At 67.1% G+C, this 56956-nt stretch carries 48 protein-coding genes (1 of these 48 cut by a window edge); 30 read left to right on the forward strand and 18 right to left on the reverse strand.

The genetic code is table 11. The annotated features are described in order from the left end of the window. Positions 1-236: 236 nt before the first annotated feature. On the reverse strand, positions 237-3002 hold the full coding sequence (gene glnE / locus AC07X4_RS02420; protein ID WP_494739114.1) for a bifunctional [glutamate--ammonia ligase]-adenylyl-L-tyrosine phosphorylase/[glutamate--ammonia-ligase] adenylyltransferase: 2766 nt from the start codon (positions 3000-3002) through the stop codon (positions 237-239). A gap of 143 nt (positions 3003-3145) precedes the next feature. On the opposite strand from glnE, the gene AC07X4_RS02425 reads away from it, so the two are divergent. From AC07X4_RS02425 to AC07X4_RS02440, 4 genes are all read left to right on the forward strand, one after another. Continuing rightward, positions 3146-7303, forward strand: coding sequence for a YhdP family protein (locus AC07X4_RS02425; RefSeq protein ID WP_494739115.1), 4158 nt, complete (start codon positions 3146-3148; stop codon positions 7301-7303). Then, positions 7300-8115 (forward strand): carbon-nitrogen hydrolase family protein, encoded by an 816-nt coding sequence (locus AC07X4_RS02430; RefSeq protein ID WP_494739116.1) that lies wholly within the window; start codon positions 7300-7302, stop codon positions 8113-8115. The genes AC07X4_RS02425 and AC07X4_RS02430 overlap by 4 nt, the downstream gene beginning before the upstream one ends. Continuing rightward, positions 8112-10160 (forward strand): two-component system sensor histidine kinase NtrB, encoded by a 2049-nt coding sequence (locus AC07X4_RS02435; RefSeq protein WP_244303679.1) that lies wholly within the window; start codon positions 8112-8114, stop codon positions 10158-10160. Before AC07X4_RS02430 ends, AC07X4_RS02435 begins: the two co-directional genes overlap by 4 nt. An 85-nt stretch (positions 10161-10245) precedes the next feature. Further along, positions 10246-10875: a response regulator transcription factor gene (locus AC07X4_RS02440; protein ID WP_056067854.1), complete on the forward strand. Its 630-nt coding sequence runs from the start codon at positions 10246-10248 to the stop codon at positions 10873-10875. Positions 10876-10911: 36 nt separating this feature from the next. Here AC07X4_RS02440 and AC07X4_RS02445 read toward each other — a convergent pair whose 3' ends face one another. Both AC07X4_RS02445 and AC07X4_RS02450 read right to left on the reverse strand, forming a co-directional pair. Next, on the reverse strand, positions 10912-11562 hold the full coding sequence (locus tag AC07X4_RS02445) for a YiaD family glycine zipper/OmpA-like lipoprotein (protein WP_494739117.1): 651 nt from the start codon (positions 11560-11562) through the stop codon (positions 10912-10914). 197 nt (positions 11563-11759) lie between these two features. Then, positions 11760-11903: a hypothetical protein gene (locus tag AC07X4_RS02450; RefSeq protein WP_494739118.1), complete on the reverse strand. Its 144-nt coding sequence runs from the start codon at positions 11901-11903 to the stop codon at positions 11760-11762. On the opposite strand from AC07X4_RS02450, the gene mltA reads away from it, so the two are divergent. Further along, positions 11836-13059, forward strand: a complete 1224-nt coding sequence (mltA, locus tag AC07X4_RS02455; protein ID WP_494739119.1) for a murein transglycosylase A — start codon at positions 11836-11838, stop codon at positions 13057-13059. The genes AC07X4_RS02450 and mltA overlap by 68 nt on opposite strands. 73 nt (positions 13060-13132) lie before the next feature. On the opposite strand, the gene AC07X4_RS02460 is transcribed toward mltA, so the two are convergent. After that, positions 13133-13618 (reverse strand): Lrp/AsnC family transcriptional regulator, encoded by a 486-nt coding sequence (locus AC07X4_RS02460; protein ID WP_056067858.1) that lies wholly within the window; start codon positions 13616-13618, stop codon positions 13133-13135. 187 nt (positions 13619-13805) lie between these two features. On the opposite strand from AC07X4_RS02460, the gene AC07X4_RS02465 reads away from it, so the two are divergent. The 5 genes from AC07X4_RS02465 to AC07X4_RS02485 all read left to right on the forward strand — a co-directional run bounded on the left by AC07X4_RS02465 (position 13806) and on the right by AC07X4_RS02485 (position 23380). Continuing rightward, positions 13806-17375 carry an indolepyruvate ferredoxin oxidoreductase family protein gene (locus AC07X4_RS02465; protein ID WP_494739120.1) on the forward strand — a complete coding sequence of 1190 codons (3570 nt, stop codon included), beginning with the start codon at positions 13806-13808 and terminating at the stop codon, positions 17373-17375. A gap of 299 nt (positions 17376-17674) precedes the next feature. Beyond that, the gene (yajC, locus tag AC07X4_RS02470; protein ID WP_015016243.1) at positions 17675-18010 is read left to right on the forward strand and encodes a preprotein translocase subunit YajC; all 336 of its coding nucleotides are present in this window, start codon (positions 17675-17677) and stop codon (positions 18008-18010) included. Between the two features lie 106 nt (positions 18011-18116). Further along, positions 18117-20000: a protein translocase subunit SecD gene (gene secD / locus AC07X4_RS02475; RefSeq protein ID WP_494739121.1), complete on the forward strand. Its 1884-nt coding sequence runs from the start codon at positions 18117-18119 to the stop codon at positions 19998-20000. Positions 20001-20012: 12 nt separating this feature from the next. Next, the gene (gene secF, locus AC07X4_RS02480; RefSeq protein ID WP_056742880.1) at positions 20013-20963 is read left to right on the forward strand and encodes a protein translocase subunit SecF; all 951 of its coding nucleotides are present in this window, start codon (positions 20013-20015) and stop codon (positions 20961-20963) included. A gap of 17 nt (positions 20964-20980) precedes the next feature. After that, on the forward strand, positions 20981-23380 hold the full coding sequence (locus tag AC07X4_RS02485; protein WP_494739122.1) for a DUF1631 domain-containing protein: 2400 nt from the start codon (positions 20981-20983) through the stop codon (positions 23378-23380). Between the two features lie 125 nt (positions 23381-23505). Here the strand turns inward: AC07X4_RS02485 and dprA are convergent, their stop codons facing one another. Further along, a complete protein-coding gene (gene dprA, locus AC07X4_RS02490) occupies positions 23506-24672 on the reverse strand; it encodes a DNA-processing protein DprA (RefSeq protein ID WP_494739123.1) in 1167 nt (388 codons plus the stop codon). Positions 24673-24751: 79 nt separating this feature from the next. Then, the gene (locus AC07X4_RS02495) at positions 24752-25954 is read right to left on the reverse strand and encodes a LysM peptidoglycan-binding domain-containing protein (RefSeq protein ID WP_156379587.1); all 1203 of its coding nucleotides are present in this window, start codon (positions 25952-25954) and stop codon (positions 24752-24754) included. 199 nt (positions 25955-26153) lie between these two features. On the opposite strand from AC07X4_RS02495, the gene def reads away from it, so the two are divergent. From def to AC07X4_RS02555, 12 genes are all read left to right on the forward strand, one after another. Further along, positions 26154-26663: a peptide deformylase gene (gene def / locus AC07X4_RS02500; RefSeq protein WP_494739124.1), complete on the forward strand. Its 510-nt coding sequence runs from the start codon at positions 26154-26156 to the stop codon at positions 26661-26663. Then, a complete protein-coding gene (locus AC07X4_RS02505) occupies positions 26663-27169 on the forward strand; it encodes a hypothetical protein (RefSeq protein ID WP_494739125.1) in 507 nt (168 codons plus the stop codon). Before def ends, AC07X4_RS02505 begins: the two co-directional genes overlap by 1 nt. A 62-nt stretch (positions 27170-27231) precedes the next feature. After that, positions 27232-28206 (forward strand): methionyl-tRNA formyltransferase, encoded by a 975-nt coding sequence (gene fmt, locus AC07X4_RS02510; protein WP_494739126.1) that lies wholly within the window; start codon positions 27232-27234, stop codon positions 28204-28206. A gap of 47 nt (positions 28207-28253) precedes the next feature. Next, a complete protein-coding gene (locus AC07X4_RS02515) occupies positions 28254-29027 on the forward strand; it encodes an AzlC family ABC transporter permease (RefSeq protein ID WP_494739196.1) in 774 nt (257 codons plus the stop codon). Beyond that, entirely contained in the window at positions 29024-29359 is a 336-nt protein-coding gene (locus AC07X4_RS02520) for an AzlD domain-containing protein (RefSeq protein WP_056742894.1), read from the forward strand. Before AC07X4_RS02515 ends, AC07X4_RS02520 begins: the two co-directional genes overlap by 4 nt. Positions 29360-29442: 83 nt before the next feature. Next, entirely contained in the window at positions 29443-30642 is a 1200-nt protein-coding gene (locus AC07X4_RS02525; protein WP_494739127.1) for a phosphoglycerate kinase, read from the forward strand. 216 nt (positions 30643-30858) lie between these two features. Then, positions 30859-31545: a hypothetical protein gene (locus tag AC07X4_RS02530; RefSeq protein ID WP_056067885.1), complete on the forward strand. Its 687-nt coding sequence runs from the start codon at positions 30859-30861 to the stop codon at positions 31543-31545. Then, entirely contained in the window at positions 31542-32099 is a 558-nt protein-coding gene (locus AC07X4_RS02535) for a FlgO family outer membrane protein (RefSeq protein ID WP_056742900.1), read from the forward strand. Before AC07X4_RS02530 ends, AC07X4_RS02535 begins: the two co-directional genes overlap by 4 nt. A gap of 185 nt (positions 32100-32284) precedes the next feature. Beyond that, complete coding sequence (gene pyrF, locus AC07X4_RS02540) at positions 32285-33109, forward strand: orotidine-5'-phosphate decarboxylase (protein ID WP_494739128.1); 825 nt, start codon at positions 32285-32287, stop codon at positions 33107-33109. Between the two features lie 99 nt (positions 33110-33208). Further along, the gene (locus tag AC07X4_RS02545; protein ID WP_099731806.1) at positions 33209-34108 is read left to right on the forward strand and encodes a LysR family transcriptional regulator; all 900 of its coding nucleotides are present in this window, start codon (positions 33209-33211) and stop codon (positions 34106-34108) included. Positions 34109-34277: 169 nt separating this feature from the next. Further along, positions 34278-35252, forward strand: coding sequence for a Bug family tripartite tricarboxylate transporter substrate binding protein (locus AC07X4_RS02550; RefSeq protein ID WP_494739129.1), 975 nt, complete (start codon positions 34278-34280; stop codon positions 35250-35252). After that, the gene (locus tag AC07X4_RS02555; RefSeq protein WP_146870607.1) at positions 35249-36241 is read left to right on the forward strand and encodes a M14 family metallopeptidase; all 993 of its coding nucleotides are present in this window, start codon (positions 35249-35251) and stop codon (positions 36239-36241) included. The genes AC07X4_RS02550 and AC07X4_RS02555 overlap by 4 nt, the downstream gene beginning before the upstream one ends. 48 nt (positions 36242-36289) lie before the next feature. Here the strand turns inward: AC07X4_RS02555 and AC07X4_RS02560 are convergent, their stop codons facing one another. Together AC07X4_RS02560 and AC07X4_RS02565 are read right to left on the reverse strand one after the other, a co-directional pair. Continuing rightward, entirely contained in the window at positions 36290-37261 is a 972-nt protein-coding gene (locus AC07X4_RS02560; RefSeq protein WP_056067898.1) for an EamA family transporter, read from the reverse strand. Then, on the reverse strand, positions 37258-37698 hold the full coding sequence (locus AC07X4_RS02565) for an acyl-CoA thioesterase (protein WP_056742911.1): 441 nt from the start codon (positions 37696-37698) through the stop codon (positions 37258-37260). Before AC07X4_RS02565 ends, AC07X4_RS02560 begins: the two co-directional genes overlap by 4 nt. A gap of 278 nt (positions 37699-37976) precedes the next feature. On the opposite strand from AC07X4_RS02565, the gene AC07X4_RS02570 reads away from it, so the two are divergent. Beyond that, positions 37977-39947, forward strand: a complete 1971-nt coding sequence (locus AC07X4_RS02570) for a methyl-accepting chemotaxis protein (RefSeq protein WP_494739130.1) — start codon at positions 37977-37979, stop codon at positions 39945-39947. Between the two features lie 102 nt (positions 39948-40049). Here AC07X4_RS02570 and AC07X4_RS02575 read toward each other — a convergent pair whose 3' ends face one another. Both AC07X4_RS02575 and exaC read right to left on the reverse strand, forming a co-directional pair. Continuing rightward, the gene (locus AC07X4_RS02575; RefSeq protein WP_494739131.1) at positions 40050-40427 is read right to left on the reverse strand and encodes a DUF779 domain-containing protein; all 378 of its coding nucleotides are present in this window, start codon (positions 40425-40427) and stop codon (positions 40050-40052) included. Between the two features lie 181 nt (positions 40428-40608). Further along, positions 40609-42132 carry an acetaldehyde dehydrogenase ExaC gene (gene exaC, locus AC07X4_RS02580; RefSeq protein ID WP_494739132.1) on the reverse strand — a complete coding sequence of 508 codons (1524 nt, stop codon included), beginning with the start codon at positions 42130-42132 and terminating at the stop codon, positions 40609-40611. Positions 42133-42445: 313 nt separating this feature from the next. Between exaC and AC07X4_RS02585 the strand changes: the two genes are divergently transcribed. Further along, entirely contained in the window at positions 42446-44404 is a 1959-nt protein-coding gene (locus tag AC07X4_RS02585) for a sigma-54-dependent Fis family transcriptional regulator (RefSeq protein ID WP_494739133.1), read from the forward strand. Positions 44405-44535: 131 nt separating this feature from the next. Here AC07X4_RS02585 and AC07X4_RS02590 read toward each other — a convergent pair whose 3' ends face one another. Further along, entirely contained in the window at positions 44536-45927 is a 1392-nt protein-coding gene (locus tag AC07X4_RS02590) for an ATP-binding protein (RefSeq protein WP_494739134.1), read from the reverse strand. Further along, complete coding sequence (gene ompR / locus AC07X4_RS02595; protein ID WP_494739135.1) at positions 45924-46688, reverse strand: osmolarity response regulator transcription factor OmpR; 765 nt, start codon at positions 46686-46688, stop codon at positions 45924-45926. Before ompR ends, AC07X4_RS02590 begins: the two co-directional genes overlap by 4 nt. Before the next feature lie 257 nt (positions 46689-46945). On the opposite strand from ompR, the gene AC07X4_RS02600 reads away from it, so the two are divergent. Continuing rightward, positions 46946-47518 carry a hypothetical protein gene (locus AC07X4_RS02600; protein WP_494739136.1) on the forward strand — a complete coding sequence of 191 codons (573 nt, stop codon included), beginning with the start codon at positions 46946-46948 and terminating at the stop codon, positions 47516-47518. A 37-nt stretch (positions 47519-47555) separates the two neighbouring features. Further along, entirely contained in the window at positions 47556-48536 is a 981-nt protein-coding gene (locus AC07X4_RS02605) for an alpha/beta hydrolase (protein ID WP_494739137.1), read from the forward strand. Positions 48537-48542: 6 nt separating this feature from the next. Here the strand turns inward: AC07X4_RS02605 and AC07X4_RS02610 are convergent, their stop codons facing one another. Next, a complete protein-coding gene (locus AC07X4_RS02610) occupies positions 48543-49244 on the reverse strand; it encodes an aspartate/glutamate racemase family protein (protein ID WP_494739138.1) in 702 nt (233 codons plus the stop codon). Positions 49245-49320: 76 nt separating this feature from the next. Beyond that, complete coding sequence (locus AC07X4_RS02615; RefSeq protein WP_494739139.1) at positions 49321-50247, reverse strand: LysR family transcriptional regulator; 927 nt, start codon at positions 50245-50247, stop codon at positions 49321-49323. Between the two features lie 142 nt (positions 50248-50389). Here AC07X4_RS02615 and AC07X4_RS02620 point away from each other — a divergent pair, with 142 nt between their 5' ends. Beyond that, complete coding sequence (locus tag AC07X4_RS02620) at positions 50390-51187, forward strand: SDR family oxidoreductase (protein WP_444825830.1); 798 nt, start codon at positions 50390-50392, stop codon at positions 51185-51187. 18 nt (positions 51188-51205) lie between these two features. Here AC07X4_RS02620 and AC07X4_RS02625 read toward each other — a convergent pair whose 3' ends face one another. After that, positions 51206-52189: a LysR family transcriptional regulator gene (locus AC07X4_RS02625; RefSeq protein ID WP_494739140.1), complete on the reverse strand. Its 984-nt coding sequence runs from the start codon at positions 52187-52189 to the stop codon at positions 51206-51208. A gap of 157 nt (positions 52190-52346) precedes the next feature. Between AC07X4_RS02625 and AC07X4_RS02630 the strand changes: the two genes are divergently transcribed. Then, the gene (locus AC07X4_RS02630; RefSeq protein ID WP_494739141.1) at positions 52347-53258 is read left to right on the forward strand and encodes an oxidoreductase; all 912 of its coding nucleotides are present in this window, start codon (positions 52347-52349) and stop codon (positions 53256-53258) included. A 99-nt stretch (positions 53259-53357) separates the two neighbouring features. Here AC07X4_RS02630 and AC07X4_RS02635 read toward each other — a convergent pair whose 3' ends face one another. Next, on the reverse strand, positions 53358-53894 hold the full coding sequence (locus AC07X4_RS02635; RefSeq protein ID WP_494739142.1) for a hypothetical protein: 537 nt from the start codon (positions 53892-53894) through the stop codon (positions 53358-53360). A gap of 50 nt (positions 53895-53944) precedes the next feature. Continuing rightward, complete coding sequence (locus AC07X4_RS02640; protein ID WP_494739143.1) at positions 53945-54673, reverse strand: NIPSNAP family protein; 729 nt, start codon at positions 54671-54673, stop codon at positions 53945-53947. Between the two features lie 137 nt (positions 54674-54810). On the opposite strand from AC07X4_RS02640, the gene AC07X4_RS02645 reads away from it, so the two are divergent. Beyond that, the gene (locus tag AC07X4_RS02645) at positions 54811-55797 is read left to right on the forward strand and encodes a helix-turn-helix transcriptional regulator (RefSeq protein ID WP_494739144.1); all 987 of its coding nucleotides are present in this window, start codon (positions 54811-54813) and stop codon (positions 55795-55797) included. Between the two features lie 126 nt (positions 55798-55923). Here AC07X4_RS02645 and AC07X4_RS02650 read toward each other — a convergent pair whose 3' ends face one another. Continuing rightward, entirely contained in the window at positions 55924-56589 is a 666-nt protein-coding gene (locus AC07X4_RS02650; RefSeq protein WP_395456901.1) for a TetR/AcrR family transcriptional regulator, read from the reverse strand. A 112-nt stretch (positions 56590-56701) separates the two neighbouring features. On the opposite strand from AC07X4_RS02650, the gene AC07X4_RS02655 reads away from it, so the two are divergent. Beyond that, a protein-coding gene (locus tag AC07X4_RS02655; RefSeq protein ID WP_099731825.1) for a VOC family protein crosses the window boundary here: on the forward strand, positions 56702-56956 show its 5' portion. It continues 174 nt past the right edge of the window; the window shows 255 of its 429 coding nt (coding positions 1-255); the start codon lies at positions 56702-56704; its stop codon lies beyond the right edge, outside the window.

Here is a 56956-nt window from a genome sequence, read left to right on the forward strand (position 1 = left end):
GGCTGAATCTGGCATGGAGCCGGATTACAGCACTATTTAATCAAACGATTGATTAAATTTTTGTTTCAAAAAATATCGCGGGTGTTTCGGCCGTGTTTCTGCCAGGGATGACCTGTTGGTTGCAGCGAGGGACGGGCAGATGGGATGGAGGTTTTGCACCGTCCCAATATATGGCGGGGAGGGGGAAGGCGACTCCTCCAGAAGTCGGCCTTCCCTTGCGCAGTGCGCCCGGCCGATCAGGCCGATGGGGCGGCGGAGCCGAAGACCGCCGACCACAGCGCCAGCACGGCATCGCGCTCGGTCTGCAGTGCGGGTGGCGTGACCTGGGTGGGCGCCTCGTCCAGCCGCGCCACGTGCTGTACCCGGCGCAGTTCGCGGTAGGCGTCGGCGGCTGCGTGGCCCACGCCTGGGGGCAGCAGACCCACTTGCTCGGCCCGCTGCAGCAGTGCAATGTTGCCCAGGTTGCCACGCAATTCGGGGTGGGCGGCAGACTGCGAGAGCACCAGGTACTGCACGGCAAATTCGGCGTCCACCATGCCGCCCGGGCTGTGCTTCACGTCGAAGCGACCGGCGGGCGTGGGGTGGGCTGAGCGCACCCGCTCGCGCATGGTCACGATCTCGCCCCTCAACGCCAGCGGGTCGCGGTCAGAGGTGATGACGGCCTCGCGCACAGCGTCAAAGCGCTCGCGCAAGGCCTCGCTGCCCATCACGAACCGCGCGCGTGTCATGGCCTGGTGCTCCCAGGTCCAGGCGGTGTTGCTGCCGCGTTGCTGCTGGTAGTTGGCGTAGGCCTCGAAGCTCGTCACCAGCAGGCCCGAGTTGCCATTGGGCCGCAGGGCCGTGTCGATCTCGTACAGGTCGCCCTCGCCGGTCTTGACGGTGAGCCAGTTGATGAGCTTGCGCACAAAGGCCGCGTACACCTCGGGGGCGCGCTCATCGTCGTCGTCGAACACAAAGACGATGTCCAGGTCGCTGCCGTAGCCCAGCTCCTTGCCGCCCAGCTTGCCGTAACCAATGATGGCGAACTGGGGTTCGTCGCGGTGGCGGTTCTTGAGGCGGCTCCAGCACCACTGGCTGGTGATGCGCAGCACGCTGTCGGCCAGCGCGCTGAGGTCGTCGGCCACCTGCTCCACCGTGATGCGGCGCTCCACGTCGCGCGCCAGGGTGCGGAAGGTTTCGGCATGCTGCGCACGGCGCAGCAGGTTGAGCAGGGTTTCGTCGTCGTCCTCACCGGTGGAGCGCAACGACGCCAGGCGCATGCCCAACTCGCGCTCAAAGTCGGCCACCACAAAACGTTCGGACAGCAGTGCGTCGCCCACCAGCTCGTCGATCACGCCGGGGTGCTGCAACAGGTACCGCGCGGGCCACTTGGCCGCGCCCAGAAGGTGCAGTAGCTGTTCGTGCACCGACGGCCGCTCCAGCAACAGCGCCAGATAGCTCTCGCGCCGCAGCAGCGGCTCCAGCCAGTTGGCCAGGTGCACGGTCGCCTCTTCGGTAACGCGTCCTTCCTTGAGCCACTGGGCCGTGCGCTGCACCAGGCGGAACAGGCGCGCGCGCGCTTCGTCACGCAGACCGGCCACGCGCGGGTGATTGCGCCACTCGGCCACACGCTCGCGAAAGCCCGGTGGCAGTTGCTCCAGCAGGCCTTCCAGCTCTGGAGGCGGCGGTGCCGCCGCCCGGGGGCCACCACAGCCACCGCCACTGCATTGTTTTTTGCCGTTGCCACCCAGCAGTGTGTCGAACTCCTGGGCCACCAGCTCGCGGTGTGCGTCCAGCTCGTGCAGGAAGGCGCAGCAGTCCTTGTAGCCCAGGGTGCTGGCGATCCAGGCCAGGTCATCGTCGCGTGTGGGCAGCACGTGGGTCTGCTGGTCGTCCAGGTACTGGATGCGGTGCTCCACCCGTCGCAGGAACACATAGGCCCGGGCCAGCGCGTCGGCGGTTTCCTGCGGCATCAGGCCCGCATGGGCCAGGCGCTGCAGCGCATCGAGCGTAGGGCGGCGGCGCAGCTCGGGGAACTGCCCGCCGCGCACCACCTGCAGCAGCTGCACGGTGAATTCGATCTCGCGGATGCCACCGCGCGAGAGCTTGACGTCGTTGGCACGCTCGGGGTGCCCGGCGCTGCGTTTGGACGCATGGTCCCGGATCTGGCTGTGCAGCGAGCGCAACGCATCGAACACGCTGTAGTCCAGGTAACGGCGAAACACAAACGGCAGCACCACGCCGCGCAGGGCCTGCACCTCGGGGCGGCCGATGCACTCGCGGGGGGCTACCACGCGGCTTTTGAGCCAGGCAAAACGCTCCCATTCGCGGCCCTGCACCTGCAGGTATTCCTCCAGCGCGGCCAGGGACACCGATGCGGGGCCCGAGTTGCCGTTGGGCCGCAGGGCCAGGTCCACCCGGAAGACAAAGCCATGCTCGGTGGTGTCGCCCACCAGGCTGTAGATGGCCTTGACGGCGCGCGCAAAGTATTCGTGGTTGGAGATGCGGCCCCGGCCATCGGGCATGCCGGCGGTTTCGCCATCGTGCTCATACACATAGATGAGGTCGATGTCGCTCGAGACATTGAGCTCGCGGGCGCCCAGTTTGCCCATGCCGATGATCCACAGCTGCACGGGCTGGCCCTGTGGGCCGCGCGGGGCACCATGGCGTTCGTCCAGCTCGCGGCGCGCCTGCTGGCAGGCGCGGTCCAGGGCCAGCTCGGCCAGTTCGGTCACGGCCCGGGTGATGTCGGCCAGCGGTGTCTGCGCTTCGCAGTCCAGCTGGATCAGTCGTTCCATGACCAGCTGGCGCAGCACCCGCAGCGCGGTCCCGGTGTCGCAGCCACGCGCGCACAGAGCGTCGTAGGCCTGCTCCATGGTCGCAAGCACCGGAACACCGGGTGGCAGCAGCGGCAGGTCGTTGGCGTAGCGGCGGTGCAGGCGCTGGTAGAAGCGGGAATGCTCGGCCAGAGGTCCCTCGGGCAGTGGCTGATGGCAGCGGGGGTCAGACAGAGAAGGATGCATGGCAGCCACAGCCGGATGTTGGACGGGAAGCGGGGTGCTGGTCTGCGGGCCCGACGGCATACAAAAGCTCACTGGGCACTCGGGTCACGAGTGAACCCACGCCAGGGCTGCGGGTCATAATTCCTGCCACTTTCCATCTCACCATGATCGATCCCACCTCGCACCCCTCACGCCTGCTGAAAATAGTCGCAGGTTTTGCACGGTGGTCGCTGGGCTTGTTGCTCGCCTTCTGGCTGTTGCTGACCATCGCATGGGGGGCTCTTCATGGCTGGATTGTGCCGCGAATCGGTGATTTCCGCCCACAGTTGCAGGCGCAGGCCGCACGGGTATTGGGGGTTCCCGTGCAGATCGGCGCCATCGTGGCCCGCACCGAGGGGCTGATCCCGTCCATCGAGCTGTCTGATGTCGCGCTGCTGGATGCCTCGGGCCGCACTGCGTTGCGCCTGCCCCGGGTGGTGGTGGCGCTGTCACCCCGTTCGTTGCTGCAGTGGGGGTTCGAGCAGCTTTACATCGAAGGCCCCGACCTGGATGTGCGCCGGGCGAGTGACGGACGCATCTATGTGGCGGGGCTGGAGTTTGCCCAGAACCAGGGCGACAGCAGCGCGGCGGCCGACTGGTTGTTCTCGCAGGGCGAGGTCTACATCAAGGACGGCACGGTGCGCTGGACCGATGAGCAGCGCGGCGCCCCCGAGCTGGCACTGGAAAAGGTGGACCTGGTTTTGCGCAACGGCAACTGGCGCCACAACCTCCGGGTGGATGCCACGCCGCCGCCGGAATGGGGGGACCGTTTCAGCCTGGTGGGTTTGTTTCGCGCGCCGCTGCTGCGCGCCCGCGATGGCAACTGGAAGCACTGGAACGGTCAGGTGTTTGCGCACTTCACGCGGGTCGATGTGTCGCATCTGCGGCACCACGCCGATGTGGGCATCGAGGTGGCGCAGGGCCGGGGCGCGTTGCGGGCCTGGGCAGATGTGCGCAGCGGCCAGGTGGTGGGGGGCACGGCCGACCTGGCGCTGGCCGATGTGAACACCACGCTGGCCGCCGATCTGCGCCCGCTGGTTCTTCCTTCCATCCAGGGCCGGCTGGGGGGACGGAGGCTCACCGGCGGCTTTGAGTTCTCGACGCAGGCGCTGCAGTTCCAGACCGATGACGGTCTGACCTGGCCCGGCGGCAACTTGCGGCTGGTGCACACCGATGCCAACGGCAAGGCCCCGGCGCAAGGCGAGTTGCGGGCTGACCGGCTGGACCTGGCGGCCCTGGCGCAGGTGGCCAGCCGCCTGCCGCTGGGGACGGCCGCCCACGAGGCCTTGCGCACCTACACGCCCCAAGGGCTGGTGGACGAGATCCAGGCCACCTGGAAGGGGCCTCTGGATGCGTTGCAGCAGTACCAGGTCAAGGGGCGTATCCAGGGGCTGGCACTGGCGGGTGCCACGGATGGCTCGGCCCCCGCCCACCTGGGTCTGCGTGGCGCCAATGTGGACATCGACATGAATCAGGCAGGGGGCAAGGCGGCACTGACCATGGCGTCAGGTGCGCTGGTGCTGCCAGGGGTGTTCGAGGAACCCGTCCTGCCGCTGGACCGGCTCAGTGCTGACGTGCGCTGGCAGCTGGACGGCAGCCGTATTGCCGTGCAGGCCAATGATGTGCAGTTCGCCAACGCTGATGCGCAGGGCGATGCCCGTGCCACCTGGCACACCAGCGACGCATCCAAGGCGCCCCACCGGTCGCGCTTTCCGGGGGTGCTGGACCTCACCGGCACGCTGCACCGCGCCGACGGCACCCGGGTGCACCGCTACCTGCCCCTGTCCATTCCTGCCGATTCGCGTCACTATGTGCGCGATGCGGTGGTCGCCGGCAGCGCCAGCAATGTGCAGTTCCGCGTCAAGGGCGATCTGCATGACCTGCCCTTCAACGATCCCAAGCAGGGCGAGTTCCGCATTGCGGCGCGCGTCAAGGACGTGACCTATGCCTACGTTCCTACCGCGCTGCAGCCTGCGGGCACCCTGCCCTGGCCTGCGTTGACTGACCTCGGCGGCGAGCTGATTTTTGAGCGTTCGTCCATGCAGGTGCGCGGCGCCAGCGGCGGTTTTGCAGGCAGCAAGGGCCTGCGGCTATCCAAGGTCGATGCCCGCATTCCAGACCTGGCGCACACCGTGGTGGGCGTGAGCGCCGATGCACGCGGCCCGCTGGCAGAGCTGCTCACGCTCATGACCACATCACCGCTGGGCCGTATGACAGGCAATGCGCTGGAGCAGGCCAGCGGCACGGGCAATGCCGACTTCCAGTTGCGACTGAGCCTGCCCATCAGCGACATCAACAAATCCAAGGTGCAGGGCAGCGTCACGTTGGCTGGCAATGAGCTGCGCATCACCCCCGACACCCCGGCGCTCACCCGCGTTCGGGGCGCCGTGCAGTTCAGCGAGACCGGGTTTTCACTGTCCAATGTGCAGGCCCAGGCGCTGGGCGGCCCTGTGCGGCTGGAAGGCGGCATGCGTGCGCTGGCGGCCAATGCCCCGGCCACCGAGTCGGCGGTGCAGATCCGCGCGCAGGGCACCGCCACGGCCGAAGGCCTGCAGCAAACCCCGCAGCTGGGCATGTTGTCACAACTGGCGCGGCGTGCCACCGGCAGCGCACCGTACACGCTGGCCCTGTCGTTTCGCCGGGGGGTTCCCGAGCTGCAGGTCAACACCAGCCTGCAGGGCCTGGCCTTGGCCTTGCCGCCCCCGCTGGGCAAGACGGCGGACAGCAGCCTGCCCCTGCGCTTTGACAACCAGGTGGCGCGCGAATCACTGGTGGGCTTGGCGAGCAGCAACGGCAACGGGAGCAGTGTCCCCCCGTTGCGGGACCAGATCGTGTTGGACCTGGGATCACTTGGTTCCGCCACCTACCTGCGCGACCTGAGCGGCCCCCAGCCGCGCGTGCTGCGCGGCGCCATCGGTGTGGGCCTGAGCAACGGCGAGTCCGCCCCGATGCCTGCGCAAGGCGTGGCTGCCAACATCAACCAGGGCAAGCTGGATGTGGACGCCTGGGACGAGGTGCTCACCCGGGCCACTGCCGCCGAGCCCGCCCCCCGGGGTGCCGCAGTGGCGACCACGCCTGTCGGGCAGGCCGTGGCACAGGACTATCTGCCCACCACCCTGGCGCTGCGCGCGCGCGAGCTCACGTTGCAAGGCCGCACGCTGCACAACGTGGTGGCAGGTGCGCTGCGCGACGGCTCCACCTGGCGTGCCAACCTCGATGCCACCGAACTCAATGGCTACCTGGAGTACCGCCAGCCCGGATCGCCCGACTTCAGCAGCGGCCGTTTGTTTGCCCGACTGTCGCGTGTGAACATGCCGCAAAGCGACGTGACCCAGGTCGAAGAACTGCTCAACGAGCAACCGGGCAACCTGCCTGCGCTGGACATCGTCGTGGAGGATTTCGAGCTGAGGGGCAAGCGGCTGGGACGGGTGGAGATGGAGGCCCAGAACCGGGGCGGCGAGGGAGTGCAGCGCGAATGGCGCCTGTCCAAGTTCAACATCACGGCGCCCGAGGCCGCTTTCACTGCCAACGGCAACTGGGCGGTGCTCAATGCGGCCTCTGCAGGCCCCCGTTCGGCCGAGCGGCGCACCGTGCTCAGCTTCAAGCTCGATATCCGTGACTCGGGCGATCTGCTGGCCCGCCTGGGCATGGCCAACGTGGTGCGGCGCGGCAAGGGCCGCATGGAAGGGCAGGTGGGCTGGATTGGCGCTCCCTTCAGCCCCGATTACCGCAGCATGACCGGGCAGATCAACCTGAATGTCGAATCCGGCCAGTTTCTGAAGGCTGATCCTGGCCTGGCCAAGCTGCTGGGCGTGCTCAGCCTGCAATCATTGCCGCGCCGCCTGACACTGGATTTTCGCGATGTGTTCAGTGAAGGTTTTGCGTTTGATTTTGTGCGCGGTGATGTACGCATCGAGCGCGGTGTGGCCACTACCAACAACCTGCAGATGAAGGGCGTCAATGCGGCCGTACTGATGGAAGGCAGCGCCAACATCGACCAGGAGACGCAGGACCTGCGTGTGGTAGTGGTGCCAGAGATCAACGCCATGACGGCGTCGCTTGTAGCCACAGCCATCAACCCGGTGATTGGTCTGGGCAGCTTTTTGGCACAGGTGTTTTTGCGCGGTCCGCTCATCGAGGCTGCCACGCAGGAATTCCGCATCGATGGCACCTGGGCCGACCCGCGGGTGGTGCGCGTGGCCCGCCGCGGGCGCGAATCGAGCCCTGCCACCGAGGCGACGCCCCGGGCCAACCCACCCCCCAAGACTGGAGAACCTTCATGAAAGTCGCCTCCGTCCAGATGGTGTCTGGCATCGCGCTGGACGATAACCTGCGCGTTGCGCGCCAGCTGCTGGAACAGGCTGCGCAGGGCGGCGCTGAGCTGGCGGTGCTGCCGGAGTATTTTTGCCTGATGGGGCACAAGGACACTGATAAGCTCGCCTTGCGCGAGACCGCTGGTTCCGGAGTGATCCAGCAGTTTCTGGCCGATACCGCGCGCGCGCTTGAGATGTGGATCGTGGGCGGCACGCTGCCGATGGCCACGGGTACGCCGGACCGGGTGCGCAACACGACGCTGGTCTTCGACCCGACGGGTGCCTGTGTGGCGCGCTACGACAAGATCCATCTCTTTCGCTTCAGCAACGGCGCTGAACAGTACGACGAAGGCCGTGTCATCGACGCCGGTGACACCCCGGTGCAGTTTGATCTGCAAGCGCGCAGCGGCCAGCGCTGGCGGGTGGGGTTGTCCGTGTGTTACGACCTGCGCTTTCCGGAGTTGTACCGCGCGCATGCCCGCGCAGGTGCGGACCTGCTGCTGGTGCCCAGCGCCTTCACGCACACCACGGGTCAGGCGCACTGGGAAGTGTTGCTGCGTGCCCGCGCGGTGGAAAACCTGGCCTATGTACTCGCACCTGCCCAAGGCGGTGTGCACGCCAACGGCCGCCATACCTGGGGCCACAGCATGCTGGTGGACCCCTGGGGCAGCATCATCGCGCAGCGCGATCAAGGCGCTGGCGTGGTAGCCGGCGAGCTGGACGCGCAGCGCCTGAGTGCCGTGCGCGCCCAGCTGCCCGCATTGACCCACCGCGTGCTGTGAAGCCAACGCCCGTCAAACGCACCCTGCTGCAGCGCTGGCGCGGAGCCTGGCGGCGCTGGTCGTTATGGACGGCGCTGGTACTGCTCGTGGTGTCCATGCTTGCCACCATGGTGTGGCTTGCCGGGCGCTATGAAGCCAGCCAGGTGCAGACCCGCCTGGAGCGGGACACAGCCGATGCAGTCTCGGACATCCGCACCGCGCTGACGCACAACCTGCAAAGCCTGCAGGCACTCCCCAGCGACAACCCGAGCCATCTGGCCTGGGAGGTCGAGGCGTCTGACCTGCTGCGTAACCGGCGCGAGCTCGTGCGCATTGAGCTGCGCGATGCGAATCTGCGCATGCGCACCCACGTGCAGTCGCCCTACCGCCCGGTGGCCTGGGACATGCGGCTGCGCGACAGTGGCCAGTCGGACCTCACCATCGCCTGTGCCAACGCGCGTCGCCTGGGGGGGCCAGCGTATTCCAGCAGCTACTTTCAGCCCCATGGTGACGGCCTGGGCTCGGAGATGATGGAGCTGTGTGTTCCGTTGTCTGCCAGCGGACGCACCATGGGGTATCTGGTCGCGACGTATGCGCTGCAGGACATCCTGGCCAATCTGGTGGGGCACAACCTCACGCGCAGCCAGGAAGCCTCCTTCACAGAGGCCGACGGCACCCGGCTGGCGGTGCTGGGAGCGGCGCGACGGGGGTCGCGCATGTTCTCGGCGCAGCATCTGCTGGACTTGCCAGGCAGTACATTGGTGCTGCGCATGGACAGCTGGCACAGTGCACCCAGCCTGTTCCCCAATGTGTTGACGGCCCTGGTCACGGCCATGTCGATTGCGCTGGTGACGGTGATGGTGGTGCTGGTGCGCGACAACCGCCGCCGCCTGCGCGCCGAGCGCGACCTGGCCGATGCGCTGGCCTTTCGCAAGGCGATGGAGGACTCGCTGGTGACCGGGCTTCGCGCGCGCGACCTGGAGGGGCGCATCACCTACGTCAACCCGGCCTTCTGCGAGATGGTGGGCTTCAGCCCGCAGGAGCTGCTGGGCCTGAGCATGTCGGCACCCTATTGGCCCCCCGAGCGTGTGGAGGAATACCGCCAGCGCCAGGCCATCCGTTTTGCCGGCACCATGCCGCCGCGCGAGGGGTTTGAGTCCGAGTTCATGCGCAAGGACGGCACGCGGTTTCCCGTGCTGATCATCGAGGCCCCGCTCATCAATGCCCAAGGCCAACACACCGGCTGGATGAGCGCGTTCCTGGACATCAGCGAACAGCGCCGGGTCGAGGAGCTGTCCCGCGCCTCGCAGGAGCGGCTGCAGGCCACTGCGCGGCTGGCCACGGTGGGCGAGATGGCTTCGTTGCTCAGCCATGAACTCAACCAGCCGCTGGCCGCCATCTCCAGCTACGCCAATGGCTCCATCAACCTGCTGGAACATGCCACTCCCGCCAGTGCGTCTGTACCCGAGCCCGACGCGCTGGAGGATGTGCGCATGGCCATGCGCCAGATTGCCCGCCAGGCCGAGCGAGCGGGCCGAGTGATCAAAAGTGTTCACGACTTCGTCCGGCGCCGCGACCAAGCCCGTGAGGCAGTGCATGCGCAGCAATTGCTCGATGCCATTCTGCCGCTGGTGAGCCTGCAGGCCCGCAAACTGGGCGTGCGCGTCAACACATCGGTGGAGCAGGGCCTGGCGCCCGCGCTGTGTGACCGTACGATGGTGGAGCAGGTATTGCTGAACCTGGCGCGCAATGCCATGCAGGCGATGGATGATCCCGGAGTGCGCAATCGCGTGCTGGATATCCGGGTGCGGCGTGCTGCCTCCAACCCGCATAACGGCTGGATTGAATTTGCTGTGACCGATGTGGGAACCGGGATTCCCCCCGAGGTCGCAGAAAAACTGTTCACCCCGTTCTTCACCACCCGCCCGGAGGGCATGGGCTTGGGGTTGAGCATGTGCCGCACTGTCATCGAACAACACGGCGGTTTTCTCGGATTTGCGCCGAATGAGCCCCGTGGTACGGTATTCACCTTCACGCTGCCCGTGAACAATGGAGCCACCCCCTGAGGCAGTTACGGCGGCCAGCGCTGGGGCTTTGGCGCTTTCATCGTCTGCGCGTGACTGACATTGCAATGGACAACTGAACTGATCTATGGAGCCCATCACCAACGCCACCGTGTACATCGTGGACGATGACGCCAGCGTGCGCGAGGCACTGGCCTGGCTGCTGCGCTCGCGCAGGCTGCCCAGCGAGTCCTTTGATTCGGCCGAAGCCTTCGATGCCATGCTGCAAAAGCGGCCCCCCCAACGCCAGCCCTGTTGCCTGCTGTTGGATGTGCGTATGCCTGGCATGAGCGGGCTGGCACTGTTTGACGTGTTGGCCGCGCGGGGCGACCTGGCCACCATGCCGGTGATCTTTCTCACTGGCCATGCGGACGTGCCCACCGCCGTGGACACCGTCAAGCGGGGGGCCTTTGATTTTTGCGAGAAGCCCTTTTCCGACAACGCGCTGGTGGACCGCATTGAGCAGGCACTCGCCCAATCGGCCGAGCGGCTGGCACAGGTGCGCGAACGCAGTGACTTGCAGGTGCGACTGAGCGAACTGACCGAGCGGGAGCGTGATGTGATGGACCTGGTGGTCGCCGGTCTTCCCAACAAGCTCATCGCCGACCAGCTCGACATCAGCGTGCGCACGGTCGAGGTTCACCGCTCACGGGTGTTCGACAAGATGCAGGTCAAGTCCGCTGTGGAGTTGGCCAACCTGCTGCGCACGGGTAACTGAGCCCACCTTCTGGCGGGGAGTTCGCAGTCCGGGCGATCAGCCCCGTGGTCGTTCGCCCACAAAAATCTCGACCCGCCGGTTGCGCGCACGGCCCTCGGCGGTGTCGTTGGTAGCGATGGGGTAACGCTCGCCCATGCCTTCGATCACGATGCGGCGGCCATCCACACCGCGCGCTGTCAGGTAGCTGCGGGTGCTTGCGGCGCGGTCCATCGACAGGGGGTTGTTGGTGGCATCGCTGCCTGTGCTGTCGGTGTGCCCCACGATACGTACGTCAGTGTTCGGGTTGTTGCGCAGGCCTGCGGCAAACTGGTCCAGGACCGGCGCGAAGTTGGGCTGGATGTCCGAGCGGCCCACGGCAAACGAGATGTCGCTGGGGATATTGAGCTTGAGCTGGTTGTCAGCCGTCTGGGTCACGGCGATACCGGTGCCCTGGGTGGCCTGTTCCATCTCGCGCTTTTGGCGCTCCATGTTTTGCGACCAGATGTAGGTGCCCAGTGCCCCGACACCGGCCCCCACCACGGCGCCGGTCCCGGCGTTGCCGCCGGTCGCGGAGCCGATGACCGCGCCTGCCAGCGCCCCAATGCCCGCTCCGGTGGCCGTACGGCGCTGGGTGTCATCCATACTGGCGCATCCGGTGACCAGAACGATGGCGGCGGCAGCGCCGAGAATTTGAATGTGTGTGCGCATGTGTGTGCTCCTTGAAAAGCGGTGGCGCTGGGTGGGCGGGCCTTGCGCCCGCCGCGCTGTCGGAGCGTTATCGCGTCCCGTGCAGTGGCGTCACCCAGCTCACGCCATCGTGGGGCCCGCGATGAAGCGGTGCCATCGGCGCGCTGGCCCATCGGTTGTAGGACAGGGCCGTCCCTGGGGCGCAACTCACTGCCCGTTCAAGGCGATGGCGGAGGCTTGTCGCTGTCGGCGGGCGGTGGGGCCTTCAGTTCTCCTCCCTTGCGGCCCGAGAACATGGTCCACCACACGATAGCCACCAGTACCACCAGCGCCAACAGCGCTTCAAGCAAAATCAGCCCCATGAAATTGACACTCCTGCGCGTTGCGTTAACCGCGCTGATTGTAGGAACGCTGGCCGCCTGCTCCACGCCCCCTGCCCCAGTCCCCGCACGCCCTGGGGGCACTCCTGCGCCGCTGCCGCCCAGTGCGGTGGTGCTGCCAGGCGACACCGGCCCGCTGCCATCGCCCATGGCGCAGCCCAAAAGCCGCTGGATTCCCGTGCGCTGGGCCGAGCTGCCGGGCTTTACCGAAGACGCGCTGCACGAAGCCTGGAACGCGTGGATCAAGAGCTGCGAGCGGCCCCAGCCGCCCTTCACTGCGCTGTGCAGCGAGGTCCGGCAGCTGAGCATTGCCACGGCCGATGAGCAGCGCGCCTGGCTCATCGCACGCTTGCAGCCCTACCGCGTCGAGGCCACTGACGGCAACGCCGATGGTCTGCTGACGGCCTACTACGAACCGATGATGGACGCGGCACGGCAGCCCGGCAATGGCTTCACAGTGCCTATCTATCGGGTACCCGCCAGCCTGGGGGCGCGCAAGCCCTGGTACACCCGCCAGCAGATTGACACCCTGCCGGAGGCCCAGGCCGCGCTCGCGGGTCGGGCCATTGCGTGGCTGCGTGACCCCATCGAGTCCATGGTGCTGCACATCCAGGGGTCGGGCCGTCTGCGCATCACCGAGCCCGATGGCTCGGTCTCGCTGGTGCGGGTGGCCTACGCAGGCACCAATGACCAGCCCTACCAGAGCGTGGGGCGCTGGTTGCTGGACCAGGGGCTGACGCGCGATGCGACCTGGCCGGGCATCCGCGCCTGGGTGGCCGCGAACCCCCAGCGCACCAATGAGCTGCTGTGGAGCAACCCGCGCTATGTGTTCTTCCGCGAAGAGCCCTTGAGCCCGCTGGACGCCGGGTTTGGCCCGCGTGGTGCGCAGGGCGTGCCCTTGACGCCGGGTCGATCGATTGCAGTGGACCGGCAGAGCATTCCCTACGGCACCCCCGTGTGGCTGGCTTCGTCCGGCCCGCAGGTGCAGCTCAACCGCCTGGTGCTCGCACAGGACACGGGCAGTGCCATCCTCGGTGCAGTGCGTGCGGACTATTTCACGGGTTGGGGGCCAGAGGCGGGTGACATCGCGGGCCGGCTCAAGCAGAACTTGCGCCTTTGGGCGCTGTGGCCGCGCTGAGGCGCTCATGAAATGAGGCGTGGCCCCAATCTGCCCTGCCTTTTGGAGCTGGCAGAGCCAGGGCGGCGCGCCTTCAAGCCCGTGTGCGTGTGAGGTGTGTCAGCGGCAGCGCCCCGCTGGCCTTCACCTCACCCAGCGAGAAGCTGGTGTGCATGTCTTTCACGTTGGGCAGGTTCAGCAGTACGTCGCGCGCAAACTGCGAGAAGCTGTCCAGATCCCGTGCCACCACCTGCAGCTCGAAGGTGCCGGTGCCGCTGATGTAGTGGCACGACACCACTTCCGGAATCTGTCGGATGGCTTCCTCCATCTTGCGCGTGAGGTTGCCCGTGCTGCGGTCCGCATCCAGCCGCACGAAGGCCAGTACCCCGAGGCCGATCTTGTGCCGGTCGATTTCTGCGCGGTAGCCCTTGATGAAGCCTTGCTCCTCCAGCGCCCGCACGCGGCGCCAGCAGGGTGCGGCCGACAGGCCCACCCGCTGGGCCAGCTCGGCATTTGTCAGTCGGGCGTCAGCCTGCAGCTCGTTGAGGATGGCGATATCGAATTTGTCGAGAGTGTTCACAAAGTGGCCGAAAAGAGAAAGATCCTTTCTCAGAATAGCCTAAACACGGCACAGAACGCAAAGACATATCAGCGGCGCAGACATACACTTACCTGCACATTAGTGCCGTGGCCCTAAACGGGCCGCAGGTGCTGCCCCAGCGTGCCCACAAGGCGCGGACATCACAAAAGCCATTGGAGACATAGCCATGAACGCCCCCCTGCCCGAGTCCATCCGCAAAGCGCTAGAGACGGTCACTCTGGATGACAAATACACCTTGGGCGAGGGCCGCGCCTTCATGAGCGGCGTGCAGGCCCTCGTGCGCCTGCCCATGCTGCAGCGCCAGCGCGATGCGGCGGCGGGGCTCAATACAGCGGGCTTCATCAGTGGCTACCGGGGCTCGCCCCTGGGCACGTACGACCAGGCGCTGTGGGCCGCCAAGAAGCACCTGGCGGCCAACAACATCGTCTTTCAGCCCGGCGTGAACGAAGAACTGGGCGCCACGGCCGTGTGGGGCACGCAGCAACTTGACCTGTACCCCCAAAGCAAGAAATTCGATGGCGTGTTCGGCATCTGGTACGGCAAGGGCCCGGGCGTGGACCGCTGCTCGGACGTGTTCAAGCACGCCAACATGGCGGGCACCGCCAAGCACGGCGGCGTGATCGCGATTGCGGGCGACGACCACATCAGCAAGAGCAGCACGGCCGCGCACCAGAGCGATCACATCTTCAAGGCCTGCGGCACGCCGGTGTTCTTCCCGAGCAGCGTGCAAGAGATTCTGGACATGGGCCTGCACGCCTTTGCCATGAGTCGTTTTTCGGGCGTGTGGTCGGGCATGAAGACCATCCAGGAGGTGGTGGAGTCGTCCAGCAGCATCAACATCGACCCGGACCGCGTGAAGATCGTGATGCCCGAGGACTTCGTGATGCCGCGCGGCGGCCTGCACATCCGCTGGCCTGATGCGCCCCTGGAGCAGGAAGCGCGCCTCATGGACTACAAGTGGTACGCGGCGCTAGCGTACATCCGCGCCAACAAGCTCAACTACAACGTCATCGAAGGCAAACAAGACCGCTTCGGCATCATCGCCAGCGGCAAGGCCTACAACGACACGCGTCAGGCCTTGGTGGATCTGGGGCTGGACGACGACACCTGCCGCAGCCTGGGCATCCGCGTACACAAGGTCAACGTGGTGTGGCCGCTCGAAGCCACCATCACGCGTGACTTTGCCCAGGGCCTGCAAGAGATTCTGGTGGTGGAGGAAAAACGCCAGGTCATCGAATACCAGCTCAAGGAAGAGCTGTACAACTGGCGCCCCGATGTGCGTCCCAACGTGCTGGGCAAGTTCGACGAGCCCGAGGGCGACGCCACCGGCGGCGAATGGAGCATGCCCAACCCCAGTCAGAACTGGCTGCTGCGCGCCAAGGCCGACCTCACGCCCGCCATCATCGCCAAGGCAATTGCCAAGCGCCTCAAGAAGCTGGGGTTGCCCTCTGACATCGTGGCCCGCATGGAGGCGCGCCTGGCCATCATCGAGGCCAGCGAACGCGCCATGACGGAGTTGAAGGTGGACACGGGCGAACGCGCTCCGTGGTTCTGCAGCGGTTGCCCGCACAACACCAGCACCCGTGTGCCCGAGGGCTCCCGCGCCGTCGCCGGCATTGGCTGCCACTACATGGTCAACTGGATGCCCGACCGCCGCACCAGCACCTTCACGCAAATGGGCGGCGAGGGCGTGACCTGGGTGGGCCAGCAGCCCTTCACCACGGACGCGCACATCTTCGCCAACCTGGGCGACGGCACCTACTTCCACAGCGGCCTGCTGGCCATTCGCCAGAGCATTGCGGCGGGTGTGAACATCACGTACAAGGTGCTCTACAACGACGCCGTGGCCATGACCGGCGGCCAGCAGGTAGGCGAGCGGCCTGAGGGCCACTCGGTGCTGCAGATCATGAACAGCCTCAAGGCCGAAGGTGTGGCAAAGCTCGTGATCGTGACGGACGAGCCGCACAAATACGACGGTGTGGCCCTGGCCGATGGCGTGACGGTGCACCACCGCGACGAGCTGGACACCATCCAGCGCCAGTTCCGTGAGATCAAGGGCTGCACTGCCATCATTTACGACCAGACCTGCGCCACCGAAAAGCGCCGCCGCCGCAAGCGCGGCAAGCTGGCCACCCCTGACAAGACCGTGGTCATCAACGACCTGGTGTGCGAGGGCTGCGGCGACTGCTCGACGAAGTCGAACTGCCTGAGCGTGGAGCCCGTGGAGACCGAGTTCGGCCGCAAGCGCCGCATCAACCAGAGCACGTGCAACAAGGACTACTCCTGCGTGAACGGTTTCTGCCCGAGCTTTGTGACGGTGGAAGGCGGCCAGCTCAAGAAGCCCAAGAAGGAAAAGAAGGGCGACCTGTCGGCACTGCCCAACATCCCAGAACCCGTGCTGCCCGTGGCCGAAACCGCCTGGGGCATCGTGGTGGGCGGCGTGGGGGGCACGGGGGTCATCACCATCGGCTCGCTGCTGGGCATGGCCGCGCACCTGGACGGCAAGGGCGTGATCACCCAGGACGCCGGTGGCCTGGCCCAAAAGGGCGGCGCTACCTGGAGCCATATCCAGATCGCCAACCGGCCTGACGCCATCTACACCACCAAGGTCGATACGGCCAAGGCCGATCTGGTGATTGGCTGCGACTCCATCGTGGCCGCGCACAAGTACACGTTGGCTGTCATGCAGCCGGGCCGCACCTTTGTGGCGCTCAACACGCACGGCACGCCCACGGCGGCGTTTGTGAACAACCCGGACTGGCAGTTCCCCGGCGGCAACTGCGATGCCGCCATTGCCGCTGCCGTGGGCGCGGCAGGTGTGGGCAGCTTTGACGCCGAGCAAGTGGCCACCCAGCTGCTGGGCGACAGCATCTACACCAACCCGCTGATGCTGGGCTACGCCTGGCAAAAGGGCCGCGTGCCGCTGACGTTGGCATCGCTGATGCGCGCCATGGAACTCAACGGCGTGCAGGTGGACAACAACAAGGCCGCGTTTGAATGGGGCCGCCGCTGCGCGCACGACCTGGCGGCGGTGCAGGCGCTGTTCCAGGCCGCGCAAGTGATCCAGTTCGTCAAGAAGCCGTCGCTGGCCGAGATGGTGGCCAAGCGCGTGGAGTTCCTGACGGGTTATCAGAATGCCGCTTACGCTTCCGAGTACCAGACCTTCGTCGAGAAAGTGAAGGTGGCGGAAGCAAAACTGGGCAGCGGCACCCGCCTGTCTGAGGCTGTGGCCCGCTACCTGTTCAAGCTCATGGCCTACAAGGACGAGTACGAAGTGGCGCGCCTGCACACCGACAAGGCCTTCACGGACAAGATCGCGAACATGTTCGAAGGCGACTACAAACTGGTGCACCACCTGGCACCGCCCCTGAGCGCCAAGAAGAACGACAAGGGCGAGCTGGTGAAGCAGCCGTTTGGCCCTTGGATGCGCAGCGCCTTCGGCCTGCTGGCGAAGATGAAAGGCCTGCGCGGCACGGCACTGGACATCTTCGGCAAGACCGAGGAGCGCCGTATGGAGCGTGCACTGATCGTCGAATACCGCGCCTGCGTCGACGAGCTGCTGGCCCGCCTGAACGCTGACAACCTGGCCTTGGCGGTGGAAATTGCCCGCATTCCCGAAGAGATCCGTGGTTACGGCCACGTGAAGGAACGGCACCTGAAGGCGGCGCGTCCCAAGTGGGACGGCCTGATGGCCCAGTGGCGCACGGGCGCCCCGGTCCAGCGTCAGGTCGCCTGATAGGTCCTTCTGCCGTCAGTGTCTCCCACAAAAGCCCGCCTCTGTGCGGGCTTTTGCTATTAATAGTGTAGCTATCGAGGCATGAATCCCTAGCGCATCACCCGTTTTTGGGCTGTATTTCCGCTGGCAGGCCCTTGTGGGGCCCGCAGGTGGCAAACACCCGCTGCGCGCTTGGGTCTTCCCCCTTGGGCGGCGCTCAAGGCGCCGCATACAATGGCCTGTTCTGCCCCCGCAGGCGCTTTGGCGCTTGGTGTGGGCGGGTTGTGTGAATTTTGACCATCCGTTGTGGAGTCCAGTCCGTGTTTATTTCTTCCGCTTTCGCCCAAACCGCACCTGCCGCAGCCGCTGGCGGCGGTGACATCATGTCCTCTCTGACCGGCATGCTGCCCCTGGTGCTCATGTTTGTGGTGCTGTACTTCGTCATGATCCGCCCCCAGATGAAGCGCCAGAAAGAACACCGCGCCATGATCGACGCCATCGCCAAGGGCGATGAAGTGGCTACCGCCGGTGGCATCGTGGGCAAGGTGACGCGCCTGTCCGAAGGGTTTCTGCACATCGAGATCGCCAGTGGCGTGGAAGTGCAAATGCAGCGCAGCGCTGTGGTGCAGGTGCTGCCCAAGGGCTCCGTCAAGTAATCCATGAACATCCCCCTGAGGCGCTGCGCGCCCCGGCCCGTCCGGGCGCGGGGTCGGGGGGCGCTGGCGCGTAGGGCGCCTGCACAACTGAGGTGAGAGCGCGATCATGAACCGTTATCCGGTCTGGAAGTACGCGATCCTGGTGATCGTGCTGCTGGTGGGGGCCTTGTACACCCTGCCCAATTTCTTTGGCGAGGCGCCTGCTGTGCAGGTGTCGTCGGCCAAGGCCACCGTCAAGGTGGATACCGCCGTGCAGCAGCGGGTGGAAGAAGCCCTCAAGGCCGCCGGTGTGACACCTGACTTTGTGGCGCTGGAGGGCAACTCGGTGCGCGCGCGTTTCGACACGCCCGACACCCAGCTCAAGGCCAAGGATGCCATCCAGAAGGCACTGGTGCCTGACGCCAACGACCCTTCCTACATCGTGGCCCTCAACCTCGTGTCGCGTTCGCCGCTGTGGCTCAAGGCCCTGCACGCCAATCCGATGTACCTGGGGCTGGACCTGCGCGGTGGCGTGCACTTCATGCTGCAGGTGGACATGCAGGCGGCGCTGACCAAGAAGTCCGAGTCCTATGCGGGTGACATCCGCACGGCACTACGCGACAAGAACATCCGCCATGGCGGCATCAGCCGCGACGGCCAGTCCATCGACATCAAGGTGCGCGATGAAGCCACGGCCACGGCCGCGCGCAACCTGATCGCCGACCAGTTCGCCGATCTCCAGGTCACCACCACGCCAGAAGGCACTGAGTTCAAGCTGCGCGCTTCGATCAAGCCCGAAGCCACACGCCGCGTGCAGGAGCAGGCGCTCAAGCAGAACATGGTCACGCTGCATAACCGGATCAACGAGCTGGGCGTGGCCGAGCCCGTGATCCAGCAGCAGGGTCTGGACCGCATCGTGGTGCAGCTGCCCGGCGTGCAGGACACCGCCAAGGCCAAGGACATCCTGGGCCGCACTGCCACGCTGGAAGTGCGCATGGTGGACGAGGGCACCGAAGCCCGTTCGGCAGAGACAGGCCGTGGCCCCGTGCCGTTCGGCTCCGAGCGCTACCTGGAACGCAACGGCCAGCCCGTCATCGTCAAGAAGCAGGTCATCCTGACCGGCGAAAACCTGACCGATGCGCAGCCGGGCTTTGACGGCCAGACGCAGGAACCCACTGTCAACCTCACGCTGGACGCCAAGGGCTCCCGCATCTTCAAGGACATTACGCGCGAGAACGTGGGCAAGCGCATGGCCATCGTGCTGTTCGAAAAGGGCAAGGGCGAGGTCGTCACGGCCCCTGTCATCCGTTCCGAAATCGGTGGCGGCCGCGTGCAGATCTCGGGCCGCATGACCACGGCCGAGGCCAACGACACCGCTCTGCTGTTGCGCGCTGGCTCGCTGGCCGCGCCCATGGAAATCATCGAGGAATACACCATCGGCCCCAGCCTGGGCGCCGACAACATCGAGCGCGGTATCCACAGCGTGGTGTGGGGCATGGTGGCCATTGCGGTGTTCATGTGCATCTACTACGCACTGTTCGGCATTTTCTCCACCGTCTCGCTGGCGGTGAACGTGCTGCTGCTGCTGGCCATCTTGTCCATGCTGCAGGCCACGCTCACGCTGCCCGGCATCGCTGCCATGGCGCTGGCGCTGGGGGTGGCGATTGACTCCAACGTGCTGATCAACGAGCGCATCCGCGAAGAGCTGCGCGAGGGGGTGTCGCCCCAGGCGGCCATCCACGCGGGGTATGAGCGTGCCTGGGCCACCATCCTGGACTCGAACGTGACCACCTTGATCGCGGGCCTGGCGCTGCTGGCGTTTGGCTCCGGCCCGGTGCGTGGCTTTGCTGTGGTGCACTGCATCGGCATCCTGACCAGCATGTTCTCGGCCGTGTTCTTCTCGCGTGGCCTGGTGAACCTGTGGTACGGCCGCAAGAAGAAGCTCAAGAGCGTGGCCATCGGTCAGGTGTGGAAGCCTGAGTCCGATAGTGCTGTGGCCAAGACGAACTAAAGGAGGAAGACCATGGAATTCTTCCGTATCCGCAAAGACATACCTTTCATGAAGCACGCGTTGGTCTTCAACGCGATCTCCTTCATCACTTTCGCTCTGGCGGTGTTCTTCCTGCTTACGCGTGGGCTGCACCTATCGGTGGAGTTCACGGGCGGCACCGTGATGGAAGTGGCCTACAGCCAGCCCGCCGAACTGGCCAAGGTCCGCGACACCGTGGCCGCACTGGGCTACCCCGACGTGCAGGTGCAGAATTTCGGCACCTCGCGTGACGTGATGATTCGCCTGCCCGTGCAAAAGGGCGTGACGTCCGCACAGCAGAGCGAGCAGGTGCTGGGCGCCTTGAAGGCTGCAGACCCCGCAGTGACCTTGCGTCGCACCGAATTTGTAGGTCCGCAGGTGGGCGAGGAACTGGTGCACGGCGGCCTGATGGCGCTGGCCATGGTGGTCGTGGGCATCGTGATCTACCTGGCCTTCCGCTTTGAGTGGAAATTCGGCGTCGCTGCAATCATTGCCAACCTGCACGACGTGGTGATCATCCTGGGCTTCTTTGCGTTCTTCCAGTGGGAGTTCTCGCTGTCGGTGCTCGCTGGCGTGCTCGCCGTGTTGGGTTACTCGGTGAACGAATCGGTCGTGATCTTCGACCGGATCCGCGAGGCCTTCCGCAAGTACCGCAAGATGACCACGCACGAGGTGATCGACCACGCCATCACCAGCACGATGAGTCGAACCATCATCACCCACGCCTCCACCGAGGCGATGGTGCTGTCGATGTTCTTCTTTGGCGGCCCGAGCTTGCACTACTTTGCATTGGCGCTGACCATCGGTATTCTGTTCGGTATCTATTCCTCGGTGTTCGTGGCGGCGGCTATTGCCATGTGGCTGGGCGTCAAGCGCGAGGATCTCGTCAAGCCCGCCAAAAAGGAGGGGGATCCCAACGATCCCCATGCCGGAGCTACCGTCTGACCCGCTAATATCTGTTCATGCACACCACGCCCCCTTCTGTTCCGCAACGCCGCCTGGCCCGCCAGGCGCGCCAGCGGTTTGTAGAGGGGATCTGTGGAGGGTTGGTGGACCTGGACAAGACCGTCCAGGACTTCCTCACCGCGTTGATGAACCAGACGGGCACAGCCCGCGAGATGCAGTCGCGCCGGGATGCGTGGCTGCAGTACCAGCAAAAACATTCCGCATGGACGGAGCGCGCCGGCAAGGCCTGGCAAGAGGCCCTCGCTCCCCACGTCAGCTCTACACGTGGCCAGCTGGCGGCTGGTGGTGGTGGGCTCAGTCAGTTCGAGCTGCTCAGCGACGATGTGGTCGAGAACAAGATCCTCGCCTCGCGCATGGCGTTGACGGTGAACGAGCAGGTCAGCCATCAGTTCGACACCTTGCGCCAGCGCACCCAGTCGCTGGAGGGGCAGGAGCTGGACAGTAGCGACATCCTGCGACCCGACACGGTATGCCTGTTGCTGGTGGAGCAATGGGTGGAGGCAGGGCTACCCCGCACGGACCTGCAAACCGTGGTGGACCCCCTGCAGCGCGAGCTGGCCAACCTGCTTCAGAAGCACTACCAGGCGGTCAACGTGTTCTACGTAGAGCAGGGCATCACGCCGCAGGTCGATCTCAAATCCAAGGTGCGCCGCACGCAAGGGGGCATCGCCACGGGCAGTGGCGGGGGCGATTCGGGTTCCGGGGGCCTGGCTTCGCAGGCCCTGGCGCAGACCCGCCAGGCCATGATGGCCGCGCGCGGAGGAGTGCAGCAGCCTCCCGGCATGCCCGCTGGGGCTCGGCCGATGGGGCCACCGGGCACGCAGATGCTGCCCCCCGGACATGGCGGCTACCCCCGGCCACCACACGGAATGCCCACGGCCTTTGCCACGGGCATGACGCCGCTCGCCCGGGCACGCCAGCGTGCGCAGGGTGTGATGGGGCAGTTGCGGCGGCTGCTCACGCAGCCTGCCACCGGCTTTGACATGGTGAATGCGCCCCCCGCTTCGGCCGCGCTGGCCCATGCGCTCACGGCGCACCGCGTGCATGCGGACACCTACTACAGCGGCGTGGCCACGCTGATGGAGGACTACAGCCCTGCAGCCGTGGTCCAATTGGTGGGCACCGTGCGGGAGCGCTCCACCGAACTCAAGAAGAAAGCGACCACCTCGGGCGAGAAGGCCATCATCGAGGTGGTGGCGTTGATGTTCCAGAGCATCCTCGCAGAGGACCGGATACCGCCCGCCGTGCGGGTGTGGTTTGCCCGGCTGCAGGTGCCGGTGCTGCGTGTGGCCTTGGCTGAGCCCGAATTTTTCAGCAATCTCGACCATCCCGCCCGCAAGCTGATCGACCGCATGGGTGCCTGTGTACTCGGTTTTGACGCGACCAGCATCAATGGCAGCGCGTTGGAAGCCGAGATTCGCCGTGTGGTGCAGGTGATCGAGCAGTACCCAGAGACCGGACGCCGCGTCTTTCAGCTCGTTTATGACGAGTTCGAGAAATTCCTGGCCAAGTTCCTGACCGAAAAGCAGGTCACTTCGCGCCTGGTGAGCGTCGCCCAGCAGGTCGAGCAACGGGAAACGCTGGCGATCCAGTACACCATCGAGCTGCGCACCATGTTGCGCGACATGCCGGTGCGCGATGAGATCCGCGAGTTCCTGTTCAAGACCTGGGCCGAGGTGCTGGCGCTGTCGGCCGTACGCGATGGCCCTCAACATGCCGACACGGTGGCCTTCAAGCGCACGGCAGCAGACCTCGTCTGGGCCGCCAGCGCCAAACCCAATCGCAGCGACCGGGCCCAGGTCATCCAGAACCTGCCCGCGCTCCTGCAACGCCTGCGCCAAGGGCTGACCCTGCTGGGTGTGAACGGCGCGGCGCAGGATGCGCAGGTCAAAGTGTTGACAGACACCCTGGCTGACGCCTTTTTGTCCAAGACGGCGTCTATTCCCCAGGCGCACATCGATGCCATGGCCAAACGCCTGGCCAACCTCGAAGACTTCATCAGTGATGCCACGCTGGGCGACATGCCGCTCAATGCGGACAACATCGAGATGATGCTGGGCATCGACGCCTCGTCCATCCACGTGATTGCTGACAACGGTGCTCCGGTGGACGATGCCATGGTGGCCTGGGCGCAGGATCTGCAGCCGGGCACCTGGTACACACTGGACCACAACGGCGCATCGGCCCAGGTGCAGTACGCCTGGCAAAGCCAGCGCAAGCAGTTGCACCTGTTTGCTGCGGTGGATGGCAGCAGTTACCTGATCCAGTTGCGCCGCCTGGCGGCGTACCTGCAGGCTGGCTTGCTAGTGGCCCAGGACGAGGAAGGGCTCACGCTGCGCGCCACGCGCGATGCCCTGGCCAAGCTGGACGCCAACCCGGAACGATTGCTGGACTGAGCCCCCGCAGGCGTTGCTCAGTGCCTGTGTGAGATCTCCTGTGAGATCATCAACAGGCGCTTATCCGGGATGCGTGTTGGCATCCCTTGCGCCACTCTGGCCCCGGGCGATCACGGAGCGATCAGCTAGCCCCTGCCGACCCGTTGAAACAACCCCCCCGGCAGCCGCGCGATGCTGCCGTCGAGTTCCAGTTCCAGCAGGGCCACCTGCAAGGCGGATGCGCCCATGCCCGTGCGGGCCACCAGGGCATCCAGCCCCATGGGGTCGTAGCCCAAGGCGGCGAGCACGGGGTCTTCGGTGCCGTCCGATACAGCGACTCCCGCGGCGTTCGCGCCTTCGTGGGGCAGGCCGGACATGGTGGTGGCGGGGATCTTGAGTTCTTCCAGTACATCCTGGGCAGACTCCACCAGTTTGGCGCCTTGACGGATCAGCGCATGGCAGCCGCGTGACTGCGGTGCATGGATGGAACCTGGAATGGCAAACACTTCACGCCCCTGCTCGGCCGCCATGCGGGCTGTGATCAGCGAGCCCGATGCCAGTGCGGCTTCCACCACCAGCGTGCCCTGCGAGAGGCCCGAAATGATGCGGTTGCGTTTGGGAAAGTTGCCGGGCAGCGGTGAAGTACCCAGGGGGTACTCGCTGACGATCAGTCCGTGTGCTGCAATGCGATGGGCCAGGTCCAGGTTCTTGCGCGGATACACGCGGTCGAGCCCGGTGCCTACCACGGCGATGGTGGCGGCCCTCGCACAAGGGGGCGTCGCCAAGTCCAGCGCCCCTTCATGGGCGGCAGCGTCTACCCCCAGCGCAAGCCCCGACACGATGGTCAAGCCTGCGCTGTGCAGCGCCCGGGCAAACAGGCGAGCGTTCTCTGCGCCCTGGGCGGTGGGGTTGCGGCTCCCGACCACAGCGAGGCAGCGATCGCTGGGAAAAGGCTGGTGCTCCAGCAGTGATGCCGGGCCCATGAGGTAGAGCAGCAGCGGTGGGTCTTCCGTGTCCAGCAAGGCCTGCGGATAGCGCAGGTCGCCCAGGCTCACGATGGCGCGCGCGGGGCCTTGTGGCACAGCACTGGCAAGCCATTGGGCGGTGGTCTGCCACAGGGCTTCCCACCCATGCGGAATCTCGCGCAACGCCTTGGCCTGCGCGGCGGGCACACAGAGTTGCAGGGCGGCTTCGGTCTGCTGAAAAATGGATTGCGGCAAGCCAAAGCGTGCCAGCAGACGCCGCGCGGCCCCGTTGCCAATGCCTGGCGTCAAGGTCAGCCGCAGCCAGGCGCCGAGTTCGTCGTGGTCCATGGATACCAGTACGGCGCGGCAACGTGACTACCGCAGCGCAGGAACCCCGCGCGGCGATACGTACTACCGGCCCTCAGCGTTACTTGGGGTTGACCAAGCGGTCGCCGACGCGCACACCGTTGCGGATTTCCAGCAGCAGCACATAGGACACGCGCTCGAAGGTGCGGAACACCATGGCAGTGCCGTTGATTTCACTGGGCAGCTTGACCATCGCCCTGTTGCTGTCGGTCATGTCCTTGATGCGGTCGCCCTTGGTTAGCAGGCTGAGCACATGGCCAGGCTCCAGTCCGTCCTGCGAACCCATATTGATGGCTACCACCTGATTTTGGGCTGCATAGGCCACGGCCGAACTGCCATAAATGGACACCACGCGGGCATCCACTTCCATCTCGGGGGCTCGGGGGGTATAGCTCAGGAACGGACGCGCTGGCGCGGGGAGAAGGCGGTCACCAGCGCGGACCTCTTCTTTGGTGGCCGACAGATCCACGGTGGCGGGGATGTATTCCGCCGTGTATCCACCCTTGCCGTTCGGAATTTCTTCGAACGACTCGCCACGCACCAATTCCGCTTTGCCCAGGTACTGTGCTTCGTATCCCAGCACTTCGGCCGTCACGGGGTCCTTGAGCGCCACGGCATTGCGGAAAACACGGTAGTACCGGGGTTCGCCCGCTTCTGCCAGCATGGGCGACGCGGCGTCCCCACGCACATAGACACGGTCGCCCGCCGCCATCAGCACGCGCTCTTCGGTCGTCGCGATCACGCGCGGGGCGCTCAGCAGCACTTGCTCGTCCACCACGAGCGGCTCGACCAGGAAGGGCTCGATGAGGTGCTGCTTGAGTGTGGGCAACGCGGAATCAGCCAAACTATCGCTGCGGGTGCGGGGCGAGATACGCACGGTCTCGGGTTCGCTGGAGCGGCTGGTGCTCAGGCGGGCATAGCCGCCTTCCTTAATAAGGTAAAGCGTCTGGCCAGGAAAGATCAGGTGCGGGTTGGGGATGGTTTTGAGGTTCATGCCCCAGAGCTCGGGCCAGCGCCATGGGCGCTTGAGGTACATGCCCGAAATACCCCAGAGCGTGTCGCCCCGCTTGACGGTGTAGGTGTCTGGGGCGTTGGGCGCCAGCTCCTCCAGCGGTACACCCCGCTCGGACACCTGCTGCGCTGTGGCGCGCTGGCCGCTGGAGATGGGGTAATTCTGCGCCTGGGCCGGCATGACCAGCAGGGCGCCAGCAATGATCGTGAGCGCGCCCAGGGCGGTCCGCCGCACGCTGGTGAATGCCGTCATGTTGTTCCTTTTCTCATGCATTGGGAAACGCCCCCTCGCTGGCACCTCGGCGCACAAAGCAGGCGTGCGGCCGGGCAAATACGTTACAAAGCTTCTTAGATTCTCTGCTCAAGCCCTTGATTCGGCAACGATTATTGGCCCGCAAGGCGGCAGTAGGCCGCAAAAGTGGCGAAAATAGCGACATCTCTTACCTGCAGCCATGGCAATCCTTCCCATTCTCTGTTACCCGGACCCCCGGCTTCACAAGGTCGCTCGCCCCGTCCAGGCGGTGGACGACCGCATTCGCACGCTGGTGGCCGACATGCTGGCCACAATGTACGACGCGCACGGCATTGGCCTGGCGGCCACCCAGGTGGATGTGCATGAGCGGCTGGTGGTCATCGACGTGTCGGAGGAGCGCGACCAGCCCCTGGTACTGATCAACCCCGAGCTGGTCTGGACCAGCGCCGAAAAGCACCTGAACCAAGAAGGCTGCCTCTCGGTGCCTGGCATTTATGACGGCGTGGAGCGTTTTGACGCGGTGCACGTGCGCGCGCTGGACGCCCAGGGCCAGTCCCGCGTCATCGAGGCCGACGGACTGCTGGCGGTTTGCATCCAGCACGAGATGGACCACCTGCTGGGCAAGGTGTTTGTGGAATACCTCTCCCCCCTCAAGCGCAACCGCATCAAGACCAAGATGGTCAAGCAGCAGCGGGAGGCGCGCGGGTGATGCGCGCAGCGCTCTGCGTCCGCTGGGGCGTCAGAGTGCTGGCGCTGGTGGCGCTGGCTTGCCAGTTGGCGGGCTGTGTGCTGCCGGCCCGTGAACGGCCCGGCGCGTTGCGGGCCGAAGTGATCGCTCGCCTGGGCCCGCCAACCGCCACGATAGTGCTGCCCTCTGGCGAGCGGCTGCTGTACTCGGAATTACCCGCCGGGTTTGCCGTCTACAACCTCGACTTTGATGCCAGTGGCCGGCTGGTGCGCAACGAGCAGGTGCTCACGCAGCAGCGATTCGAGAACCTGCCCGTGGGCACCTGGACCCGTGCCGACCTGCAAAACACCTTCGGAATGCCCTTGCGTGTCGAGCAGGTGGCGCGCTTTGATGGTGATATCTGGACCTACCGCTTCCGGCAGAACTCGGACCTGCGACAGGCCCATGTGCACCTGGATCGCCAAGGGGTGGTGCGCCAGGTGTTGTTCACCGACGAACTGCCGAATTTTGACAACGCGCGCGATTGACTGGATGGGTGGTCCCGCTGGGCCACTGAGTCCCGCGCCCACCTGAGCCGCTATCTGCTTTCATGAGAGTCATTTTTGCTGGTACCCCCGAATTCGCCCGTGTGGCCCTGGAGCGGCTGTTGTCTGCAGGCTTCACCGTTCCACTGGTCCTGACGCAACCGGATCGCCCCGCTGGCCGTGGCATGAAGCTGCAGGCTTCGCCTGTGAAGCAATGCGCACTGGAGCACGGCATTGCTGTCGCACAGCCCCGCAGCCTGCGCCTGGATGGCAAATACCCCGAGGATGCCGCTGCAGCGCGCGAAGCCTTGCTCGCAGCCCAGGCCGATGTGATGGTCGTGGCCGCCTACGGGCTGATCCTGCCGCAGTGGACCCTGGATCTACCGCGCCTGGGCTGCCTGAACATCCACGCGAGCCTGCTGCCGCGCTGGCGCGGCGCCGCCCCCATTCACCGCGCCATCGAGGCAGGCGATGCCGAAACCGGCGTCACCATCATGCAGATGGATGCAGGGCTGGACACGGGCGACATGCTGCTGACCGAGCGCCTGCCTATTGCCCCGGGCGATACGACAGCCACCCTGCACGACCGCCTGGCCGCGCTGGGCGGTCGCATGATCGTCGAGGCGCTGGAGCTGGCCGCCTGCGGTGGCCTCACTGCTGTGCCGCAACCGGCAGACGGCATCACCTACGCCCACAAGATCGAAAAGGCCGAGAGCACGATCGACTGGACACTGCCTGCCGCAGTCATTGGCCAGCGCATTCGCGCGTTCGATCCCTTCCCGGGGGCCAGCACCGAGTGCAACGGCGAGACGATCAAGATCTGGAGCTATGCAATTGATAGCGTTCAAGGCAAATCCGACCAGCGCTCCGGGCAGATTTTGGCTGCGGATGGCGCGGGAGTGACCGTCGCGTGCGGTAGCGGCACGGCGTTGCGCCTGACCACGCTGCAGCGGGCGGGTGGCAAGCGGCTGGCGGCGGCTGATTTCTTGCGCGGCTTTGACCTGCAGCCGGGCATGGTGCTGGGCGCAAACCCTGCATGAGCGTCTCTGCTGCGCTGGGCCGGACACTGCGCCACCCCTCCTTCCGAATGGCCGCCATCGACATGGCCGGTACCTCGCTGGGCATTGCAGCCTGGGGGCTGGTCACCGGGGTGGCCATGGTCAAAAGTGGCATGTCGGTCGGCATGGCCGTGTTCATGTCGCTGCTGGTGTATGCCGGCAGCGCCCAGCTCGCCGTCATTCCGCTGCTGTCCGTGGGCGCGCCGCTGTGGGTGGTGTGGCTCACGGCCGCCTGCGTCAACCTGCGGTTTGTGATTTTCAGCAGCATGTGGCGCAGCTACTTTGCGCACCTGCCGCTTCGCCAGCGCCTGGCCGTGGGGTATTTCAGCGGGGACGTGATCTATGTGGCGTTCATGAAGCGCTTTCCGGAACCCCGGCCGGCCCCAGAGCAGGTGCCGTATTTCTGGGGCGCGGCCTCCACCAACTGGCTGGCTTGGCAGGTGCCGTCCATCGCCGGCATCCTGCTGGCCAACGCGGTGCCCCTGTCCTGGGGGCTGGGTTTTGCGGGGGTGCTGGCCTTGCTGGGCGTGCTGCTGTCCCTGCTGTTCGACCGGGCCACCTGGCTCGCCACGGGTGTTGCGGCCACTGCAGCGATTGCTGCGTTTGCCTTGCCGCTCAAGCTCAACATCCTGGTGGCGCTGGCGGCCGCCGTGGCCGCGGGACTGCTGATGGAGGCCGTGGACCGCCGCCGTCGCCAACCCGAGTTGCTGCTGGTGCCCGCTGACAGCGTCATGCCGCCCGAGGAACGCGATCATGTCGAGGCGGGCGATGTGGTGCCGCTGCGCGAGGAACGCCACCCATGAGCTGGTCCTGGATCTATCCCTTGCTGGCCACTGTGGGCCTGGCGGTGATCACGGTGGTGTCGCGCTCCTTCTTCATGATCCCGGAGCGTGAGCTGCCCCTGCCCGACTGGCTCAAGCGGGGCCTTAAATATGCCCCGCTGGCCGCGCTCACCGCCGTCATTGCGCCCGAGATCCTCATGGTGCAGGGCGAGCTGATCGACACCTTCATGGACGCACGCCTGCCGGCCGTGCTGTTCGCCAGCGTGTATTACTTCTGGCGCCGGGGCATCCTGGGCACCATTCTGGTGGGTATGGCGGTGTATCTGCCACTGCACATCGGCTGGGGCTGGTAGGTGCTGGCGGCGGCCGGCCGCGTCAGCAGGGCCGCCTAAAATGGCGCCCCTGATCCACCGGCCCCTCCAGGAAACCTTCCCCCATGAACATCCTTCGCTTTTCCGATCTGTGCGCCCAGGGCAAGGCCCGCAACCAGCGCGTCTTCATCCGCGCCGACCTGAACGTGCCGCAAGACGACGCCGGCAACATCACTGAAGACACCCGCATCCGTGCCTCCATTCCCGCGATCCGCATGGCGCTGGACGCCGGTGCCGCCGTCATGGTCACCAGCCACCTCGGCCGCCCGACTGAAGGCGAATTCAAACCCGAAGACTCCCTGGCCCCCGTGGCCCAGCGCATGGCCGAACTGCTGGGCCGTGATGTGCCGCTGGTCGCCAACTGGGTGGACGGTGTGCAAGTGGCCCCCGGCCAGATCGTGCTGCTGGAAAACTGCCGCCTGAACGTGGGCGAGAAGAAAAACAAAGAGGAGCTGGCCCGCAAGATGGCCGCGCTGTGCGACATCTTCGTGAACGACGCGTTTGGCACCGCCCACCGCGCCGAAGGCACCACCTACGGCATCGCGCAGTACGCCCCCATTGCCTGCGCCGGCCCGCTGCTGTCGGCCGAGATCGATGCCCTGACCAAGGCCCTGGCGCATCCCCAGCGCCCGCTGGCAGCCATCGTGGCGGGCTCCAAGGTGTCCACCAAGCTCACCATCCTGCAAAGCCTGGCCGACAAGGTGGACCAGCTCATCGTGGGCGGCGGCATTGCCAATACCTTCATGCTGGCTGCGGGCCTGCCCATTGGCAAGAGCCTGGCCGAGCCCGACCTGCTGGATGCCGCCAAGTCCGTGATGGCTGCCATGAAGGCGCGGGGCGCCGAGGTGCCGATCCCCACCGACGTGGTCGTGGCCAAGACATTTGCTGCGGATGCCCCCGCCACGGTGAAGGCCGCCACGGACGTGGCTGCTGACGACATGATCCTGGACATTGGCCCCGAGACGGCTGCCCGCCTCGCGGCCCAGCTCAAGTCTGCCGGCACCATCGTCTGGAATGGCCCCGTGGGCGTGTTCGAGTTTGCCGCCTTTGAAAACGGTACCAAGCAACTCGCCAAGGCGATTGCTGAATCCTCGGCCTTCAGCATCGCGGGCGGCGGCGACACGCTGGCCGCCATTGCCAAGTACGGCATCGACAAACAGGTGGGTTACATCTCCACCGGTGGTGGCGCCTTCCTGGAAGTGCTGGAAGGCAAAAAGCTGCCCGCTTTCGACATCCTGGAGCAGCGCGCAGCCGCTTCCGTGTAAGCAAATGCAAGGCGGGCCGCTGCAAAGGTGGCTCTGCCTGCTTACACGCCTTGCATCGGCACACAACTGTGACCAAAAACAACGAACTGTGTACGCCGGAGCGTAGTTAGCGTAATTTTTTCTTGTTTTTGTTGAGGATACCGCCCAGAATTATTTTTCAATCGTGCGGGTCGCATCTCATCGGATCCTCGCAAATTCAGTCCGTAGGAGGGAATCATGTCGTTTTCAAAGGCAATCAGCTTGGCCGTGCTGGCTGGCGCTGTGGCAACTTTGGTGGGGTGCGCACAGAGGGCGCCTATTCCCGTCGCGGAAAATTTCGAGTACACCTCGCAGCCCAAGGTCCGCTCCGCTGGCCACTGGGACTTGGTCTCGCGCGATGTGGTCAACCAGACGCTGAGCACCCTGGACAAAGCCGGCGTGGCCCCCAACACCCCCCTGCACGTTTCCCTGCCTGCCAACGCTACGCAGTTTGAAACAGCCTTCCGCGAGTTCCTGATCACCAAGCTGGTCCAGAACGGCGCCGTGGTGCAGCAGAACCTGGGCCAGGCCCTGGAAGTCTCCTACGGTATCCAGGTCGTGCGCCACAACAGCGACCGCCCGCATTTCATCCCTGGTCAGTTCACCATGCTGGCTGCAGGCCTGTTTGCCGCGTACGGCCTGCGCCATGAGCACATCGACGCCCAGCTGGCCGCTGGCCTGGGTCTGTCGATCGCCGCCGACTATGCCAACAGCATCAACTCTGGTGGCCCGACCAACACCGAGCTGATTCTGACCACCACCGTCACGCGCGGCGGCCAGTACCTGGCTCGCAAGACCGACGTGTACTACCTGGAAAACGCTGACACCCCGTTGTTCACGCGCCCCTCGTACAAGAACGTCAACATGAAGGTTGTCTCGCAATGAAAACCCCCGCACTTCTTCTGACGGTGCTGGCCGGCGTGGTGCTGGCCGGTTGCGCCAACAACGCTGCGCCGGTGCGCGTCGAGCCCACCTACCAGGAAGCCGCCAGCAGCCAGTTCATCCAGAGCAGCCGCGACGCGGTGACCAAACTGACCACCGGTTTCGACATGAACTCGCTGGGTGGCGGGCCCGTGCTCGTGGCCACCGTGGTCAACGTCAACGACCTCAGCCGCGCCGCCCCGCTGGGCCGCACGTTGTCCGAGCAGTACGCCACCAGCATGGCTGCCAGCGGCTTCAACGTGAAGGAAATCAAGCTGCGCGGTGACGTGTTCGTGCGCGAAGGCCAGGGCGAGCTGCTGCTGTCGCGTGAGATCAAGGACATTGCCCGCAACCACAATGCCTCCCTGGTGCTGGTGGGTACCTACTCTGCGGCCGCCAACTACACCTACGTGAGCCTGAAGCTCGTGCGCACCGAAGACAGCCGCATCGTGCGTGGCTACGACTACGCGCTGCCCAACGACCGCGACGTGCAACGCCTGCTGGCTGTGCCCCGCTGATCTTTCGTTCTCACCAGGGACTTGTTGCTCCCTGTGCAACCGCAAAAAGGCCGTCTCGACGGCCTTTTTTGTTGCCCGTCGGTACACCCCGGGGTGCCCGAAACCTCCGCTTCGCAGAGCCTCTCCTCGACGATCACGGTCCCCGGCGGGGGCATCCCGTGCCCACCCACCTAAAATCACGCCCCATGAACTTCACCGACATGCTGCGCGACGCCACGGCACAGAACAACTCCCTGCTGTGCGTGGGCCTGGACCCTGAACCCACGCGGTTTCCCGCCGCGATGCAGGGCGACCCCCGCAAGATCTATGACTTTTGCGCGGCCATCGTGGATGCCACCGCCGACCTGGTGTGTGCCTTCAAGCCGCAGATCGCCTACTTTGCCGCCCATGGTGCCGAGGACCAGCTCGAGCGCCTGATGCAGCACATGCGGGCCAACGCACCGCAGGTGCCGGTGATCCTGGACGCCAAGCGCGGCGACATCGGCTCCACGGCCGAGCAGTACGCCAAGGAGGCCTTCGAGCGCTACGGTGCCGATGCCGTCACGCTGTCGCCCTTCATGGGCTTCGACTCCATCGAGCCCTATCTGGCCTACCACGGCAAGGGTGCGTTTTTGCTCTGCCGCACGTCCAACCCCGGCGGCGACGACCTGCAGACCCAGCGCCTGGCCAGCGTCGACGGCCAGCCGCTCATGTACGAGCATGTGGCGCGTCTGGCGCAAGGCCCCTGGAACAAGAACGGCCAGCTCGGCCTGGTGGTGGGCGCCACCTACCCGCAGGAGATTGAGCGCGTGCGTGCCATCGCGCCCACGCTGCCGCTGCTGATTCCGGGCGTGGGTGCCCAGGGTGGTGATGCCGCCGCCACCGTGCGCGCCGGGCTGCGCAGTGACGGGCCGATCATCGTGAACTCGTCGCGGGCCATTCTTTACGCGTCCAAAGGCGAGGACTTTGCTGCGGCCGCTCGTGCAGAAGCCATGCGCACCCGAGGCGTTCTGGAAGCTGCCCGGGGCTGAGCCCTCTCACTCCGACCGCGGTGTCTGGTCCTCTAACGGGGCTGGCACAGCCCAGGCACCAGCCCACCGACCGGACAGCCGCCCCTTCAGGAGCCGACGATGCAGTTGAAATGGCTGGAAGACTTCATCGTGCTGGCGCAGGAGCGCAGCTTCACCCGCGCGGCGGAGTTGCGGCATGTCACCCACCCCGCGTTTGGCCGGCGCATCCGCGCGCTGGAGGCCTGGGCTGGCACGCCACTGGTGGAGCGCGGCAGCGGTGGCCCGGTCACCCTCACGCCCGCCGGGCAGAGTTTTCTGGAGACCGCCGGCCACCTGGCCCGTAGCCTCACCCAGTCGCACGAAGAGCTGCAAAGCCTGGCCGGGCGGCAGGCCCGCACCGTGACCCTGGCCACGGGCCGCACCTTGGCGCGCACCGTGGTGGCCGACTGGCTGGTGCGCCTGCAGCCCATTTTGCAAGGCGGCGAGCTGTGCATTCGCACCCGGGCGCTGGCCGACACCGTGGGCATGCTGGAGCGCAACGAGGCTGATTTTTCGCTCGTGTACCACCACCCGGCTCTGGCCATTCGGCTCGATGCGCGGCAGTTCACGCACCTGACGGTGGCCTCCGACCGGCTGGTGCCCGTCTCGCGCGCCACGGCGCAGGGACAGGCGTTGCACCGGTTCGGGCCCGACGCCACGCGGGTGCCCTACCTGGCCTACGCCCCCCAGCTGGCCTTGGGGCGGCTGGTGGAAGACCACCTGGCGCACAACCCCCATGCGCCCCGGCTGCAGCGCGTGGTGGAGTGCGACTCGGCCGACGCCCACTACGAATACGTGCAAAAAGGCCTGGGCGTTGCGTGGCTGCCCTGGTCCATGGTGTTTGCCGACTGCAAGGCCCAGCGCCTCGCGCTGGCGGGTGACGCCCGCATGGAGGTGCGTTTTGACGTGCGCCTGTACCGCCCCAAGCGCCGCCTGGGGCCGCTGGCCGAGGCACTGTGGAAGGCCCTGGCGCAGCGCTGATGAGCGCGTGTCCACGGTGAGAGACCTGCGGGTTTCCCCGTGGCATGCATCGCGAATCAGCACGACCTGGTGCCGTTTTGGCACCAACAGCCAGGGGTCGGTTTTTCACAATCCAATCCATACCTCACCCGCTCCATTCAGCCCCACGCCTTTGCCAAGGAGTTCCACCATGACCACCGTCCGTCCCCTGCGCCGTGCTGCACTGCTGTGCGGCCTGGCCGTTCTCGCTGCCGCAGCCATCGCGCAAGACGCCTACCCCAGCAAGCCCATCACCATCGTGGTGGGCTATCCGCCCGGCGGTAGCACCGACCTGACCGCACGCACGGTGGCCACCGAGCTGGGCAACAAGCTTGGCGTGCCGGTGGTGATCGAGAACCTGGGCGGTGCCGGTGGCGCGATCGGTGCGCAGAAGGTGGCCAACGCCGCACCTGACGGCTACACCCTGCTAGTGGGCGCCAACAACGAGATCGCCATCAACAAGCTCGTGACGAAGAAGGTCAAGTACGACATCAAGGACTTCACGGCCATCGGCCTCATTGCTTCCCAGCCGCTGGTGCTGGTGGCCTCCACCGGCGCGGGCGTCAAGAACATGGCGGAGTTCACGCAGAAGGTGTCCAAGAACCCCGGCAAGTTCAGCTACGGCAGCTCGGGCGTGGGCACGGCGCTGCACCTGGCGGGCGAGGCCGTGAAGGAGCAGGGCAAGCTGTTCATGACGCACATCCCCTACCGAGGCGTGGCGCCGCTCACCAGCGACCTCATGGGCAACAACCTGGAGTACGGCGTGTTCGTGCTCTCCAGCGGCCTGCCGCACATCAAGAGCGGCAAGGTGATTGCACTGGGCACCACCGAGGCCAAGCGCTCTGCCACCACACCCGACATCCCGGCGCTGGCCGAGTCGCCGCAGTACAAGAACGTGGACATCAGCGTGTGGTTTGCGCTCATGGCGCCTGCCAACCTGCCCAAGCCGGTGACCGACAAGCTCAAGAAGGCGCTGGCCGACAGCCTGCAATCGCCGGACTTCCGCAAGAAGATGGAGGCCAGTGGCTCCACCGTGGCCTCGCCCACCGTGAACATCGACCAGTTCCTGGTCACGGAAGTGGCCAAGTACAAGAAGATTGTTGAATTCGCCAAGATCGAAGAATGAGCAGCAGCACTCTTCCCCCCACATCCGTGCAACCCCTGGTGTTTGCGCTGCCCGCTCCCGACATCGGCGCCTGGCGTGCAGGCAACACCGGCACCGAAGGCGTGTGGCACTTCGACTCGGGCCGGCCCGGCCGCCACGTGATGATCAGCGCCCTGGTGCATGGCAACGAGCTGTGCGGCGCCTGGGCGCTCAAAGGCCTGCTCGACGCCGGTGTGCGCCCGCAGCAGGGCACGCTCACGCTGGCGTTCTGCAACCTCGACGCCTTCGACCGGTTTGACTCTGGCAACCACGACGCCTCGCGCTTCACTGACGAAGACCTCAACCGCCAGTGGCTGGACGAGCGCATCGATGCGGCCAACACCAACGAGCGCCGCCGCGCCGCCGCGCTGCGCCCGTGGGTGGCGCAGGCCGACTGGCTGCTCGACATCCATTCCATGCACGAGCCCTCGGCGCCGCTGCTGCTCACCGGCATCCAGCCGCGCAACCTGGCGCTGGCGCGTGCCATGCGCTCGCCCGAACACATCGTGGTGGACGCCGGCCACAAGGACGGCGTGCGCATGCGCGACTACGGCCGGTTTGGCGACCTGGACGACAACGGCACCCGCTCGCTGCTCATCGAATGTGGCTTCCATGGCGACCCGGCCAGCCGCGCCGTGGCGCAGGACCAGTGTGTGCGCTTCATCGAGCAGTCTGGCGCCCTGAGCGCCGACGCGCTGGCGCAGCAGCTGCCCGGCTGGCGCCTGCCCGACGCACCGCGCCAGTGGGCGCTGGAGGTGACCGGCCCCGTGGTTGCCACCAGCAGCGCCTTCCGCTTCGTGGCGCCGTACACGGGCCTGGAAGTGTTCGAGAAGGCGGGCACGGTGATTGGTGACAACGACGGCGTGCCGGTCGTCACTCCGTACGACGACTGCGTGCTGGTCATGCCCTCGGTGCGCCAGGCACGTGCCGGGGTGACCGTGGTGCGCTTTGCGCGGCGCAGGTTGCTGTAGCCGGTGCTGCGGCTGAATGCTATCTAATTGATAGCTGCTGTGGCATATTCAACCAGCGCTACCGGCCATCTTGGCTTGTAGTCTGGGCCCCAGCACCACACAGGCCAGCGCGGCCACCACCAGCGCAATGCCCGCCCACTGCCAGGGCGCCACGCCCTCGTCCAGCAGCAGCCAGCCTGCGGTGAGGCCCACCACCGGCACCGCCAGGCTGAAGGGCGCCACGCGGTTGGCGGGGTAGCGCTGCAGCAGGTTGGTCCACAGCGCGTAGCCCACGATGGTGGCGGCCCAGCCCAGGTAGGCCACGGCGGCCCATGACAGCAGCGGCACGCTGGCCAGCGTCTGCCACTGCAGCCAGCGCGCGGCGTCAGGGTCGAACAGGGCGGACAGCGCCATGAACGGCAGCACCGGCACCAGGCTGCTCCAGATCACAAAGGCCAACGGATCAAACCCCGGGCTGTGCTGCTGCGCCAGCCGCGCCACGATGTTGGACGACGCCCACATCGCCGCGCCACACAGCGTGAGCAGCAGGCCCGCCAGCGTGGTGGCTGCCGCCACCCCCATGCCCGACCCCGGACCCACATAGTTCATCGCAAAACACACCAGCCCCAGCGCGGCCAGCCCCATGCCCACGCGCAGCGGCAGCCCCGGCCGCTCGCGCAACAGCGCAAAGCCCAGCAGCGCCGTGAAGAACACCTGGGTCTGCAGCAGCACGCTGGCCAGCCCGGCCGTCATGCCCACCTTGAGTCCCATGAACAAAAAGCCGAACTGCCCAACGCCCTGGAACAAGCCGAACAGCAGCACCCAGCGCCAGTGCATGCGCGGCGGGCGCACCAGCAGTACCAGCGGCAGCGCTGCACACAGGTAGCGCGCGGCGCCCAGCTGGAAGGGGCTGAAGCTGCGCAGCCCCCACTTCATCGCCACAAAGTTCACGCCCCAGAGGATCACCACCACCAGCGCCGCGAGCAGGTCGCGCGCACGCAGCGGGCTGGTGGCGGATGCGGCCTGTGCAGCGCCGCTCATTGCGCCGCGCGCGCTGCGTCGATGTGGGCCTTCACGCGCTGGGCCAGCGCAATGTCGCCGGGGGTCTCGGGGCTCCATTTGTCTACGGTGCGCGGCTGGTCGCTGGCATCCACGGCGGTGTACACGGCCACGCAGTGCACCACATCCTCCAGCGGCGCGCCGTGTACGGCGCCGCTGCGCACCTCCACCGCCAGGCACATGCTGGTATCGGTGGTGTAAGCCAGGCGCGCGTGCACCTCGACCAGATTGCCCGGCCGGATAGGGCGCACAAAGTGGGCTCCGCCCACAAACTCGGTCACGCAATCTCCTTGGGCCCAGGCGCTGGCGCAGGCAAATCCAGCCTCATCCACCCAGCGCAGCACCGTGCCACCGGGTACGCGGCCCGCCTGGGGCAGGGTCGTCTGGGACGCCAGGAAGCGCAGGGTGATCGAGTGCATGCCAGGGGCTCCAAAGGATGGGGAAGCGTTCATTATTCTCCAGCGCCCCGGCCGGTGCAGCCTCCCCCATACCGGCACGCAGGCCAGTGCACGCCGTCAAGCCACGGGGGCGAAGCTCTGCGTGACTTGACCTGAGTCAAAACCCTACTGTGGACACGTCCCTACATTGCGGGACATTCCGTTCGGCCCTCAGGAGGGCCGCCCTCCAGTCGGCGGTGCCGACACCCGCCCCTGGGGCCTACTCTAAAGCGCACGCCGTGTGGCCTGCGTCCACTGCCATGTCATTGCTTCACCGGTTGAACCTGCTCGAAAAATTCCTCATCCTGGGGACCATCGGGCTCATGATGAGCGCCTTGCCCACCTACCTGGTGGTGCGCGACTCCCTCCACGCCATCGACCATGCGCGCCTGGAGGCGCAGGGCGTGGCCCCCGCCCAGGCACTCACGCACCTGGTGCAGCGCATGCAGGTGCACCGGGGCCTGTCGGTGGGCATGCTGGGCGGTGACGAGTCGCTGGCCGCGCGCCGCCCCGCCGCGCGCGATGCGGTCAACACCGCCCTGGACGACGTGAGCGCCCGCTTTGTCGCCGCCAAGGTGCCTGCGGCGCAGATGGCGGCCTGGACCCAGGCGCAGCAGACCTGGCGCACCCTGGAGCAGGCCGTGGCCGCGCGCAGCATTGAACAGGTGCAAAGCACCGCGCAGCACACCCAGCTCATCGCAACGCTGCTGCAGCTCAACGAGGCGCTGGTGCATGCCTATGGCCTGCAGATCGACCCCGAGGCCGACACCCACGCGCTGGTGCAGGCGTCGCTGGCCCAAGCCCCCATGCTGGGGGAAAAGCTGGGCATGCTGCGCGCCCAGGGCGCCAGCGCCTTGGGCAAGCGCGAGCTCACGCCCCAGGGCAAGGGCCAGCTGCTGGTGCAGCAGCAGCGCGTGGCCGAACTGCAGGGCGACACCTTCCGGGGGCTGGACCGCGCCTTGCAGGGCAATGCCGAGCTGCAGCGCGCGCTGGGCAGCAGCGTGCAGGCCGTGCAAGGGCAGATCCAGCAGTCGCTGCAGATGGTGGAGCGCGACATCCTCAACGCCACGGAGCTGCAGCTGCCGTCCAAGGATTACTTTGACGCGTTCACCCGCACCATCGAGGCGCTGAACGCGCTCAACAACCTGTCGATGACCAGTCTGGACCAGGCGCTGCAGGCGCGCGTGGCGGGGCTGCAGCGCAACCTGCTGTGGGTGGCGCTGGCCCTGGTCATCACGCTGTCGGCCACCAGTGCGATGGCGCTGGTGTTCGTGCGCTCCATGACCGGGCCGCTGTCGCAGGCCGTGGCGCTGTCACGCGCCGTGGCGCAGGGAGACCTGAGCGGCGCCCCCATTGCCCATGGCACCAACGAGGTGGGGCAGTTGCTGGAGGCGTTGCAGCAGATGCGCACACAACTCACACAGGTGGTGCGCAACGTGCGCAGCGGGTCAGAAAGCGTGGCCACGGCCAGCGTGCAGATTGCCCAGGGCAACACCGACCTGTCGGCCCGCACCGAGAGCCAGGCCAGCGCGCTGGAAGAAACCGCCGCGTCCATGGAGCAGCTCAACGCCACCGTGCGCCAGAACGCCGACAGTGCCCAGCAGGCCAGCCAGCTGGCCGCCAATGCCAGCACCGTGGCCGTGCAGGGCGGTGAAGTGGTGGCGCAGGTGGTGGACACCATGCACGGCATCAACGCCTCGTCGCAGAAGATCTCCGACATCATCGGCGTGATCGACTCCATCGCGTTCCAGACCAACATCCTGGCGCTGAACGCCGCGGTGGAGGCAGCCCGCGCGGGCGAGCAAGGCCGGGGCTTTGCGGTGGTGGCCAGCGAGGTGCGCAGCCTGGCCGGGCGCAGTGCCGAGGCCGCGCGCGAGATCAAGACGCTCATCAGCGCCAGCGTGGAGCGCGTGGCCCAGGGCAGCGCCCTGGTGGACCGCGCCGGCGCCACGATGAGCGAGGTGGTGGGCGCCATCCGCCGCGTGACCGACATCGTGGGCGAGATCAGCGCCGCCAGCCACGAACAGTCCCTGGGCGTGGCCCAGGTGGGCGAGGCCGTGACGCAGATGGACCAGGTGACCCAGCAGAACGCTGCACTGGTCGAAGAGATGGCCGCCGCCGCCAGCAGCCTCAAGAACCAGGCCGAAGACCTGGTGCACGTGGTGTCGGTGTTCCGCCTGGGCGACGATGGCGGCCTGCGCACGGCCGCAGGTGCGCTACGAATTCAATAGCTGCAGCGGCATATTGCACTAGCGCTACCGGTCTGAATGACCCGAATTCCGCTGGAGCGGGCATGAAGGGGCGTCATGGAGGGCCGTACAGCCCCCGGGGGTTCACGCCGCAGGCCCGCGCGCAATGCCCAGTTCGGTCAGCTCGGCGTCGGTGAACACCCGCGAGCGCGTGTGAAAGGCCTTGCCCTCCGGCCCCTCCAGCGAGAAGGTGCCACCCGTGCCTTCGATCACATCGATGATGAGCTGCGTGTGCTTCCAGGTCTCGTACTGCGCGCGCCCGATGTAGAACGGGCAGCCACCGATGTCGCCCAGGTACACATCGCCTGCACCCATCGTGATCTCACCCGGCAGGTAGCAGTTGGCCGCGCTGTTGTCGCAGCAGCCACCCGACTGGTGGAACATCAGGTCGGGGCCGTGTTTGGATTGCAGAAAGGCCACCAACTCCAGCGCGGCAGGGGTGGCGATGACTTTTTCGACCATGGTTGTCTCCAGCGTGCAATGCAAAAAACGCGGCCAGTTGGAACAACGAGCCGCGTCAGTAGAAACGTTTCCAGCGGTTCACAAACCATCTCTGGCTAGGCGCCTCCGTCGCAGACAGTGGCAGCGCCACGGCCAGACGGAGCAACGACGCCAGGGGCGGTTTTTGGACCGCCACCCCAGATCAGAAGAAGCCGAGCTTGTTTTCGCTGTAGCTGACGAGCAGATTCTTCGTCTGTTGATAGTGGTCCAGCATCATCTTGTGCGTCTCACGCCCAATGCCCGACTCCTTGTAGCCGCCAAACGCCGCATGCGCGGGGTACGCGTGGTAGCAGTTGGTCCACACCCGCCCGGCCTTGATGGCGCGGCCCATGCGGTAGGCCACATTGCCGTTGCGGCTCCACACACCGGCGCCCAGGCCGTACAGCGTGTCGTTGGCAATCGCCAGGGCTTCGGCCTCGTCCTTGAAGGTGGTCACGGCCAGCACGGGGCCGAAGATTTCTTCCTGGAATATGCGCATCTTGTTGTGGCCCTTGAACAGCGTGGGCTGCACGTAGTAGCCGCCTTCCAGGTCGCCACCCAGGTGCGCCTGGCCGCCGCCGGCCAGCACTTCGGCGCCTTCCTGCTTGCCCAGGTCCAGGTAGCTCAGGATCTTGGTGAGCTGCTCTTTGGAGGCCTGCGCGCCCATCATGCTGTCGGTGTCCAGCGGGTTCTGGTGCTTGATGGCGGCCACGCGCTTCAAGACACGCTCCATGAATTGGTCGTAGATCGATTCTTGAATGATGGCGCGCGATGGGCAGGTGCAGACCTCGCCCTGGTTGAACGCAAACAGCACCAGGCCTTCAATCGCCTTGTCCAGAAACGCATCGTCCTTGTCCATCACGTCGGCGAAGAAGATGTTGGGGCTCTTGCCGCCCAGCTCCAACGTGGCGGGGATCAGGTTGTTGGCAGCGGCCTGCGCGATCACGCGGCCGGTACTGGTGGAGCCGGTAAAGGCGATCTTGGCAATGCGCTTGCTCTGCGCCAGCGGCATGCCCGCCTCGCGGCCGTAGCCGTTGACGATGTTGAGCACGCCGGGCGGCAGCAGGTCGGCAATCAACTCCACCAGGATCAGGATGGAGATGGGGGTGGACTCTGCAGGCTTGAGCACCACGCAGTTGCCGGCACCCAGCGCGGGGGCCAGCTTCCACGCGGCCATCAGGATGGGGAAGTTCCACGGAATGATCTGGCCCACCACGCCCAGCGGCTCCTGGATGTGATACGCCACCGTGTTCTCGTCGATGTTGCTCAAGGCGCCTTCCTGCGCGCGCACGCAGCCCGCAAAGTAGCGGAAGTGGTCCACGGTGAGCGGGATGTCGGCGTTCAGCGTCTCGCGGATGGCCTTGCCGTTGTCCACGGTTTCGGCGTAGGCCAGGCGCTCCAGGTTTTCTTCGATGCGGTTGGCGATCTTGAGCAGGAGGTTGGCGCGTGTGGCGGCATCGGTCTTGCCCCAGGCGTCGGCCGCAGCGTGGGCGGCGTCCAGTGCCAGTTCGATGTCCTCTGCGGTGGAGCGCGCGGCCTGGGTGTAGACCTTGCCGCTCACGGGCGTGATGACATCAAAGTACTGGCCCTTGACGGGCGGCACGAATTTGCCGCCGATGAAGTTGTCGTAACGGGGCTTGTAGGTGATCTTGGCGCCAGCGGCGCCGGGGGCTGCGTAAACGGTCATGGTGTTGTCTCCTGCGATGGTTGTGTGCATCGGGCGGACTCGGTGGAGCCCGTCCGATGCCAACCCCTTACTCAAAACACATGCCAGCAGGCCACGGCGCGCGAAGTGTTGATTTCATTGGATTTTTTCGGCCGCCCAGGGCGGACACCTGTTGCAGCCGCCCGCATCGCGGTGTGCCGGGCCGCGACACCTGTCACGAAATGGAACAGTTGGCACATCGCTTGCGCCCACACCCTTGCCCCGCGCCGTGGAGCCCGCCATACTGGCCCACACACCACAAGCGGGCCGCCCTGAGCCCGCACGGAGACAAAGCGTGCGCCCCAACACTTCCCCCGTCGCCCTGCGACAGGCCCGCCAGCACCTGCTGGACTCTGGCCACTGCCCCAGCGGCCTGGTGGACGAGCGCCTGGCGCGCTCCTGGTCGCGCAGCATGGCGGCCGGCCTGCTGCCCACCGGGCGGCCGCAGGCCATCGACCACCCCAGCAGCGGCACGCTGCGCCAGGTGCTGGCCAGCAACCCCGAGCTGCTCGCGCATTCGCGGCCGGTGATGGAATACCTGTTCGAGCAAGTGCGCCACAGCCAGAGCGTGGTGGTGCTGGCCGACCGGCGCGGCATGCTCATGCACACGCTGGGCGATCCGTACTTTGTGGACAAGGCCGAGCGCGTGGCGCTGACCAGCGGCGCCTCCTGGCACGAGGCCCACCGGGGCACCAATGCCATCGGCACGGCGCTGGCCGAGGCCTGCGCGGTGGAGGTGCACGGCGGCGAGCATTTTCTGGAGCGCAACAACTTTCTCACCTGCGCGGCTTCGCCCATCCTGTCGGCCACGGGCGAGCTGCTGGGCATCCTCGACATCTCGGGCGACTACCGCCACGGCCACGCCCACACGCTGGGCCTGGTGAGCACGGCCGCCCGCATGATCGAAAACCGCCTGCTGGCGGCCACCTGCAAACGCAACATCCGGCTGCACCTGCACAGCGCGCCCGAGGGCATTGGCAGCGTGGCCGAGGGCATCGTGGCCGTGTCGGCCGACGGCTGGATCGTGGGTGCCAACCGCGTGGCGCTGGCGCAGTTGGGCCTGCATGCGGGGGACGTGGGCGCCACCTCGCTGGAGCGGGTGCTGGATGTGCGGCTGGATGACCTGCTCTCGCACCACAAGCGCCGCCCCCAGCAGCCGCAGGCTTTGCGCACACTGCAAGGCGCCTTGCTGTTTGCCCAGGTGCAGATGGACGCCGCCTGGGTCGCCACCCCCACACGGCCCACCGCTGCGGCGACTGCTGCGCCCCAGCAAGACGCCCTGGCCCAGCTGGACACCGGCGACGCGCGCTGGCGCGCCGCCGCCGACAAGGCGCGCCGCGTGGTGGGCAAACCGATTGCGGTGCTGGTGCAGGGGGAGTCGGGCGTGGGCAAGGAGGTGTTTGCGCGCGCGCTGCACGCCAGCGGCCCGCGCCGCGATGCGCCGTTTGTGGCCATCAACTGCGCAGCCATCCCCGAGCACCTGATCGAATCAGAACTCTTCGGCCATGTGGCCGGGGCCTTCACCGGCGCGCGCAAGGAGGGCCACCTGGGCCGCCTGCGTGAGGCCCACGGCGGCACGCTGTTTCTCGACGAAATCGGCGACATGCCGCTGGCCCTGCAGACCCGTCTGCTGCGTGTGCTGCAAGAGCGCAGCGTGACGCCCGTGGGCGCCAGCAAGGCCGTGCCGGTGGACTTTGCACTGGTCTGCGCCACGCACAACCAGCTCATGCAGGCGGCGGAACAGGGGCGCTTTCGGCAAGACCTGTACTACCGCATCAACGGCCTCACGGTGCAGCTGCCCGCACTGCGCGAGCGCAGCGACTTCGTGGCGCTGCTGCAGCGCCTGCTGGCCGACCTGGCCACCGAGCAGGGCCTGGGTTTTGAGGTGCAGGTGGCGCCCGACCTGCTGGCCCGCCTGGCCGCCTACCCCTGGCCCGGCAACCTGCGCCAGCTGGCCAACGTGCTGCGCACGGCCTGCGCCATGCTGGCCGAGGGCGAAGACACCCTGGGCTGGGAGCACATGCCCGACGACTTGGTGCAGGCCCTCACGGCGGTGCCCGCCGGTCCGCGCAGCGACGCCGCAGTGGGCCCGGGCGTGGACGGCCTGCCTGCCAGCCTGAGCCTGCAGCAGCTGTCGCAGGCCGCCATCGACCAGGCGCTGCAGGCCGCGCGCGGCAACATGTCGCAGGCCGCTCGCCAGCTGGGCATCAGCCGCCAGACGCTGTACCGCAAGCTGAAGATGCCGGTGGCCTGAGGGCATGCCGGGTTCGGTAGATTGCTATTGATTTAGGAGCTTTCGCCGCATATCGCACTAGCGCTTGCGGCACTTTTGGCTGAATTTTCAGTGCGCAGCATGCCCAGGGCGCGTCCGGTGGCATCAACCTCTCAGGCCTGCCCGCCACGTGGCAGCACCAGCCGCGCGCGCAGCCCAGCGCCCGCCGAGCTGTGCAGCTCCAGCCGCCCGCCGTGGCTGCGCACCACGCGTTCCACGATGGCCAGGCCCAGCCCCGCGCCCGGCGCGCCCGAGCGTGCCGCGCCATCGCCGCGCGTAAAGGGCTGGCGGATGCGGTCCAGCTCTGCCGGGGCGATGCCCGGGCCCTGGTCCTGCACCTCCAGCCACACGCCGTCGGCATCCGCCCCCGTGCGCAGCAGCACCGGCGGCGTGCCGTGGCGCCAGGCGTTTTCCACCAGGTTGTCCAGCGCGCGGCGCAGGGCCTGGGGGCGCACCGGCACGTCGGGCAGCGAGCCCAGCGCCAGCCGCACGGTGCGCCCATGGTCGGCCTGCGCCTCAGCCACGGCCTGGGCCAGGTCGTTGAGCGATGCGGGGGTGGGCGCCTCGGCCTCGCCTGCGTTGGAACCGACCCGCGCAAACTGCAGGAACTGGCCCACGATGCCGTCCATCTCGTCGATGCTGCGCGCCATGCTCGCGGCCAGGGGGGCATCCACCTGCGCCCCGGCAATCTCCACGCCCAGGCGCAGCTTGGTCAGCGGGGTGCGCAGGTCGTGCGACACACCGGCCAGCATCAGCGCGCGCTCCTGCTCGGCCGCGGCCAGGCTGTGCGCCATGTGGTTGAAGCTGCGGCCCACGGTGGCGATTTCTTCGGGTCCGTCCTCGGGTAGCGGCGCGGGCGGTTGGCCTTGCGCCAGCTGCCGGGCCGCTGCCACCACCTGCGCCAGCGGGCGGTTGATGTGCCGCTGCAGCCACCAGGCTCCCAGCAGCGCCAGCAGCATGCTGGCCAGCGTGGCGGCCAGCCACGCGCCGGTGAACTCGCGCGTGGGGAACACGCTGGGCAGGTTCAGCCAATAGGTCTCCGCCCCCTCAGGCCCCTGGTGCACCACACGCAGGGCCAGCACGCCCGTGCTGTCGCGGCGCCATACGGGTTGCGAAGTGTTGGTTGCCGCATCGTCCGCCCCCAGGCGGCGCGACACCGCCTGCACAAACTGCCGCTCCATGGGCGACAGCAGCGCACGGCGCGCAGCGCTTTCCGCCGCCACGGGCGGGGCCGACCGCACCGCTTGCTGGTTGAACGCCTCGACGAATGCAGCGCGCTCTGCCGGGGGCAGTGCCTGCAGCCCCGCGCGCAGCGCGCCCACGTTGCGTGCCACGCCATCGGCCACCTGCGCCACGCGGGGCTGAAAGATCATCTGCCGCACCAGCATGGCCGCCACCAGCTGGCCCAGCACGATGAGCACCGCCATCAGCAGCAGGTTGCGGCCCAGCAGGCTGCGCGGCCACCAGCCTCGGGCGGCCTGGGGTGTGGCAGCAGGGGGCGTCATGCCTTGCCTCCGCCGCCCGGCGCTGCGCCATCGGGCACAAACACATAGCCCACGCCCCACACGGTGCGGATGTGGCGCGGCTGGGCAGGGTCGGCCTCGATGAGTTTGCGCAGGCGCATCACCTGCACATCGATGCTGCGGTCGGTGGCCGTGTGGTCAGGGCCATAGGCCAGTGCGATGAGCCGGTCGCGGCCCAGGGGCCGGTGCGGTTGCTGTGCCAGCGCCTGCAGCAGCGCGAATTCGCCCGTGGTCAAGGGCACGTCCTGGGCGCGGTCGCCGTCGGCGCCCCCGTGGCGTTCCAGCCGGCGCTCATCCAGCCACAGTGTGAACGCGCCAAAATCGATGCGCCCGCCCGTCTGGCGCGGCCCGGTGTGCGCACCCAGCAGGCGCTGGCGGCGCACCATGGCCTGGATGCGGGCCAGCAGCTCGCGCGGGTTGAAGGGCTTGGGCAGGTAGTCGTCGGCGCCCATCTCCAGGCCCACGATGCGGTCCACGGGGTCTCCGCGCGCGGTGAGCATCAGGATGGGGATGGTCTCGCCCTGCGCGCGCAGGCGGCGGCAGATCGACAGGCCATCCTCGCCCGGCATCATCACGTCGAGCACCAACACGTCAAAGCGCTCGCGCTGCAGCAGCACATCGAGTGGGCCCGCACCATCGACCGTGCGCACGCTGTAGCCCTGGTCGCTCAGGTAGCGCTGCAGCAGCGCACGCAGGTCGGGTTCGTCATCGGCGACCAGGATCTTGGCCAGGGCTTCCGTCATGGGGCGGTGTGTGGGTGTGGCAGCGGGTGGGTGCAGCCAAGGCTGCGTGCCAATGGTAGGGCCGAAAACACCGGGTGCCAGCGCGGGCATGTGATCCGGTGCATGACAACGCATGACACGTGCCGGTGGTTTGTCATGCTTTGTCATACATCGTGCAGCGGGCGCCACAACTGGCTCATACCTGGCGGCCATAGTTCAGCTCATCGCAGCACCCTGCTGCTTCGTACCCTCTGATCTGTTGCAAGGAGCCGACCGCCATGTACCCTTCCTTCCCGACACCTCCCGCCCCCGTTGCCACCTGCCGCGCCATGCTGCTGGCCGCCTTGGCCGTGGCGGCACTGTTGCTTCTGGCAGCCAGCGATGCCAACGCACGCAGCCGTCACACGGTGGAGCACAACGCCGACGGCAGCACCACCGCCCGCACCGGCGTGGTCCGCGCAGCGCCGGGCGGTGGGGGCGTGCTGCGCGGCCGCAGCGTGACCACCGACGGCCAGGGCCACGGCAGTGTGCGCAGCGGCGCTGCCGTGGTGGGCCCCAACGGCGCCATGGCGGTGCGCCAGGGCCAGAGCGCAAGGAATGCCGATGGCACGGCCAGCCACAGCAGCACCTTGGCCGCACAGGGCGACCGGGGCACGCTGCAGAGCACGGGCGCCGCCACGCGCAGCGCTGACGGCAGCGTGACCCAGGGCCGCACCACCACGGCCACCAGCGCAGCCACCGGCAACAGCGTGCAGACCAGCAGCTCGTACACCGCAGACACCGGCCGCACCCGCAGCGCCAGCTGCTTTGACGCCAGCGGCGCCCCCATGGCCTGCCCTGCGCGGCCCTGATCCATTACCTTCCATTCATTGAGCCAGGAGATCCCGCATGTCCCGTCCTTCCACCCCGCTCTCCGCGTTCGCCTCCCTGCGCACAGGCCTGGGCGCAGCGCTGTGTGCGCTCGCCGCTGTGCTGACCCCACCCGCCCACGCCCAGCTGCGGGGGCTGGGGCCTTTCGCGCAGGTGCGCGACACCGCTGCGGCCTTGCCCGCCGGTGTGCAGCGCGTGGCCGATGTGCCCTATGGTGCGGACCCGCTGCAGCGCATGGATGTCTACCTGCCCGCCGCTGGCGGTGCCGCCAGCAGCGCTGCGGTGGCCAGCGGCACACGCGCTCCGGTGATCTTCATGGTGCATGGCGGCGCCTGGCGCACGGGCGACAAGGCCATGTCCCGCGTGGTGCAGGAGAAGGTGGCGCGCTGGGTGCCCAAGGGCTTTGTGTTCATCTCGGTGAACTACCGCCTGTACCCCGCCGTGAACGTGCTGCAGGAGGCGCAGGACGTGGCCATGGCACTGGCCGCCGCCCAAAGCCGCGCCGCCAGCTGGGGCGCCGATGCATCGCGGTTCATCCTGATGGGGCACTCGGCCGGCGCGCACCTGGTGTCGCTCATCAATGCGTCGCCGACCCTGGCCCAGCGCGAGGGGGCCTGGCCCTGGCTGGGCACGGTGTCGCTGGACAGCGCGGCGCTCAATGTGCCGGTGGTGATGACCGCGCCGCACTACCCGTTCTATGACGAGGTGATGGGTGCCAACCCGTTGTTCTGGGCCGCAGTGTCGCCGTACCACGCACTGTCGGGGCCGGTGCCGCCGTTCCAGTTCGTGTGCTCTACCGAGCGCCCCGACCACCCCTGCCTGCAGGCCCAGGGCATGGCCCGCCGCGTGCGCGACCTGGGCGGCCGTGCCGAGGTGCTGCCGCAGGAGCTGACCCACGGCGAGATCAACGCGCAGCTGGGCCTGGAGAGCGCCTACACGCGGGCCGTGGAGACCTTCATGGCCTCGCTGGATGCGGTGGTGGCGCAGCGGCTCAAGTAGTTGCGTTCAGTCCGCTTGCACGGCCCGCCGCAGCGCGGCACGGGCCAGCAGGCGGGTGGAGTCCAGCGTGGGCAGCGGGGAGTTGGCGTCGCTCAGGATCAGCGGGATCTCGGTGCAGCCCAGCACCACGGCATCGCAGCCGTCCTCGCGCTGCATGCGGGCGATGATTTGCTGGAACAGGGCCACGCCCTCGGGGCGAATGACGCCGGGCACCAGCTCGTCCATGATGATGCGGTTGATCTCGCTGCGCTCGGCCTCGGTGGGGCGCACCCATTGCTGGCCCCGGGCCTGCAGCGCGTCGGGGTACACGCTGCTGTCCACCAGCCAGCGCGTGCCGGTGAGCGCCAGGCGCCGGTGGCCGCGCGCTGCCGCCTCGGCCGCCACCACCTCGGCAATGTGCAGCCAGGGCAGCGGCGAATGGAGCAGCACCCGGTCCATCGCCTGGTGGATGGTGTTGTCGGGGCAGATCAGAAAATCTGCGCCTGCACGCGCCAGCTTGTGGGCGGAGGCCAGCATCAGGTCGGCCACGCCTTGCAGGTCATGCCGGTCCAGGCAGTCTACATAGTCGGCCAGCGACGGCGTGTGCAGCGTCACCTCGGGGTGCGCATGCGGGCGGCCAAGCAATGCGGCGCCTTCGGTGCACAGGGTGCGGTAACACAGGGCGGCACCTTCGGCGGAGCAGCCCACGATGCCGATGTGTTGGGGCATGACGGTGGTCCAGAGCGGTTGCAAAGGCCCATTATTGCCACCGCGCTGCCGTGGCCCGGGCCCAACGCTGTGCCCGTCAGTCTCCACGCACCCTTTGCGCAAATCCGCGGGTGCTGAACTGCTCCAGCACAAAGTCCACAAACACCCGAGTGCGGGCGGGCAGCAGCTTCTTGCTGGGGTAGTACAGCGATGTCGGTCCTGCATCGGCCCACCAGCCGGGCAGCACCCGCACCAGGTCGCCCCGCGCCAGCCAGGGCTGCGCAAACGGCATGGGCAGCACGGCCAGGCCCAGGCCCATCAGCGCGGCCTGGCACATGGCCTCGGGGTCGTCGAACACGACGCGCGGGCGCAGCTCCACGGGGGCGGCATCGCCCGCCTTGTTGCGGAGCGTGGTGAGGTTGATGCGCCCGGTGCGGATATTGCGCCGTGCAATGCCATCCCACTGCGCCAGGTCCGCCGGGTGGCGTGGTGCCCGCTTGCGGCCCTGCAGCAGCGCAGGCGCTGCCACAACCACCAGGTGGATGGGGCCCAGCGTGCGCGCCACCATGTCGGGGTTCAGGTTCAGGCCGCCGCCAATGCCGGCGTCAAAGCCCTCGCCGATCAAGTCCACCTGCCGGTTCTCAAAGCGCCAGTCGGGCTGGATGGCCGGGTAGCGCTGCAGGAACTCGGTGAGCAGCGGCACCAGGTACGCGCGGCCAAAGGCCTGGCCCATGCTGACCTTGAGCGTGCCCGCAGGCTGCTGCTCGGCCTCGGCCGCGTAGTCCACCGCATCGGCCAGTGCGGTGAGTGGCGGGCCCACTTGCGCCAGCAGGCGCTGCCCGCCCTCGGTCAGTGTGAGGCTGCGCGTGCTGCGCTGGAACAGCCGCACGCCCAGGCTGGCCTCCAGCCTCGCCACGTTCTTGCTCACGGCGGCGGGCGTCAGGCCCATGAGCCGTGCGGCGGCCGAAAAGCTGCCCGCCTGGGCGGACTGCACAAACGATTCGAGGTGGCTGAGGGGTTGCATGCGGTGTATTTTCAACCAAGGGTTGAAAGATATACAGCCCATTCATGGCTACCGGAGCATGAGTGTTTTTCTGACACTGCAGGTCTTCCCGGTTCGGTTGCGAACCATTTTTCTGCATACATCTCGTTGGAGAAACAACACCATGTCTTCTGTGTCTGAAACATCCCCGGTCTCCGCCCCTTCATCGCCTGGCCGCCCGCTGGCGGGCAAGGTCGCGCTTGTCACCGGCGGCGCGCGCGGCATTGGCGCGGCCATCGTGCGGCGCCTGGCGCGCGACGGGGCGGCCGTGGCCTTTACCTACAGCAGCTCCGCTGCGCCTGCGCAGGCGCTGGTGGCGGACATTGCTGCGAGCGGCGGCAAGGCCCTGGCCCTGCAGGCCGACAGCGCCGATGCCGTCGCCCTCACGCAGGCGGTGGACCGCGCCGCGCGCGAGCTGGGCCGCCTGGACATCCTCGTCAACAACGCGGGCGTCGCCATCGCGGGTGAGCTCGGCAGCTTTGCGCTGGCCGACTTTGACCACACGCTCAACGTCAACGTGCGCGCCGTGTTCGTGGCCACCCAGGCAGCCGTGCGCCATATGGGCCAGGGCGGTGCCTATGGCCGCGTGATCACCATCGGCAGCACCAACTCCGACCGCGTGCCATGGGCCGGATTCAGCGTGTACGGCATGAGCAAGGCCGCCATCGTGGGCCTGACCAAGGGCCTGGCCCGCGACCTGGGCCCGCGTGGCATCACGGTGAACAACGTGCAGCCCGGCCCCGTGAACACCGACATGAACCCCGCTGACGGCCCCATGGCGGGCGACATGCACGGCCTGATGGCCCTGAGTCGCCATGCCCACCCCGATGAGATCGCGGGCATGGTGGCGTATCTGGCCGGCCCGGAATCGGGCATGGTGACGGGGGCGAGCTTGTTGATCGACGGCGGGTTTGCGGCTTGAGGGAGGTCAGCACGGCGCTCACTGCGTGGGCTTTCGCGCCCGGGGCGTTTTCTGCACTGCAGGGCCGTGGGCCGCCAGCTCTTTGGGCGTGAGCAGGTAAGCGGGGTTGTTGGCGACCATCTCCACCGCCAGGTCGATGAAGGCCCGCACGCGTGCTGGCAGCGCCGTGCGGCTGCCGTAGTACACGTAGAGCGCCAGGTGCTGCGCCACATGCTGGGGCAGCAGCGGCACCAGCTGGCCGCTGCGCACCAGCGGCGCGGCCGTCACGCCCACCAGCTGGCCCACCGCGTGGCCGCCCAGCACCGCACGGGCCTCCACCTCGATGTCGTTGGTGCAGAACGTGGGGTGGATGGTGCGCGCCACGATGTCGTCGCCCACCTGGAACTCCCAGGGCATGGGCTTGCCAGTGGACGCATGGCGAAAGCCGCTGCAGCGGTGCTGCGCCAGGTCGTCGATGCTGGCCGGCGCACCGTGGCGTGCGATGTAGGCAGGCGCGGCGCACACGATGAGCTGCAGCGTGAGCAGCCGCCGCGCCACCACGCCGCCCTCGGGCGGGTAGCCCGAGCGGAAGCCGACATCCACGCGGTCTTCCACCCAGTTGCCGATGCGGTCGTCGAGCTGCACATCGGGCTCCACCAGCGGGTGGCGGCGGCAGAACTCGTCAAGCACCGGCCAGATCACCTCCAGCAGGATGGAGCGCGGCGCCACGATGCGCAGCGGCCCCGCCATTGCCTCGCGCCCGCGCCGCGCGCCCTGCACCGCGTGCTGCAGCGTGGCCAGGCCCGGCTGTGCCGAGGCCAGGAACTGGCGCCCTTCTTCGGTCAGGCTCAGGCTGCGCGTGGTGCGGTGGAACAGCCGCACGCCCAGGTGCGATTCGAGCTGCACCAGCAGCTGGCTGGACGCCTGTGGCGTGATGCCCTGCGCGGCCGCCGCCTGGCGCAGGCTGCCCAGCTCGGCGGCCTTGACGAAGTTGGCGATGGCGCGCAGTTCATTGATGGCCACGGTGGACAGGCATTGTGCGGGGTGGGTGTGTGGTGGATTGGCAAGCGTTGCTTGCGAATGAATCCAGAGATTATGGGCTAGTCGCATGGCAATGGCTTGCCTAAAGTCCACCGCCATGGGCACCGCCCATAGCTCAACACCACCTCAAGGACTCGCCATGAATGCCGCACACATCACCCCCACCACAGCCACTACCACCTCCCGTTCTTCGTACCCCCGCGTCTGGCTGATCACCGGCGCCTCGCGTGGCATCGGCGCGCGCATTGCCGAGGCTGCGCTGGCCCAGGGCGATGCCGTCGTCGCCACATCACGCGATGCCGCATCGGTCGAAAAGCGCTTGGGCGCACACGATGCCCTGCTGCCCCTGGCGCTGGACGTGACCGACGAGGCCCAGGCCCGCCATGCTGTGGGCGCGGCACTCGACCGCTTCGGCCGCATCGATGTGCTGGTCAACAACGCGGGCTACGGCCTGCTGGGCGCGGTGGAAGAGGCCACCGCCGACGAGGTGCTGCGCCTGTACGACACCAATGTGTTTGGCCTGCTGCATGTGACCCGCGCTGTGCTGCCTGCCATGCGCGCGCGCCGCGCCGGGCATGTGGTCAACATCTCGTCACTGGGCGGAGTGCAGTCGGCCGCCGGGTTTGGCCTGTACTGCTCCACCAAGTTCGCGGTCGAGGGCATCACCGAGGCGCTGCATGCCGAGCTGGCGCCGCTGGGCATCCACGCCACCGTGGTGGAGCCGGGGTACTTCCGCACCGAGTTTCTGGACAGCGCCTCGCTGGCCGTGTCGCCCCGGGTGCTGGACGACTACGCCGAGAGCGCCGGTGCCGTGCGCGAGGCTGCCCGCCGCATCAACCTGAACCAGCCCGGCGACCCGGTGCGCCTGGCCCAGGCCGTGATGCAGCTGGTGGCCAGCCCGACGCCGCCGCTGCGCCTGCCGCTGGGCACGGACACGCTCCAAACCATTGCTGATAAACATGCCTTCGTGGCAAAAGAGACGGCGCAGTGGCGTGCGGTGGCGGTGTCCACAGACTTCCCGGTGCAGGAAGCCGCGCTTCAGGCGGCGTGAGTCCCCGCTCCTGTTGGGGTAGCTGGCAGCACCCTGCCGTCAGGCGGCAGGGGCTGTTGGGCCTCCCATTTTTGGGTCGGTGCTGGGAGCTGACCACGCTCACACAGGCCGTGCAAACTCCATCACCCAGTTCACCTCCCAGGTCGCGCCGCCATCGTCCGAAAACGCCTGCTGCCAGCGCGGGGCGCCGGTGTGCATCTGCGACCACTCGAAGCGCACGCGCACCGGGCGGCCCTCGAACAGCTCCTCGCCTTCAAACAGGCCCACGCCGCCCTGGAAGCCGCCCACCACGGGCGGCAGCAGCAGGCCGTTGGCCGGGTCCAGGCCGCCCGTGAGGTTGTCCAGCCAGTAGATACTCCAGCGCTGCGTCACGGGGTTGAACACACGCAGTGCCATGCCCACGTAGCCGGGCTGCCATGCCAGCGGCGTGAAGTCGTCGAAATTGCCGATGCCACCGGGCAATGGATGTGCGGTGCCCGTGGCGTCGAACACCTCCCAGTCGTTGCACCCCGCGAGCCGGCGCACCAGCCGCGTGTTGCGAATGCGCCAGGGGCCCATGAGAAAGTCGAAGTCGCGCGCGGCACTGGGCGCGATGGTGGGCGACGGGATGGGAGTGAGGCGGGCTGGGGTGGACATGGTGGGTCTCCGTGGTGGTTGGTGCGTCAGGGGGAGAGGTTTGCGGTGCGTCACGCATGCAACGCCGAGCGCGCGGTGGGCTGCAGGCGGAGCACCTCGGGCTCTGCCGCCAGCCAGGGCGCAAGACCGGGCACCACGTCACGCGCCCAGGCCCCGCTGTCGGTAAACGATGTCAGCGCAGCCTCGTCGCCAAACAGGGCCAAGCCCACCAGCACGGGTTCGCCTTCGCGCACCGGCAGGCGGGCAAAAGTGTTGGGGCTGGGCTCGGTGCAGAACCATGCGATCTGGCGCGCGCCGCCGCGCTGCAGGGTGGGCGTCATGCGGTGGCGGCAGAAGTCCAGCAGTGGTGGTGTGGCGGGCTCACGCAACGGCAACACGGTGACCTGCAGGACGCCAGCGGTGGCACCCTGCGCGCCGGGCTGGGGCCTTGCATGGTGTGGCAAGGCCGCCGTGGCGCCGGGCCAGGTGGGGCAGAGCAGGTGCACGTTGTCCGAATCGATCATGGTCGCATTGGCGGCGTCGCGGTGTGCCGCCCACACGGGGCCGCCATAGAAGCCCTCCAGCGCGCGGTGGCGCGCCTGCATGTCGGCAAAGCTGCGCAGCCAGACGAACTGGTCGGGCCGGTCCAGGTCGCGGAACTGGCCCAGCACGCGCATGCCGAGCGCCTCCTGGGTTTCCACAAACTCCCGGTCGAACAGGTCGATGAGCACCTCGCGCTGCTGGGGGTGCAAGGTGTACTGGCGCAGTTCAACGATGGCGTTGGGATCGGTGGTGGGCATGGGGGCTCCTGAAAAGGTAGGGGGGGCAACAAGGCCAAAACAGGCCTGCAGTGTGCGCACCGATACCTGCCAACCAATGGCAGGTATTTGCGCTATCGTTGGTGTTCTGTCTTTTTGCACCACCCCTGCCAAAAACCATGCGCGCCAGCCGCTTGCTGTCCCTTCAGATGCTGCTGGAAACGCGCGGCCGCATGAGCGCGCAGGCGCTGGCCGAGGCGCTGGAGGTGTCGGTGCGCACGCTGTACCGCGATGTGGACCAGCTCAGCGCTGCGGGCGTGCCCATCTATGCCGAGCGGGGGCGCCATGGTGGCTTTGCGCTGCTGCCGGGTTGGAAGACCACGCTCACCGGCCTCACGCCGTCGGAGGCGCAGGCCGTTTTCTTGAGCGGCCTGCCCGGCCCTGCGCAGGACCTGGGCCTGGGCGGCGATGTGGCGGGGGCGCGCCTGAAGCTGCTGGCCGCACTGCCCGCCGCCTGGCGCGACGACGCGCAGCGCGTGAGCACGCGGCTGCACCTGGACCCCGTGGATTGGTACCGCGAGAGCGACCCCACGCCGCATTTGCCCACGGTGGCAGCCGCCGTGTGGAGCGGCCACCAGATCACCCTGCGCTATGAGGGCTGGGCGCGCACGGCAGAGCGCACGGTGAGCCCGCTGGGCCTGGTGCTGAAAGCGGGCGTGTGGTACCTGGTGGCCTTACCCACGGGAGCCGACACTCCCGGGCCACGCACCTACCGGGTGTCGAACATCCTCGCGGCCACAGCGCTGGACCAACCAGCCAGGCGCCCCGCACGCTTTGACCTGCCGGGCTACTGGGCCGCGTCGATCCGGCGTTTTGAGTCAGGCCTGTACACGGGCGAGGCCGCACTGCTGGCCACGCCCGAAGGGTTGCGCGGTCTGCGCGCGCTCAGCAGCGCCGTGGCCCGAGCGGTGGCCGCCGCCCCTCCGTCCCGCCGCAAGGACGGCCGCATGGCCGTGACGATCCCCATCGAGTCGGTGGAGCATGCCTGCGGGCAGCTGATGCGGTTGTCGCCGCAGGTGGAAGTGCTGCGGCCCCTGGCATTGCGCCGCGCGCTGGTGGCGCGGGTGCAGGCCACGGCGCGGCTGTATGGGCTGGCGGCCGGATGAGGCATGGGCAATATTCGCTACAAATTAAATAGCAGCGAGGGCATTGCTTGTGGGCGCTACCGGCCCATTGGATCGTAAAAACCTTTTGAGGGCCGTCCTTGAAGTGACCCGGCGTGCGCGGTGCGCTCACAGTCCCCGTTCCACCATGTCCAGCAACTGCTGGCCCAGCAGGTCCAGCATCTGTTGGGGCGTGCCGCGCAGCGGCCCGTCGATGGCCAGCAGCGCCATGCCATGCACGGTGGACCAGGCCAGGTATTCGGCGCCGGGGCGGCGCGCGGGCGGCAGGGTGCCCGCGGCCACCAGGTCGTCCAGTGCGGCGCTCAGGTGCTGGAAGGGGTTCAGCCCCGTGGCACCGCCCATGGCGGGGTCGGGGGTTTGCTGCACCGTGAAGCGGCCACCGAAGGCGGTGCGAAAGAGCCCTGTCTCGGTGTGCGCAAACCGCAGGTAGCCGGCGCCCACGGCGCGCACCTTGGCGTGGGCCTGCTCGGTGGGCGTGCCGGTGGTGGGCACAAGGGCCAGCTCGGCCTCCATGGACCGCGCGGCGGCGGCCACGGCAGCGGCGCGCACGGCGCCCAGCAGGTCGTCGCGGTTGGCGAAATGGCGGTAGGCCGCATTGGGTGCCACACCCGCGCGGCGTGTGGCCTCGCGCAGCACCACCGCATCCGGCCCGCCCTGGCGCGCCAGTTCGATGCCCGCGTCCAGCAGCGCACGGTGCAGATCCCCGTGGCGGTAGGTGGCGCGTGCGGCGGGTGCACTGGAGGGGGCAGCTTTGTTGCGGGTGCTTACGGTCATGGATCGTTGGGATGTGGACACTGTCCATTATCTTTGTTATTGTTTGTGGACGGTGTTCACAATTGCGCGCCGAAACCCTTCCTACCCCGTCCATGTTCCCCAGGAGACCCCCATGAAAGTCGAGCCCTACCTGATGTTCGAAGGCCGCTGCGATGAAGCGCTGGAGTTTTACCGCCACGCTTTGGGCGCCCAAGTCACCATGCTCATGCGCTACAAGGACAACCCCGAGCCCGCCGCCGGCGAGGGCTGCGCCGATGGCAGCGGCCCGGGCCCCACGCCCGAGATGGTCATGCACGCCTCGTTCACCGTGGGCGACACGCAGATCATGGCGTCGGACGGCATGGGCTCGGGCCACGCCAGCTTCCAG

Source organism: Acidovorax sp. GW460-11-11-14-LB4 (assembly GCF_059423685.1).

What these genes read in the sequence shown, in the direction of transcription:
- AC07X4_RS02425 (WP_494739115.1), top strand. Translation starts at nt 3,146, where the DNA reads ATGATCGATCCCACCTCGCACCCCTCACGCCTGCTGAAAATAGTCGCA.
- ompR (WP_494739135.1), bottom strand. Translation starts at nt 46,688, where the DNA reads ATGACGGAAGCCCTGGCCAAGATCCTGGTCGCCGATGACGAACCCGAC.
- AC07X4_RS02605 (WP_494739137.1), top strand. Translation starts at nt 47,556, where the DNA reads ATGTCCCGTCCTTCCACCCCGCTCTCCGCGTTCGCCTCCCTGCGCACA.
- AC07X4_RS02535 (WP_056742900.1), top strand. Translation starts at nt 31,542, where the DNA reads ATGAAAACCCCCGCACTTCTTCTGACGGTGCTGGCCGGCGTGGTGCTG.
- AC07X4_RS02645 (WP_494739144.1), top strand. Translation starts at nt 54,811, where the DNA reads ATGCGCGCCAGCCGCTTGCTGTCCCTTCAGATGCTGCTGGAAACGCGC.
- AC07X4_RS02610 (WP_494739138.1), bottom strand. Translation starts at nt 49,244, where the DNA reads ATGCCCCAACACATCGGCATCGTGGGCTGCTCCGCCGAAGGTGCCGCC.
- AC07X4_RS02545 (WP_099731806.1), top strand. Translation starts at nt 33,209, where the DNA reads ATGCAGTTGAAATGGCTGGAAGACTTCATCGTGCTGGCGCAGGAGCGC.
- AC07X4_RS02620 (WP_444825830.1), top strand. Translation starts at nt 50,390, where the DNA reads ATGTCTTCTGTGTCTGAAACATCCCCGGTCTCCGCCCCTTCATCGCCT.
- def (WP_494739124.1), top strand. Translation starts at nt 26,154, where the DNA reads ATGGCAATCCTTCCCATTCTCTGTTACCCGGACCCCCGGCTTCACAAG.
- AC07X4_RS02565 (WP_056742911.1), bottom strand. Translation starts at nt 37,698, where the DNA reads ATGCACTCGATCACCCTGCGCTTCCTGGCGTCCCAGACGACCCTGCCC.
- AC07X4_RS02445 (WP_494739117.1), bottom strand. Translation starts at nt 11,562, where the DNA reads ATGCGCACACACATTCAAATTCTCGGCGCTGCCGCCGCCATCGTTCTG.
- AC07X4_RS02430 (WP_494739116.1), top strand. Translation starts at nt 7,300, where the DNA reads ATGAAAGTCGCCTCCGTCCAGATGGTGTCTGGCATCGCGCTGGACGAT.
- AC07X4_RS02525 (WP_494739127.1), top strand. Translation starts at nt 29,443, where the DNA reads ATGAACATCCTTCGCTTTTCCGATCTGTGCGCCCAGGGCAAGGCCCGC.
- AC07X4_RS02465 (WP_494739120.1), top strand. Translation starts at nt 13,806, where the DNA reads ATGAACGCCCCCCTGCCCGAGTCCATCCGCAAAGCGCTAGAGACGGTC.
- AC07X4_RS02450 (WP_494739118.1), bottom strand. Translation starts at nt 11,903, where the DNA reads ATGGGGCTGATTTTGCTTGAAGCGCTGTTGGCGCTGGTGGTACTGGTG.
- exaC (WP_494739132.1), bottom strand. Translation starts at nt 42,132, where the DNA reads ATGACCGTTTACGCAGCCCCCGGCGCCGCTGGCGCCAAGATCACCTAC.
- AC07X4_RS02630 (WP_494739141.1), top strand. Translation starts at nt 52,347, where the DNA reads ATGAATGCCGCACACATCACCCCCACCACAGCCACTACCACCTCCCGT.
- AC07X4_RS02505 (WP_494739125.1), top strand. Translation starts at nt 26,663, where the DNA reads ATGCGCGCAGCGCTCTGCGTCCGCTGGGGCGTCAGAGTGCTGGCGCTG.
- AC07X4_RS02485 (WP_494739122.1), top strand. Translation starts at nt 20,981, where the DNA reads ATGCACACCACGCCCCCTTCTGTTCCGCAACGCCGCCTGGCCCGCCAG.
- AC07X4_RS02555 (WP_146870607.1), top strand. Translation starts at nt 35,249, where the DNA reads ATGAGCAGCAGCACTCTTCCCCCCACATCCGTGCAACCCCTGGTGTTT.
- AC07X4_RS02600 (WP_494739136.1), top strand. Translation starts at nt 46,946, where the DNA reads ATGTACCCTTCCTTCCCGACACCTCCCGCCCCCGTTGCCACCTGCCGC.
- AC07X4_RS02640 (WP_494739143.1), bottom strand. Translation starts at nt 54,673, where the DNA reads ATGCCCACCACCGATCCCAACGCCATCGTTGAACTGCGCCAGTACACC.
- pyrF (WP_494739128.1), top strand. Translation starts at nt 32,285, where the DNA reads ATGAACTTCACCGACATGCTGCGCGACGCCACGGCACAGAACAACTCC.
- AC07X4_RS02495 (WP_156379587.1), bottom strand. Translation starts at nt 25,954, where the DNA reads ATGACGGCATTCACCAGCGTGCGGCGGACCGCCCTGGGCGCGCTCACG.
- mltA (WP_494739119.1), top strand. Translation starts at nt 11,836, where the DNA reads ATGGTCCACCACACGATAGCCACCAGTACCACCAGCGCCAACAGCGCT.
- AC07X4_RS02590 (WP_494739134.1), bottom strand. Translation starts at nt 45,927, where the DNA reads ATGACGCCCCCTGCTGCCACACCCCAGGCCGCCCGAGGCTGGTGGCCG.
- AC07X4_RS02650 (WP_395456901.1), bottom strand. Translation starts at nt 56,589, where the DNA reads ATGACCGTAAGCACCCGCAACAAAGCTGCCCCCTCCAGTGCACCCGCC.
- AC07X4_RS02570 (WP_494739130.1), top strand. Translation starts at nt 37,977, where the DNA reads ATGTCATTGCTTCACCGGTTGAACCTGCTCGAAAAATTCCTCATCCTG.
- AC07X4_RS02520 (WP_056742894.1), top strand. Translation starts at nt 29,024, where the DNA reads ATGAGCTGGTCCTGGATCTATCCCTTGCTGGCCACTGTGGGCCTGGCG.
- fmt (WP_494739126.1), top strand. Translation starts at nt 27,232, where the DNA reads ATGAGAGTCATTTTTGCTGGTACCCCCGAATTCGCCCGTGTGGCCCTG.
- AC07X4_RS02615 (WP_494739139.1), bottom strand. Translation starts at nt 50,247, where the DNA reads ATGCAACCCCTCAGCCACCTCGAATCGTTTGTGCAGTCCGCCCAGGCG.
- AC07X4_RS02515 (WP_494739196.1), top strand. Translation starts at nt 28,254, where the DNA reads ATGGCCGCCATCGACATGGCCGGTACCTCGCTGGGCATTGCAGCCTGG.
- AC07X4_RS02560 (WP_056067898.1), bottom strand. Translation starts at nt 37,261, where the DNA reads ATGAGCGGCGCTGCACAGGCCGCATCCGCCACCAGCCCGCTGCGTGCG.
- dprA (WP_494739123.1), bottom strand. Translation starts at nt 24,672, where the DNA reads ATGGACCACGACGAACTCGGCGCCTGGCTGCGGCTGACCTTGACGCCA.
- AC07X4_RS02635 (WP_494739142.1), bottom strand. Translation starts at nt 53,894, where the DNA reads ATGTCCACCCCAGCCCGCCTCACTCCCATCCCGTCGCCCACCATCGCG.
- glnE (WP_494739114.1), bottom strand. Translation starts at nt 3,002, where the DNA reads ATGCATCCTTCTCTGTCTGACCCCCGCTGCCATCAGCCACTGCCCGAG.
- AC07X4_RS02440 (WP_056067854.1), top strand. Translation starts at nt 10,246, where the DNA reads ATGGAGCCCATCACCAACGCCACCGTGTACATCGTGGACGATGACGCC.
- secD (WP_494739121.1), top strand. Translation starts at nt 18,117, where the DNA reads ATGAACCGTTATCCGGTCTGGAAGTACGCGATCCTGGTGATCGTGCTG.
- secF (WP_056742880.1), top strand. Translation starts at nt 20,013, where the DNA reads ATGGAATTCTTCCGTATCCGCAAAGACATACCTTTCATGAAGCACGCG.
- AC07X4_RS02530 (WP_056067885.1), top strand. Translation starts at nt 30,859, where the DNA reads ATGTCGTTTTCAAAGGCAATCAGCTTGGCCGTGCTGGCTGGCGCTGTG.
- AC07X4_RS02550 (WP_494739129.1), top strand. Translation starts at nt 34,278, where the DNA reads ATGACCACCGTCCGTCCCCTGCGCCGTGCTGCACTGCTGTGCGGCCTG.
- AC07X4_RS02575 (WP_494739131.1), bottom strand. Translation starts at nt 40,427, where the DNA reads ATGGTCGAAAAAGTCATCGCCACCCCTGCCGCGCTGGAGTTGGTGGCC.